Source organism: Kribbella sp. NPDC003505 (genome assembly GCF_040610875.1).
Taxonomy (GTDB): Bacteria; Actinomycetota; Actinomycetes; order Propionibacteriales; family Kribbellaceae; genus Kribbella.
Genome location: NZ_JBEXNA010000009.1, coordinates 277109 through 332744, shown reverse-complemented (window position 1 = coordinate 332744; position 55636 = coordinate 277109). Strand labels below are relative to the sequence as shown.

At 68.8% G+C, this 55636-nt stretch carries 52 protein-coding genes (1 of these 52 only partly in view); 26 read left to right on the top strand and 26 right to left on the bottom strand.

The features are described from left to right. Positions 1-936, top strand: partial view of a zinc-binding dehydrogenase gene (locus ABZX12_RS29680; protein WP_355698452.1) — the 3' portion only. The gene continues 39 nt to the left of window position 1, outside the view; the window shows 936 of its 975 coding nt (coding positions 40-975); the start codon falls outside the window, past its left edge; it ends in the stop codon at positions 934-936. Here the strand turns inward: ABZX12_RS29680 and ABZX12_RS29675 are convergent. Beyond that, entirely contained in the window at positions 901-2172 is a 1272-nt protein-coding gene (locus ABZX12_RS29675; protein ID WP_355698450.1) for a GGDEF domain-containing protein, read from the bottom strand. The two genes, ABZX12_RS29680 and ABZX12_RS29675, sit on opposite strands and share 36 nt — an antisense overlap. A 230-nt stretch (positions 2173-2402) precedes the next feature. Between ABZX12_RS29675 and ABZX12_RS29670 the strand changes: the two genes are divergently transcribed. From ABZX12_RS29670 to ABZX12_RS29660, 3 genes are all read left to right on the top strand, one after another. Continuing rightward, positions 2403-2567, top strand: coding sequence for a DEAD/DEAH box helicase (locus tag ABZX12_RS29670; protein WP_355698449.1), 165 nt, complete (start codon positions 2403-2405; stop codon positions 2565-2567). Between the two features lie 469 nt (positions 2568-3036). Next, the gene (locus ABZX12_RS29665; RefSeq protein ID WP_355698447.1) at positions 3037-5610 is read left to right on the top strand and encodes an MXAN_6230/SCO0854 family RING domain-containing protein; all 2574 of its coding nucleotides are present in this window, start codon (positions 3037-3039) and stop codon (positions 5608-5610) included. 147 nt (positions 5611-5757) lie between these two features. Continuing rightward, positions 5758-6315, top strand: coding sequence for a hypothetical protein (locus tag ABZX12_RS29660; RefSeq protein ID WP_355698446.1), 558 nt, complete (start codon positions 5758-5760; stop codon positions 6313-6315). Between the two features lie 11 nt (positions 6316-6326). On the opposite strand, the gene ABZX12_RS29655 is transcribed toward ABZX12_RS29660, so the two are convergent. From ABZX12_RS29655 to ABZX12_RS29645, 3 genes are read right to left on the bottom strand one after another with little or no spacing between them, the layout of a single operon-like run. Continuing rightward, entirely contained in the window at positions 6327-7715 is a 1389-nt protein-coding gene (locus ABZX12_RS29655; protein ID WP_355698444.1) for an ATP-binding protein, read from the bottom strand. Then, positions 7715-9364: an FAD-dependent oxidoreductase gene (locus ABZX12_RS29650; RefSeq protein ID WP_355698443.1), complete on the bottom strand. Its 1650-nt coding sequence runs from the start codon at positions 9362-9364 to the stop codon at positions 7715-7717. The genes ABZX12_RS29655 and ABZX12_RS29650 overlap by 1 nt, the downstream gene beginning before the upstream one ends. Positions 9365-9419: 55 nt before the next feature. Then, the gene (locus ABZX12_RS29645) at positions 9420-10178 is read right to left on the bottom strand and encodes a FadR/GntR family transcriptional regulator (RefSeq protein ID WP_355698441.1); all 759 of its coding nucleotides are present in this window, start codon (positions 10176-10178) and stop codon (positions 9420-9422) included. Positions 10179-10286: 108 nt separating this feature from the next. Between ABZX12_RS29645 and ABZX12_RS29640 the strand changes: the two genes are divergently transcribed. The 9 genes from ABZX12_RS29640 (at position 10287) to ABZX12_RS29600 (ending at position 19949) form a co-directional block, all read left to right on the top strand. Beyond that, positions 10287-11801 carry an ABC transporter substrate-binding protein gene (locus ABZX12_RS29640; RefSeq protein ID WP_355698439.1) on the top strand — a complete coding sequence of 505 codons (1515 nt, stop codon included), beginning with the start codon at positions 10287-10289 and terminating at the stop codon, positions 11799-11801. Further along, a complete protein-coding gene (locus ABZX12_RS29635) occupies positions 11798-12742 on the top strand; it encodes an ABC transporter permease (protein WP_355698437.1) in 945 nt (314 codons plus the stop codon). The genes ABZX12_RS29640 and ABZX12_RS29635 overlap by 4 nt, the downstream gene beginning before the upstream one ends. Continuing rightward, positions 12743-13561, top strand: coding sequence for an ABC transporter permease (locus tag ABZX12_RS29630; protein ID WP_355698435.1), 819 nt, complete (start codon positions 12743-12745; stop codon positions 13559-13561). Then, positions 13558-14511 (top strand): ABC transporter ATP-binding protein, encoded by a 954-nt coding sequence (locus tag ABZX12_RS29625; RefSeq protein WP_355698433.1) that lies wholly within the window; start codon positions 13558-13560, stop codon positions 14509-14511. The genes ABZX12_RS29630 and ABZX12_RS29625 overlap by 4 nt, the downstream gene beginning before the upstream one ends. Further along, the gene (locus tag ABZX12_RS29620) at positions 14504-15424 is read left to right on the top strand and encodes an ATP-binding cassette domain-containing protein (RefSeq protein WP_355698431.1); all 921 of its coding nucleotides are present in this window, start codon (positions 14504-14506) and stop codon (positions 15422-15424) included. The genes ABZX12_RS29625 and ABZX12_RS29620 overlap by 8 nt, the downstream gene beginning before the upstream one ends. Next, positions 15421-16854 carry an aldehyde dehydrogenase family protein gene (locus tag ABZX12_RS29615; RefSeq protein ID WP_355698429.1) on the top strand — a complete coding sequence of 478 codons (1434 nt, stop codon included), beginning with the start codon at positions 15421-15423 and terminating at the stop codon, positions 16852-16854. Before ABZX12_RS29620 ends, ABZX12_RS29615 begins: the two co-directional genes overlap by 4 nt. Before the next feature lie 91 nt (positions 16855-16945). Continuing rightward, positions 16946-17707, top strand: a complete 762-nt coding sequence (locus ABZX12_RS29610) for an SDR family oxidoreductase (protein ID WP_355698427.1) — start codon at positions 16946-16948, stop codon at positions 17705-17707. Positions 17708-17717: 10 nt separating this feature from the next. Next, positions 17718-19088 carry an amidase gene (locus ABZX12_RS29605; RefSeq protein WP_355698425.1) on the top strand — a complete coding sequence of 457 codons (1371 nt, stop codon included), beginning with the start codon at positions 17718-17720 and terminating at the stop codon, positions 19086-19088. A gap of 3 nt (positions 19089-19091) precedes the next feature. Beyond that, the gene (locus ABZX12_RS29600; protein ID WP_355698423.1) at positions 19092-19949 is read left to right on the top strand and encodes a hypothetical protein; all 858 of its coding nucleotides are present in this window, start codon (positions 19092-19094) and stop codon (positions 19947-19949) included. 28 nt (positions 19950-19977) lie between these two features. On the opposite strand, the gene ABZX12_RS29595 is transcribed toward ABZX12_RS29600, so the two are convergent. After that, a complete protein-coding gene (locus ABZX12_RS29595; RefSeq protein WP_355698421.1) occupies positions 19978-20319 on the bottom strand; it encodes a DUF2200 domain-containing protein in 342 nt (113 codons plus the stop codon). A 114-nt stretch (positions 20320-20433) separates the two neighbouring features. Here ABZX12_RS29595 and ppgK point away from each other — a divergent pair, with 114 nt between their 5' ends. Beyond that, positions 20434-21186 (top strand): polyphosphate--glucose phosphotransferase, encoded by a 753-nt coding sequence (gene ppgK, locus ABZX12_RS29590; RefSeq protein WP_355698419.1) that lies wholly within the window; start codon positions 20434-20436, stop codon positions 21184-21186. 116 nt (positions 21187-21302) lie between these two features. Here ppgK and ABZX12_RS29585 read toward each other — a convergent pair whose 3' ends face one another. The 6 genes from ABZX12_RS29585 to ABZX12_RS29560 all read right to left on the bottom strand — a co-directional run bounded on the left by ABZX12_RS29585 (position 21303) and on the right by ABZX12_RS29560 (position 25193). Beyond that, positions 21303-21989 (bottom strand): alpha/beta fold hydrolase, encoded by a 687-nt coding sequence (locus ABZX12_RS29585; protein ID WP_355698417.1) that lies wholly within the window; start codon positions 21987-21989, stop codon positions 21303-21305. Between the two features lie 388 nt (positions 21990-22377). After that, on the bottom strand, positions 22378-22938 hold the full coding sequence (locus ABZX12_RS29580; RefSeq protein ID WP_355698416.1) for a restriction endonuclease: 561 nt from the start codon (positions 22936-22938) through the stop codon (positions 22378-22380). 101 nt (positions 22939-23039) lie between these two features. Beyond that, entirely contained in the window at positions 23040-23813 is a 774-nt protein-coding gene (locus tag ABZX12_RS29575) for a L,D-transpeptidase family protein (protein ID WP_355698414.1), read from the bottom strand. Positions 23814-23885: 72 nt separating this feature from the next. Then, positions 23886-24446 carry a GNAT family protein gene (locus ABZX12_RS29570; protein ID WP_355698412.1) on the bottom strand — a complete coding sequence of 187 codons (561 nt, stop codon included), beginning with the start codon at positions 24444-24446 and terminating at the stop codon, positions 23886-23888. Between the two features lie 18 nt (positions 24447-24464). Then, a complete protein-coding gene (locus ABZX12_RS29565) occupies positions 24465-24881 on the bottom strand; it encodes a hypothetical protein (protein ID WP_355698410.1) in 417 nt (138 codons plus the stop codon). A gap of 9 nt (positions 24882-24890) precedes the next feature. Beyond that, entirely contained in the window at positions 24891-25193 is a 303-nt protein-coding gene (locus ABZX12_RS29560) for an SEC-C metal-binding domain-containing protein (RefSeq protein WP_355698408.1), read from the bottom strand. Between the two features lie 141 nt (positions 25194-25334). Between ABZX12_RS29560 and ABZX12_RS29555 the strand changes: the two genes are divergently transcribed. After that, entirely contained in the window at positions 25335-26222 is an 888-nt protein-coding gene (locus tag ABZX12_RS29555) for a LysR family transcriptional regulator (protein ID WP_355698406.1), read from the top strand. Between the two features lie 4 nt (positions 26223-26226). Here the strand turns inward: ABZX12_RS29555 and ABZX12_RS29550 are convergent, their stop codons facing one another. After that, positions 26227-27210, bottom strand: a complete 984-nt coding sequence (locus tag ABZX12_RS29550) for an aldo/keto reductase (RefSeq protein ID WP_355698404.1) — start codon at positions 27208-27210, stop codon at positions 26227-26229. A gap of 61 nt (positions 27211-27271) precedes the next feature. Here ABZX12_RS29550 and ABZX12_RS29545 point away from each other — a divergent pair, with 61 nt between their 5' ends. Then, a complete protein-coding gene (locus ABZX12_RS29545) occupies positions 27272-28135 on the top strand; it encodes a LysR family transcriptional regulator (protein WP_355698403.1) in 864 nt (287 codons plus the stop codon). Positions 28136-28192: 57 nt separating this feature from the next. Here the strand turns inward: ABZX12_RS29545 and ABZX12_RS29540 are convergent, their stop codons facing one another. Further along, a complete protein-coding gene (locus ABZX12_RS29540) occupies positions 28193-29167 on the bottom strand; it encodes an aldo/keto reductase (RefSeq protein ID WP_355698401.1) in 975 nt (324 codons plus the stop codon). A 483-nt stretch (positions 29168-29650) separates the two neighbouring features. On the opposite strand from ABZX12_RS29540, the gene ABZX12_RS29535 reads away from it, so the two are divergent. After that, on the top strand, positions 29651-30457 hold the full coding sequence (locus tag ABZX12_RS29535) for a hypothetical protein (protein WP_355698399.1): 807 nt from the start codon (positions 29651-29653) through the stop codon (positions 30455-30457). A 430-nt stretch (positions 30458-30887) separates the two neighbouring features. Beyond that, entirely contained in the window at positions 30888-32132 is a 1245-nt protein-coding gene (locus ABZX12_RS29530; protein ID WP_355698397.1) for a DNA cytosine methyltransferase, read from the top strand. Here the strand turns inward: ABZX12_RS29530 and ABZX12_RS29525 are convergent. The 4 genes from ABZX12_RS29525 to ABZX12_RS29510 all read right to left on the bottom strand — a co-directional run bounded on the left by ABZX12_RS29525 (position 32125) and on the right by ABZX12_RS29510 (position 34701). After that, positions 32125-32559 (bottom strand): very short patch repair endonuclease, encoded by a 435-nt coding sequence (locus ABZX12_RS29525; RefSeq protein ID WP_355698494.1) that lies wholly within the window; start codon positions 32557-32559, stop codon positions 32125-32127. The two genes, ABZX12_RS29530 and ABZX12_RS29525, sit on opposite strands and share 8 nt — an antisense overlap. Positions 32560-32615: 56 nt before the next feature. Further along, positions 32616-33632 (bottom strand): NaeI family type II restriction endonuclease, encoded by a 1017-nt coding sequence (locus ABZX12_RS29520; protein ID WP_355698395.1) that lies wholly within the window; start codon positions 33630-33632, stop codon positions 32616-32618. A 341-nt stretch (positions 33633-33973) separates the two neighbouring features. Then, positions 33974-34354, bottom strand: a complete 381-nt coding sequence (locus tag ABZX12_RS29515) for a hypothetical protein (protein WP_355698393.1) — start codon at positions 34352-34354, stop codon at positions 33974-33976. Then, complete coding sequence (locus ABZX12_RS29510; protein ID WP_355698391.1) at positions 34351-34701, bottom strand: hypothetical protein; 351 nt, start codon at positions 34699-34701, stop codon at positions 34351-34353. The genes ABZX12_RS29515 and ABZX12_RS29510 overlap by 4 nt, the downstream gene beginning before the upstream one ends. Positions 34702-35829: 1128 nt before the next feature. Here ABZX12_RS29510 and ABZX12_RS29505 point away from each other — a divergent pair. Then, entirely contained in the window at positions 35830-36165 is a 336-nt protein-coding gene (locus tag ABZX12_RS29505) for a hypothetical protein (protein WP_355698390.1), read from the top strand. Positions 36166-36168: 3 nt separating this feature from the next. Then, positions 36169-38877: a caspase family protein gene (locus ABZX12_RS29500; protein ID WP_355698388.1), complete on the top strand. Its 2709-nt coding sequence runs from the start codon at positions 36169-36171 to the stop codon at positions 38875-38877. 35 nt (positions 38878-38912) lie between these two features. Here the strand turns inward: ABZX12_RS29500 and ABZX12_RS29495 are convergent, their stop codons facing one another. After that, on the bottom strand, positions 38913-40043 hold the full coding sequence (locus ABZX12_RS29495) for an epoxide hydrolase family protein (RefSeq protein ID WP_355698386.1): 1131 nt from the start codon (positions 40041-40043) through the stop codon (positions 38913-38915). A 54-nt stretch (positions 40044-40097) separates the two neighbouring features. Here ABZX12_RS29495 and ABZX12_RS29490 point away from each other — a divergent pair, with 54 nt between their 5' ends. Both ABZX12_RS29490 and ABZX12_RS29485 read left to right on the top strand, forming a co-directional pair. After that, on the top strand, positions 40098-41111 hold the full coding sequence (locus ABZX12_RS29490) for a WYL domain-containing protein (RefSeq protein ID WP_355698385.1): 1014 nt from the start codon (positions 40098-40100) through the stop codon (positions 41109-41111). 428 nt (positions 41112-41539) lie between these two features. Continuing rightward, positions 41540-42370 carry a methyltransferase domain-containing protein gene (locus ABZX12_RS29485; protein WP_355698383.1) on the top strand — a complete coding sequence of 277 codons (831 nt, stop codon included), beginning with the start codon at positions 41540-41542 and terminating at the stop codon, positions 42368-42370. On the opposite strand, the gene ABZX12_RS29480 is transcribed toward ABZX12_RS29485, so the two are convergent. Further along, the gene (locus ABZX12_RS29480) at positions 42351-43427 is read right to left on the bottom strand and encodes an alpha/beta fold hydrolase (protein WP_355698382.1); all 1077 of its coding nucleotides are present in this window, start codon (positions 43425-43427) and stop codon (positions 42351-42353) included. The two genes, ABZX12_RS29485 and ABZX12_RS29480, sit on opposite strands and share 20 nt — an antisense overlap. Further along, the gene (locus ABZX12_RS29475; protein ID WP_355698380.1) at positions 43424-44332 is read right to left on the bottom strand and encodes a DMT family transporter; all 909 of its coding nucleotides are present in this window, start codon (positions 44330-44332) and stop codon (positions 43424-43426) included. Before ABZX12_RS29475 ends, ABZX12_RS29480 begins: the two co-directional genes overlap by 4 nt. Before the next feature lie 78 nt (positions 44333-44410). On the opposite strand from ABZX12_RS29475, the gene ABZX12_RS29470 reads away from it, so the two are divergent. Beyond that, positions 44411-45322, top strand: coding sequence for a LysR family transcriptional regulator (locus ABZX12_RS29470; RefSeq protein WP_355698378.1), 912 nt, complete (start codon positions 44411-44413; stop codon positions 45320-45322). Here the strand turns inward: ABZX12_RS29470 and ABZX12_RS29465 are convergent. Further along, positions 45307-45858 (bottom strand): dihydrofolate reductase family protein, encoded by a 552-nt coding sequence (locus tag ABZX12_RS29465; protein WP_355698376.1) that lies wholly within the window; start codon positions 45856-45858, stop codon positions 45307-45309. The two genes, ABZX12_RS29470 and ABZX12_RS29465, sit on opposite strands and share 16 nt — an antisense overlap. Before the next feature lie 269 nt (positions 45859-46127). Here ABZX12_RS29465 and ABZX12_RS29460 point away from each other — a divergent pair, with 269 nt between their 5' ends. Beyond that, positions 46128-47486: an FAD-binding oxidoreductase gene (locus tag ABZX12_RS29460; protein WP_355698374.1), complete on the top strand. Its 1359-nt coding sequence runs from the start codon at positions 46128-46130 to the stop codon at positions 47484-47486. Between the two features lie 54 nt (positions 47487-47540). On the opposite strand, the gene ABZX12_RS29455 is transcribed toward ABZX12_RS29460, so the two are convergent. The 4 genes from ABZX12_RS29455 to ABZX12_RS29440 form a co-directional block, all read right to left on the bottom strand. Then, a complete protein-coding gene (locus ABZX12_RS29455) occupies positions 47541-48221 on the bottom strand; it encodes a hypothetical protein (protein ID WP_355698372.1) in 681 nt (226 codons plus the stop codon). Continuing rightward, the gene (locus tag ABZX12_RS29450; protein WP_355698371.1) at positions 48218-48778 is read right to left on the bottom strand and encodes a hypothetical protein; all 561 of its coding nucleotides are present in this window, start codon (positions 48776-48778) and stop codon (positions 48218-48220) included. The genes ABZX12_RS29455 and ABZX12_RS29450 overlap by 4 nt, the downstream gene beginning before the upstream one ends. A 187-nt stretch (positions 48779-48965) precedes the next feature. Beyond that, the gene (locus ABZX12_RS29445; RefSeq protein ID WP_355698369.1) at positions 48966-49505 is read right to left on the bottom strand and encodes a dihydrofolate reductase family protein; all 540 of its coding nucleotides are present in this window, start codon (positions 49503-49505) and stop codon (positions 48966-48968) included. A 12-nt stretch (positions 49506-49517) separates the two neighbouring features. Beyond that, on the bottom strand, positions 49518-50081 hold the full coding sequence (locus ABZX12_RS29440; RefSeq protein ID WP_355698368.1) for an NAD(P)H-dependent oxidoreductase: 564 nt from the start codon (positions 50079-50081) through the stop codon (positions 49518-49520). 94 nt (positions 50082-50175) lie between these two features. Between ABZX12_RS29440 and ABZX12_RS29435 the strand changes: the two genes are divergently transcribed. After that, positions 50176-53199 carry a BTAD domain-containing putative transcriptional regulator gene (locus tag ABZX12_RS29435; RefSeq protein WP_355698366.1) on the top strand — a complete coding sequence of 1008 codons (3024 nt, stop codon included), beginning with the start codon at positions 50176-50178 and terminating at the stop codon, positions 53197-53199. 71 nt (positions 53200-53270) lie between these two features. After that, positions 53271-54779 (top strand): LLM class flavin-dependent oxidoreductase, encoded by a 1509-nt coding sequence (locus ABZX12_RS29430; RefSeq protein ID WP_355698364.1) that lies wholly within the window; start codon positions 53271-53273, stop codon positions 54777-54779. A 1-nt stretch (position 54780) separates the two neighbouring features. Here the strand turns inward: ABZX12_RS29430 and ABZX12_RS29425 are convergent, their stop codons facing one another. After that, complete coding sequence (locus ABZX12_RS29425; protein ID WP_355698362.1) at positions 54781-55407, bottom strand: DUF6308 family protein; 627 nt, start codon at positions 55405-55407, stop codon at positions 54781-54783. Between the last annotated feature and the right edge of the window lie 229 nt (positions 55408-55636).

The window sequence follows — 55636 nt, the reverse complement described above, 5'->3', positions numbered from 1 at the left end:
GTGATCGAGACCCGTGAGGTCCCGGATCCCGAGCCCGCGGCCGGGCAGGTGCTCGTCGAGGTCGCGATCGCGGACGTGATCTTCGTCGAGACCGCGATCCGGCGGGGCACGTACGGCGAGTTCTTCGACGTACGAACGCCGTACGTGCCGGGCTCCAATCTCGGCGGACAGGTGCGCGCGGTCGGTCCCGGCGTGCAGGCGGACTGGATCGGCAAGACCGTCGTCGGTCGCGGCGTCGCCTTCGGTGCGCACGCCGAACTCGCCCTGACCGCGACCGATTTGGTCGAGGTGCCGCCCGAGCTCGACCTGCCGACCGCGGTCGCGGTGTACGGCGACGGCTTCACGGCTCTCATGCTCGAGGAACTCGCGCCGCCGATGGCGGGCCACGACGTCCTGATCACCGCATCCGCCGGCGGTATGGGTCTGCTCCTGATCCAGCTTGCGCACCAGGCCGGAGCCCGTGTCGTCGCGGCCGCCCGCGGCGACGAGAAGCTGGAGCTCAGCCGGGCGCAGGGCGCCGACATCCTGCTCGACTACAGCAGGCCGGGCTGGGAGAAGTCAGTGCTCGAGGCAACGAACGGACGCGCTGCCGGCATCGTGTTCGAAGGCGCCGGCGGCGAGCTCGGTGCGGCCGCGTTCAGTGTGGTCGCCGACGGCGGCTGGTTCTCCGCCCACGGCGCGCCGAGCGGCGGGTTCGCGGCGTACGACCCGGCCGAGGCCGAGCGTCGCGGCATCACCGTGAAGGGCATCACGGACCTTCGCGCCGACTCCACGACGACGGCCGTCACGGGCGCCGACGTGATCGCCCGGGCGGCGGCCGGCGATCTCCGGCCGGTCATCGACCAGGTGTACGACCTCGACCACGTGGCCGACGCGCACCGGGCGCTCGAGAACCGCACGCTACGGGGTAAGGCGCTGATCAGTCTCCGGGGCTGACTCCTGCTCAGGAGTCTTGTCCGCCTCGAGAGCGGGGTGGTCTGCAGGCTGGTTCGGGCGGGCGACGACGATCTGGTTCCGCCCGGACCGCTTGGCCGTGAGCAGGGCGTCGTCGGCGGCCAGGATCAGTTGGTCCATCGTGCTCGCGACCTCCGGGTACACAGCCGCGCCGAACGAGGCCGGCACGCCGTCGAGCGTCGTCGTGCCCCCGTCCGTCGTGCTGACCGCGACCGTGAGGCCCACCAGGCGTTCCCTGATCCGCTCCGCGATCTCCAGCACCTCGGACTCGAACGCACCCGGCAGCAGCACCGCCAGCTCGTCTCCACCCACCCGCGCGACCAGATCGCCGTTCCGCACCTCCGCACGGATCGCCTCACCAGCAGCGCGCAGCGCCTCGTCGCCGGCCGGGTGCCCGTAGGTGTCGTTGATCTCCTTGAACTTGTCCAGGTCCAGCATCAGCAGACCGACCGTGCTGCGCAGTGTGTCCGCACGGGCGAGCTCCGCGGGCACCGCGCTCGCCCAGTACGACGAGGTGGCCAGGCCGGTCTTGTTGTCGATGCCGGCGGCCCGCTGGTACTGCGGGAGCAGCAGGTCCCTGTGCAGCGCCAGCACCGTCACCATCAGCACCGGGACGACCCACGGGTACGACGTCTGGACCGCGGCGATCGCGATTCCGAGACCCAGACCGGCGCACACGACCAACTGGTTGGAGAGGTCCCCGAGCGCCTCACGCGCGGTGGCCTCCGGACTGGAGAGCAGGATCGCGCCGATCACCAGCGCGTAGTTCACCAGCCACCAGGTCGCGGCCGCGGCCAGCACCACCAGCAGCGACCAGAATCCGGTCGGCAGCCGAGGCGCCTCCAGCAGGCCGCCGGCCCGCAGCACGGCGGCCGACGCGGCGCTAGCCAGGATGTACGTCGCCGTCGAGAAGACCTTGCGGTGCGCGACGGTGCGTCCGTACACCCGGAACCAGGAGTACGTGTACGAGAGCACCACCAGCGGGATGACCAGCGACAGCGGCATCAGCAGCAGCGCCGCGAAGATCCACAAGCACTTCAGGTTGGTGTGCGGTGAGGTGTTCGCGGCCATCTCGCGTCGGCGCTCGATTCCGCGGGCACACTCCAGGTGCAGCGTCGAGGCCACCGCCAGGACGGCGAACGCCACCCACTCCGAATGCGTGACCCCGGAATTCGGTCCGGCGGCCGTGCTCCGGACCGCGAGTGTGGTAATCGTCACCGCAATCACATCAATCGCGATCACATAAGCCAATGCGGTCCTGGGGAGCGACCAGAGCTTCCATTGCCTGGGTGGCAACCCGTTGCTCCGACCGATCAGAATCATCATCAGCCTCACAAAGCGGTAGATCTGAGCGGTTATGTGTTCATAGTAACGACCTGTTCACGTCAGGTCACCCCGGTGTCCCGGGTATTCCACCAGTTGGTCAGCATCGAGAAGGGTCGAAAACCATGCAGATCCCAGCGCACTCCGTCCGTACCGCCCGTACCGGCAACGACTGGTTCACCGGCGGCAACGATTGGTTCGACGGTGGCAACGATTGGTTCACCGGCGGTAACGACTGGTTCTCCGGCGCGGGTAACGACTGGTTCTCCGGTGGCGGCAACGACTGGTGACCGGCGGTATTTCTTAACGCATTTCTTACATTCCGGAGAAGTCATTCACGAGTTGCATCCCGACGCCTCGTGAATTGGACCTTACCGTGATTTTCGCGTGGGTCTCGGCGTTCACGTTCCGTGGCACGCCGCCTGCCGTCGGTGACCGGCGCGGCGCATCAGTGCCAGTTCACTGCCGAATCGGGGACCCGGTGGCGCGCGATTTGGGTGAACGTTCTACTCTGGAGATCTCCGGTAGCGGGGTCTGGGCGGGGCGGCCCCGACCCTGCTACCGGAGCTCTTCTTTGTGGGCCCGGCGAGCGCGCCGAAACTGTCGGTGGCGCCCGGTAGCGTTCTCGGTGCCAGGGGCGGCTCCTGGACGTGCTTCCTTCTCCTTCACCAGGCCAAGTAGCGCGTCCGCTCTCCGCCCCTGGCACCGTCCTGACGGACGCACACACCGCACACACCGTGCTCACCGGGGGAGTCGCGCATGCCGGAGCCATCAGGAGACCCGCGGGCGGCCGTCCTGCTGCGCCGCCGTCGGCTCGTCGACGCCACCGCCCTCACCCCGCCGGTCCGGCGCTCCGCCTGGCAGTGGCTGCGCCGGCCGCTCACGATCCAGGCGGGCCTGTCCGCGCTCCAGGCCGACCTGATCCAGCGCGGATTCCTGCTCTCGGTCGGCCTGTACCGGTACTGTGCGTCGCTGTCGGCGCCCGCACTGGCGGGGTTCGGCAGTGCGCTCCTCGACCTGCTCGACGCCGAGTCAGGCGCCGACGTCAACCACACCCCGCTGTTCCGAGGCTTTCCCGAGACCGTTGCGGGCAACACCGAGACCTTCTACGTGAACCGGGTCTTCGCTCAGCTGCTGCAGGAGCCGGAGCAGCCGTGCGTGCTCTGCGGTGACATGGCCTCCGTGCACGCGGTGGCCCCCTGCGCGCACCTGGTCTGCCGCACCTGTTGGGACGGCACCGACCTCAGCGCCTGTCCACTCTGCCTGCGGCGCATCGACCCTGGCGATCCGTTCCTCAAGCCGACGCCCGCCGAGGAGCCGCCGGCGCATGTCCGTTCGGATCGTCTGCGGCTGCTCTCCCTGGCCACGGCCGACTCGGTGCGCCGGACGGTCGAGGTCCTGCTGGCACGACGGGCTCCCTTGTCGGCCGCGGACCGGGCCGATCTGCTGGTGCTGCTCGACGGGGCCAGCCCGGCTTGGATCCCCGAGGACATCCCGGTCCGCGAGACCCGGGCGCTGGTCATCGCGCACTTCCTCGCGGACGAGCCGACGTTGATCGATCGCGCCGGCACCGCGACCGACGTCCTGCGACTGGTGTACGCGCTGATGGACGCCGACCCGGGATTGCGGACGCCGCCGGCCCGGCGCCGGTCGTTGCCACGGGCAACTCGACGGCTCGTGCTGCAGCGTCTGGACCGGCTGCCCGTCGAGACGCTCGTTGAGGACATGCTCCGCCACGAGCGCGCCTGGAAGCGGATCGGGGAGAACCTGCATCCGTTCGAGTTCGCGACCCGCTTCCCGGTCGCCGCGCTGGCCTTCGCGGTCCTGCGGCGGACCGTCCTGGATCTCGGGACCGCAGCCGGCCGGGCGGTGGCGGGTGCGGCCGCCCGGCATCCGTTGGTGCGCGTGGAGGACCGGCGGCTCGTGATGAGCACGTTCGCCGCACGCGTCGAGGGTGCTCTCGCCCAAGGGCGGCCGGAGCAGGCGCTCGATCTGCTGATGCAGCGTCCCGGCGAGCTGGTGCGCCGTCTGCTGCACCTCGCGCGCGCCCTTCCGCAGCAGCATCACCCGGTCCTCGTCGACGCCCTCATGACCGCGGTGTCGGACGTTTCGCCGGCCGTTCTGACGGCGGCCCTCGGCCAGGTCCGGACGCCGCCCGGTGAGCTGCGGTTGTTCTTCCCCCGCGGCGGGGCGGCCCGGATCTGGACGGCGGTCGACGACCGGGAGCCGTTGCCGAGCGCGCTCGCCGGCGAGCTGTCCACGGTGCTGACCGGCGAAATGTTGCGTCGGGCAGCCGGTTTGCCGCGCTGGCGGCGGGCGTTCCTGGACGAGGAGCTGGCCCGGCTGGCCGCGCCCGGTTCGGAGCGGAGCGCGTCGTCGAGCCTGCTGCGGATGACGCGGGGCAGTGCGGTGCCGATCCCGCAGGACCAGCTGCTGCGGTTGTTCCTGCACTGGGTCGAGCCGCGCGGCCGGCGGATCGATCTCGACCTGTCGGTGGCGGTCTTCGACGAGGAGTGGGCGTTCGCCGGGCTGTGCGACTACACCCGCCTGCGCTTCGACGAGGATGCCCTGGTGCATTCCGGCGACCTGACGTCGGCGCCCGGCCCGGACGGTTCGACGGAGTTCGTCGACATCGACCTGCGCGCGGTGCGCCGGGTCGGCGGCCGCTACCTGTTGCCGGTCGTGTTCAGCTACAACGACGTACCGTTCGAGGAGCTGGAGCGCGGGTTCGTCGGCGTCCTCCGGCAGCCGAATGCGCTGTTCGACCCGGCGGCGGTCGAGGAGCGGTTCGACCTGGCCGGTCCGGCGAAGATCCTGCTGCCGTTCGGCGTCGACCTGCACACCAAGGAGCTCCGCTGGTACGACGTGAACCTCGGCGCGGCCGGCTACGGCCACAACATCGCGCGGTACGGCGGCCATCTCGGGCTGATGGCGGCGACGATGGAGGAGGTCCACGGCGCAGGCGACCGGGTCAGCCTGTGGGAGATCTGCTGCTGGCACGCGGCCGCGCGGACCGACGAGATCGCGGTCCGGTGCGCCGACGGCTCGGTCGTCGGCTACGTCCGCGGCGCGGCAGAGGAGCCGGCGGCGTTCGCACGGCGGGTCACGCTGCGGCTGGAGCCGGACCGGAGCTGGGACTCCGACGCCGCGAAACGCGCCGACTTCGTGGCCGTGCTGACCGGTGACGTCACGCCGCGCGCGGGCGCGGAAGTGTATGCCTTGCACCCGCGTCTCCTCGACGGTGCGAGCCTGTCGCTCATCGACGCGCCGCACCTGCTGACCGGCCTGGCCCCCGACTCCCGCGCCCGCGCCGGCCTCGAAGCCACTCCCTGACCTGCGCCCGGGCGTGCCCGGGCGTGCCCGGGAGGAGCCTAAGAGGAGCCTGAGAGGAGTTTGACAATTCCGTGACGGACGCGCGGCCGGTGCTTTGGCCCGGTCCCGTGCAGGAGTACAACGGAATTGACGCGAAGGGAGCCACGCATGACGTACGACGTGGTTGTGCTCATCGAGCGGGAGATGAGCGAGGGCGACGCGCGCCGCGTTGCCGCCCTGCACGCAAAGCGTGAGGAACCCGTGGAGTACCACCTGCTCGTCTCCAGCCACCCCGAGCGCGGGTTCGGCGGTCCGATGGCCCTGCTGGGCTCGTCGTTCGCGGACGTGGCCGGTCTGACCGGCTCGGCGTCGGTGGTCGGCTCGGCGACCGGACCGTCGGCGCGGATCAGTCCGCCGGCGGCGCCGCCGGGCCCGGGGCGAACACCGACGGCGGTGCTCGCGGACCCGGCCGTCGATCTCGCCTCGGTGATCGAGCACAGCTCCCGGCAGCTCCGGGCGGCCAGCGGCTACCCGGTGCACGTCTCCATCACGCACGGCGAAGTGCTGCTCGCGCTGATGCAGATGGTGAAGGCCACGGGCTGCCAAGAGGTCGTGGTCGTCGCCTGGCCGGAGACCGCGGCGGCGTTCCTGTGCTCCGACTGGATCACGAAGGCCCGCAAACTCCTGAAGGTTCCCCGGGTCCGTCTCCTCGAGCACGACACGTAAGTCCGGGCAGGTCAGCCGGCCGGTTGTCTGGGCAGTCTGACCTGCAGTGTCGTCTCGCCTGGTCGTGAGGTGATGCCGATCGTGCCGCCGTGGTGTTCGGCGACGATCCGCTGGGCGATATCGAGGCCCAGACCGGTGCCCTTGCCGACGTCCTTGGTCGTGTAGAACGGCTCGAACGCGCGGGCCGCGACCTCCGGCGGCATCCCGGGCCCGGTGTCGGTGAACTCCACCACGACCCGGTCGCCGTCCGTCCTGGTCGTGATCCGCAACGTGCCGGCGCCCTCCATCGCGTCGACGGCGTTGTCGATCAGGTTGGTCCACACCTGGTTCAGCTCACCGGCGTACGCGTCGATCCGGGGTACGTCGGCGCCGTACGCGCGGATCAGCTCGACGCCGTCGCGGAGCTTGTGGCCGAGCATCACCAGCGTGCTCTCGATGCCTTCGGTCACGTCGATCGTCTGGATCGAGCCGCGGTCCATCTGCGAGTACGAGCGGACCGCGGCGACCAGCTCGCTGATCCGCCGCGTCGATTCCTTGACCTCGCCGAGGAGCGTCGTGGCCGCCAGCGTGCTGGCGACCCATTCGAGACCGGGCCCGAGGGCGTCGCCGAGGACGCCGGCCGCGCGCTCGCACCAGTCCACGCTCGCGCCGGCCGCGGCGAGCGGCGGCGCGATGAACCAGGATCGGTCGACGCCGCGGTCGTCGAGCCAGTCCGCGATCGTGTTCTCGTGGTCGGCGAGATCCACCGGATCCGGCGCCGCCGCCGTCGCCGTGCCGAGCTCGAGCCGCAGTTCGTCGAGCGCACTGAACTGAGCGGCGGTGGCCTCGCCTTCCGCCAGACCGCGCAGCGCCGACAGCAGCGTGACGCATGCCGTGTCGAGTGCGCTGACCGAGCGTGCCGCGGCCGCGGCGGGATTGTTGATCTCGTGCGCCAGTCCGGCGGCCAGCGTGCCGAGCGTGATCAGCGACTCCCGCTGCCGCGCGGTCGACTCGATCGCCCGGGCGGTCCCGTACACGCCTTTGATCAGGTGCCCGGCGAGCGGGAACCAGGCGTCGATCCGCTCGCGCAGCAGCTCGGCGGGCACCCGCAGGACGCGTCCTTCGGCCAGACCGCGGCCGCTGGCGAGGTAGAGACCGTGCTCGTCCCAGGCCCGGAACCCGCCGGCCCAGCGGCCCGGGACGTCCATCTTGCCCATCACGGTGTCCTCGCGGCCGATCTTGCGGTGCAGCGTGATCGCCCCGTCGACGAGCACCCACCAGTAGTCGGCGGGTTCGCCCTCGTGGAACAGGTCGGCGCCGCGGTCGATCGGCACCTCGGTGCTGCCCTCGATCAGCTCCTCGAGTTGCGCGTCGGTCAGCCCCGCGAAGAGCGGGATGTCGCGCAGGTCGGCCGCGTCCATCAGACGGTCGCAAGGAAGCGGTGGACGAGGTAGATCGACATGGCGCCTTCGCCGACCGCGGACGCCACGCGTTTCATCGAGTCGAGCCGGACGTCGCCGGCCGCGAACACACCGGGCACGCTCGTCTCGAGCGCGTACGGCGGCCTCGGCAGCGCCCACCGGTTCAGCGCGATCAGGTCCGGACCGGTCACCACGAACCCTTTGGCGTCGCGGACCACGGAGTCGCCGAGCCAGTCGGTCCGCGGGATCGCGCCGGCGAAGATGAACAGCCAGCTCGCGGCGACCTCCTCGACGCGGCCGGACCGGCGATCGGCGAGCGTCAGCGCCTCGAGGTGGCCGTCGCCGCGGCAACCGACGACCTCGGTTCGGCACCGGACCTCGATGGTCGGGGCCTGGCTGATCTTGTCGACGAGGTACCGCGACATCGAGGTCTCGAGCGTCTCGCCGCGGACCAGGAGCACGACGCGTTTCGCGTACCGGGCCAGGTTCAGCGCCGCCTGTCCGGCCGAGTTGGCCGCGCCGACGATGTACACCTCGTCGTCCTGGACCTGGTTGGCCTCGCTCGCGGTCGCGCCGTAGTACACGCCGCGGCCGGTGAGGTCGCCGAGGCCGTCCACGTCGAGGCTGCGGTACGAGACGCCGGTCGCGACGATCAGCGCGCGGGCCTCGATCTCACCGGACCCCTCGAGCAGGACGGCGTGCACCGGGCCGCGGGACTCCAGGCCGACGACGGACCGGGCGAGCACCATCTCGGCGCCGAAGCGGGACGCCTGGGCGACGGCCCGCTGGGCGAGGTCCGAGCCGGTGAGTCCGCGCGGGAAGCCGAGGTAGTTCTCGATCGCGGCGCTCAGCCCGGCCTGCCCGCCGGGCGCCTCGCGCTCGACGATCACCGTGCTGAGGCCTTCGGACGCCGCGTAGACGCCGGCCGCGAGTCCGGCCGGGCCGCCGCCGACGATGCACACGTCGTACAGCGGTTGCTCGGCGCGGGTCCGCAGGCCGAGGGCCGAGGCGAGGTCAAGAGTGGTCGGGCAGCGCAGGGTGTCGCCCTCGGGGATCAGGACCAGCGGGAGTTCGTGGTCGGCGGCGTCGGCCAACTCCCGCAGCCGCTGCCCTTCGGCGTCGCGCTCGACGTCGTACCAGCGGTACGGGACGTGGTTGCGGGCGAGGAACGTCTTGATGTCGTGAGCCCGGTCCGACCAACGGTTGCCGACCACGCGGACGTCGGAGGTGTGCTCGGGGTTGGCGTGCTGCCAGTCGCCGAGCAGGTCGTCGACGACCGGGAACAACTGGTCCTCGGGCGGATCCCAGGGTTTCAGCAGGTAGTAGTCGAGGCCGATCTCGTTGATCGCGCGGATCGCCACATCGGTGTCCGCGTAGGCGGTGAGCAGCAGGTACTTCGCGCTCGGCGCGTACTCGCGGGCGCGTTCGAGCAGCTCGATCCCGGTCATCCCGGGCATCCGCTGGTCGGTCGCGATCAGCGCGATCGGCTGGTTGCGCAGCGCCAGCTTGGTCAGCGCGGCGAGCGCCTGGTCGCCCGAGGTCGCGCGGACGACCAGATAGTCGTCGCCGTAGCGGCGGCGCAGGTCCCGGGAGATGGCGGCCGAGACCATCGGATCGTCGTCGACGGTGAGAATCGCGGGTTTGCTCACGCTCGTGCCCCCCACAGCAGTGAACCGACTCCCGACAGAATGACACGGGAATCCGTCAATCTTCTATGAGCGCCCGCAACGTTTCCTGTTCGGAGTCGGGCACATACCCGGCGTAGTAGTCGAACATGTTCTGCCGGGCCAGCCGGGCGGCGGCGTGGCCGTTGCCGGCCCGGATCGCGTCCACCACCTCGGCGTGGTGGTGCAGCGACTCGAGCATCAGCGCGCGGCTGTTCGGCGCGTGGGCGATCTTGTCGGAGATCAGTCCGAGGACGACGCCGCGGACGACGTCGTTGCAGGTCTGGATCAGCGAGTTCCGGCTGATCCGCGCGATCAGCTCGTGGAAGGCGAGGTCGGCCTCGCTGAACGCGTCGAAGTCGACGTCGATCGCGTCCCGCATCGCGACCAGGGTCGCCTCGAGCTCGTCCAGCTGCTCCGGGGTCCGCAGCCGGGAGGCGACCTGGATCGCGGCACCGTCCATGATCATCCGGAAGCCGAGCAGCTCGCTCAGGCTCAGCTCGTCGACCCGGGCCAGCCGGGCCACCTGCTTGCGCAGCGCGGACGAGGAGAACGGCAGGATCTCCGGGCCGTTCGGATCGCCGGGCCGGGAGCGGACCACGCCGTTGCTCTCCAGCACCCGCAGCGCCTCGCGGACCGTCGACCGGCTGACCGCGAACTGCGCGACCAGCTCCCGCTCGCTCGGCAGCCGCTGACCGGGGGTCAGGTCACCGCGGGCCAGCGCGTCCTCGATCTGCTCGACGATCCGCTGATAGGCGCGCACCGGTTGCACGGGCTGGAACCGCGGACTCTTTGTCATCCGGCACACCCCCAGTCGCTTGACAGGCACCTGAGCAGAGGACAAACCTAGTGGCCCATTGAGACCTAGTCCACTGGTCAGACCAGTCGGCGCACCGGAGGAGTAGACGTGAAGTCGTCGATTTACACTCGAGCGGTCGCAGTCCTCGCCTCCGCCGCGCTGCTCGCGGTGAGCGCCTGCTCGGCCGGGTCGGGTACGTCGTCCGGCAGCTCGCCGGGCGGTGACCAGAACCTGTCGATCGGCCTGGTCGCCGAGCCGGCCAGCCTCGACTTCACCACCACCGACGGCGCCGCGATCCCGCAGGCGCTGCTCGGGAACGTCTACGAGACCCTGGTCAAGCAGGACGACTCCGGCAAGATCGTGCCTTCGCTGGCGAAGTCGTGGACGGTGTCGCCGGACCGCAAGACGTACACGTTCGACCTGGTCGACAACGCGAACTTCACCAACGACAAGCAGTTCACGGCCAACGACGCGGTGTTCAGCATCAACCGGGTGAAGACCGCCTGGACCACGTCGTTGAAGGCCGCGATGGACGTGGTCTCGCAGGCCAAGGCGCTGTCGCCGACCCAGCTCCAGGTGACGCTGGCGAAGCCGAGCAACGACTGGCTGTTCCGGATGACCACGCGGATCGGCGCGATGTTCTCCGAGAGCGGCGTCAGCGCCCTGGCGACGGCCCCGGTCGGCTCCGGCCCGTACACCTTCTCGAAGTGGAACCGCGGCGATTCGATCGTCCTGGTCCGCAACGACAAGTACTGGGGCTCGAAGCCGTTCTTCCGGCAGATCACGCTGAAGTACTTCAAGGACGCGACCGCGTTGAACAACGCGCTCCTCACCGGCACGATCAACGTGATCGGCACGGTGCAGGCACCGGAGGCGCTCAGCCAGTTCACCAGCAACGACAAGTACCAGGTGATCGAGGGCACGACGAACGGCGAGGTCCTGCTGTCCTTCAACAACTCGCTGCCGCTGTTCAAGGACATCCGGACCCGTCAGGCGATCCGGATGGCGATCGACCACAAGGCGTTGCTGGACACCTGCTGGGCCGGCCGCGGCAAGCTGATCGGCAGCATGGTCCCGCCGACCGACCCGTGGTACGAGGACCTCACCGGCGTCGCGCCGTACGACCTGGCCAAGGCGAAGTCGTTGCTGCAGGCCTCTGGCGCGGCCGGCAAGACGCTCCGGCTCCGGCTCCCGACCTTGCCGTACGCAACGTCCTGCGGCCAGGTGGTGAAGAGCCAGCTGGAGCAGGCCGGCCTGAAGGTGCGGATCGACCAACTGGAGTTCCCGGCGGCGTGGCTGACGACGGTGTTCAAGAACGCCGACTACGACATGTCGATCATCGCGCATGTCGAGCCGCGGGACCTCGGAGCGGTCTTCGGAAACCCGAAGTACTACACGAGGTACGACGACCCGACGCTGCAGGGCTACCTGGCCGCGGCGGACTCCGGCGACGAGGCCGCCCAGGTCGACAATCTGAAGAAGGCGGCGCGCCGCCTGTCCGAGCAGGCCGCGGGCGACTGGCTGTTCCTGCTGCCGAACCTGATGGTCGCGGACAAGGACATCAAGGGCCTGCCGACCAACGCGATCACCGAGAACTTCGATCTCTCCAAGCTCGCCCGATGATTCTCCGCCTGATCGAGCGCACCGGCGTGTTCTTGGTCAGTCTCGCGGTGAGCTCGGTGCTGGTCTTCGCCTTCATGGCGGTGCTGCCCGGCGATCCCGCCCGGGTCGCGCTCGGCGTGAACGCCTCCGACGAGGCGGTGGCCGAACTGCGCCGGCAGTTCGGCCTCGACCGCCCGCTGCCGACGCAGTACTTCGACTGGCTGGGCGGACTGCTGCACGGTGACCTCGGCACGTCGTACGTGTCGAAGGCGGCGATCGGCCCGCAGGTCTTCGACCGGCTGCAAGTCACGCTGTGGCTGGTCGTCGCCGGCATGGTCATAGCGCTCGCCATCGCCGTGCCGGCCGGGACCCTGATGGCGGCCCGGCACCGCAAGGTGTCCGGGCTGGCGCTGTCGGCGGTGTCCCAGGTCGGCGTCGCGGTGCCCGCGTTCCTCGCGGGCATCCTGCTGATCGTCGTGTTCGCGGTGAAGCTCGGCTGGCTCCCGGCGAACGGCTGGACGCCGCCGGCGCAGGACCCGGCGATGTTCGTCAAGCAACTGATCCTCCCCGCGCTCGCACTGGGTCTCGTTCAAGGCGCCGTCCTCACCCGTTACGTCCGCAGCGCGGTCCTCGACGTACTCCGCGAGGACTACCTCCGCACCGCCCGCGCCAAAGGACTGCGCCCCTTCCAGGCCCTCTGGAAACACGGCCTACGCAACGCGGCCGTGCCGGTCGTCACCGTCCTCGGTCTCCAGTTGGCGACGCTCCTGATCGGTGCCGTCGTCGTCGAGCGGGTCTTCGTCATCCCAGGACTGGGCAGCCTCCTGCTCGACGGCGTGTCGAACCGCGACCTGCTCCTGGTGCAGGACGTCGTGATGGTTCTGGTCCTCGCCGTCCTCCTGGTCAACTTTCTCGTCGACGTCCTGTACGTCGCCCTCGACCCGAGACTGAGGACGGCGTAGATGAGACGACTGAACCCGAGCCTGATCGCCGGCGGCGTGATCGTCGCGGTGATCGTCGCGATGGCGCTGGTGTCGTTCGTCTGGACGCCGTACGACGCGACGCTCGTCACCCCGTCGGCCCGGTTGCTGAAGCCGTCGTGGTCGCACTGGTTCGGCACCGACAAGTTCGGCCGGGACGTGTTCAGCCAGATCATGGTCGGCTCGCGGACCACGTTGTTCGTCGGCGTCGTCGCGGTCGGCGTGGCCGCGGTCATCGGCGTACCGCTGGGGATCCTGGCCGCGATGGTCCGGCGCTGGCCGGGCGAGGCGATCATGCGCGCCAACGACCTGCTGCTCGCGTTCCCGGCGCTGCTGCTGGCGATCATGTTCGGCGCCGTGTTCGGGGCCAGCACACTGACCGCGATGATCGCGATCGGTATCGCGTCGGTGCCGAGCTTCGCGCGAGTGATCCGGAGCGGGGCGCTGCAGGTGATGCGGACCGAGTACGTGCTGGCCGCGCGCGCGGCCGGCCGGCAGCCGTTCCCGATCGCGGTCCGGCACGTGCTGCCGAACGTGACCAGCCTGATCACGGTGCAGGCGTCGGTGTCGTTCGCGATCGCGGTGCTGGCCGAGGCCGCGCTGTCGTTCCTCGGGTACGGGACGCCGCCGCCGACCCCGTCCTGGGGCCGGATGCTGCAGGAGAGCCAGGAGTTCCTGTTCAGCGCGCCGCGCCTGGCGATCTTCCCCGGTCTCGCGATCGCGATCGCCGTCCTCGGCTTCAACCTGCTGGGCGACGGCCTGCGCGACCGGTTCGACCCGAAGCTGGAGGACCGGCGATGAGTGACGTACTGAGTGTGCGCGGGTTGAGCGTGTCCGTGCGGGACACGGCGCTGGTGTCCGACGTCGACCTGACCGTCGGCGCGGGGGAGCGGGTCGGGCTGATCGGGGAGTCCGGATCGGGCAAGTCGCTGACCGCGCTGAGCATCCTCGGTCTGCTGCCCGAGGACGTGCGGGCCTACGGTTCGGTTCGCCTCGACGGTGTGGACCACGAGCTGGTGGGTGCGGACGAACGGCGGATGTCCCGGATCCGCGGCCGCGACGTCGCGATGGTCTTCCAGGAGCCGATGACCGCGCTGAACCCGACCATGCGGATCGGCGACCAGCTCACCGAGGCGATGCTGATCCACAAGACGCTCGCGAAGCCAGCGGCCCGGGCCGCGGCGGCCGACCTGCTCGACCGCGTGCAGCTGCCCGCCGAGACGCTCCGTGCGTATCCGCACCAGCTGTCCGGTGGCCAACGGCAACGAGTCGTCCTGGCACTCGCCCTGGCCAACGACCCGGCGCTCCTGATCTGCGACGAGCCGACCACCGCGCTGGATGTCACGGTGCAGGCGCTCGTCCTCGACCTGATCGTCCGCGGCGTCATGGACCGGTCGTCGGCGTTGCTCTTCATCACCCACGACCTCGCCGTCGTCGCCACGGTGTGCGAACGCGTCCTGGTCATGTACGGCGGACGCGTCGTCGAGGCAGGCCCTGTCGGCGAGGTGTTCACGCGCCCGCGCCACCGCTACACCGAGGGTTTGCTCGCGGCGTCCGACCTCGAGACCACGTCCCGTCGTCTCACCACCATCCCGGGCAACGTGCCGCCGGCCGGCCGATTTCCATCTGGCTGCGTGTTCCGTACCCGCTGCACCCACGCCACTGCCCTGTGCGAGGAGCTGCCGGCGTGGACCGGGTCGGAAACGCGCGGCTTCGCCTGCCACCACCCAGCCGGAGACGCCGATGCCTGAGCACGTCCCGGCTGAGCAGATCCCGGCTGAGCAGATCCCGGCTGAGCAGATCCCGGCTGAGCAGATCCCGGCTGAGCAGCTCCCCGCCGCGATCCGGGTCGTCGATCTGGTGCGGGACTACCCGCGCCCCCGGACCTCGCTGCTCAAGTCCGCGCCCGTCGTGCACGCGCTGCGCGGCGTGAGCCTGGAGGTCAAGCAGGGCGAGCGATTCGGCATCGTCGGGGAGTCCGGCTGCGGCAAGTCGACGCTGCTGCGCCTGATCGCCGCCCTCGACCGCGCGACCTCCGGCCAGGTGATCGTCGAGGGCACCGACATCACCAGGCTTCCGGAGCGCCGGCTGCGGCCGCTGCGCGAGAACCTCCAGCTCGTCTTCCAGGACCCGATGAGCTCCCTCGACCCCCGGATGCGGGTCCGCGACATCATCGCCGAGCCGCTCGTCGTCCAAGGCCATCCGGCGTCCGGAGCCCGCGTCCGCGAGTTGCTCGAGGCCGTCGGCCTGTCCGCGGACGCCGGCGATCGGTACCCGCACCAGTTCTCCGGCGGTCAGCGGCAGCGCATCTCGATCGCCCGCGCCCTCGCCCCGCGACCGCGGATCCTGGTCGCGGACGAACCGGTGAGCGCCCTCGATGTCTCCGTCCGCGCCCAGGTGCTCAACCTGATCTCCGACCTGGTCGACGAGCTCAACCTCACGCTGGTGTTCGTCTCGCACGACCTGTCCGTGGTCAAACACGTCTGCGACCGCCTGGCCGTGATGAACGCCGGCGAGATCGTCGAGACCGGCTCCACCGGCGACGTGTACGCCGCCCCGCAGCATCCCTACACGCAGCGCCTGGTCTCGGCCATTCCGACTCTGCACCGCGCGCTGTCCGGCGCGACCACGTCCGACCTGCTCGCGAAGGGAGATCCCGCATGAAGTTTCCAGCCGGCCTGCCGATCGGTGAGTCCTGGGTCGAGGCACCGGCCACGGCTCCGGTCGTCTTCCCGTACGACGGGACGACCGTGGCGGAGGCGCCGCTCGGGGACGTCCCGCTGGCGCGCGCAGCCCTCGACAACGCGTTCGCCGTCCGCGAGACGGTCGGCCGGCTGCCGTCGTACGTACGCCGGAACGTCTTGCAGAGCGTGCATTCCGCCGTGCTCGCCGCCCGCGACGAGTTCGTGGATCTGCTGGTGCTGGAGACCGGTAAGCCGCTGGTCGACTGCCGGGTGGAGATCGACCGGACGCTGCTCACCCTGGAGACGTCGGCCGAGGAGGTCGCCCGGCTGCACGGCGAGACCGTGCCGCTCGACCTGCTGCCGAGCGGCGAAGGCTTGCAGGGCTTCTGGGTGCGCAAGCCGATCGGCGTGGTCATCGGGATCACCGGCTTCAACTATCCGTTGCTGCTCGCGGCGCACAAGATCGCGCCCGCGTTCGCGGCCGGGTGCCCGATCATCGTGAAACCGGCGCCGCAGACGCCGCTCGCCACGCTCTGGCTCGCCCACCTGATGCGCTCGGCGCTCGCCGACGCGGGTGCGCCGGAGAGCGCGCTCCAGGTGATCACCGGCGGAGCAGACGTCGGCGCGACGTTGACGACCGACGATCGGATCGGCGCCGTCTCGTTCACCGGGTCGGCCGCCGTCGGCCATCGGATCGCGCGGGACGCCGCGCCGACCAAGGTCCTGCTGGAGCTCGGCTCCAACTCCGCGCTGGTCGTCGCCGCCGACGCCGACCTGGACGCGGCCGCCGACGCGATCGTGCGCGGCGGGTACTACGCGTCCGGACAGGCCTGCATCTCGGTCCAGCGCGTGATCGCCGTCGAATCCGTGCGTACGGCGTTGCTGGACAAGCTCGGCGCCCGGATGCCGGGCGTCGTGGTCGGTGACCCGCGCGATCCGGAGACGCGGGTGTCGGCGCTCATCAACCCGGCGTCGACGGATCGCGTTCGGGCGTGGGTCGGCGACGCGGTCCACGCCGGCGCGTCGATCGCCTACGAGGCCCCCGGCGACGTCCTCGGTCCGATCGTGCTGACCGACGTACCGGACGGGTTGCCGGCGTGGGACGAGGAGATCTTCGGGCCGGTGATCGCCGTACGGTCGGTGCCGGACGTCGACACTGCTCTGCGCGCGGTCAACGAGACCCGGTACGGGTTGCACGCGAGCGTCTTCACGTCCTCGCTCGAGACCGCCTTCGCCGCGATCGATCGGCTGGACGTCGGGGGAGTGGTGATCAACGAGGTCCCCGGGTTCCGCTCCGATGTGATGCCGTACGGCGGCGTCAAGCACTCCGGCACCGGCCGCGAAGGCCCGCGCTTCGCCATCGAGGAACTCACCACGACCCGGATGGCCATCATCCGCCCGCGCCCATGACCACACTTTGTGCACCCACCGATCACATCGCGCCGCCGGAAACGATTGGTGCGGGCCCAAGGTCGGCACAACAGCACGAGGGGACGCGCTGATGGACTACGCGAGGTTGTTTCGGCTCGACGGCAAGCATGCGGTGGTGGTCGGCGCGGGGAGCGGGATCGGCCGCGAGAGCGCGCTGGCGCTGGCGGCGCAGGGTGCGCGAGTGACCTGCGCGGACCGCGACCTCGCCGCCGCGCGCGAGACGGCCGGCGCCGAGTTGACGCCGTACGAGCTGGATGTGCTGGACGACGCGGCGATCGAGCGGGCCGCTGCCGAGCTGGATCCGGTGGATGTGCTCGTCTTCACCGCGGCGACGAACGTGCGGAAGCGGATCCTCGACTACACCGGCGAGGAGTTCGACCGCGTCGTGTCGCTGAACCTGCGGGCGTCGTTCCAGCTCGTGCGCGCGTTCGGCAAGGGGATGGCGGAGCGGGGGAGCGGCAGCATCATCGGCTTCAGTTCCATCCGCGGGACCACGGTCGAACCGGGGCAGTCGGTGTACGCGGCCACGAAGGCCGGCCTCGTCCAGCTGTTGCGGACCGCGGCCGCCGAGCTCGGCCCGTCCGGCGTCCGCGCGAACGCGATCGCGCCAGGTGTCGTCGAGACCCCGCTGACCGCGCAAATCAAGGCCGACCAGCGCTGGTACGACGCCTACGCACGCAAAGGAGCGCTCGGCCGCTGGGCACAGCCCCAGGAACTCGCCGGTGCGGTCGTCTACCTCGCCTCCGACGCGGCGAGCTTCGTGACCGGGAGCGTGCTCGCGGTCGACGGCGGCTGGACCGCGGTCGACGGCCGCTTCGACCCCCCGAACTGAGGAGTGCCGCATGAATCTCGCTGACCTGAGCGCCACCGAACTGCTGGCGAGGTACCGCGACGGCTCGGTGTCCCCGGTCGAGGTCGTCGAGGACGTGCTGACCCGCGTCGCGGCGTGGGAACCGCAGCTGTGTGCGCTCTACGCGCCGGATCCGGAGGGCGCGCGGGCGGCCGCGCAGGAGTCCGAGCGGCGTTGGCGGGCCGGTACGGCGGGCGCGCTGGACGGCGTACCCGTGACCGTCAAGGAGAACATCGCGACCCGCGGAACCCCCGTACCGCAAGGGACCGCCGCGACCGCGCTGGTCCCGGCGGCCGCGGACGACCCGGCCGCGGCCCGGCTGCGCGCGGCCGGGGCGGTGATCTTCAGCAAGACCACGATGCCGGAGTACGGGATGCTCTCGTCCGGTGTCTCGACCTTCCACCGGCTGACGCGCAACCCGTGGGACCTGTCGAAGACGGCCGGCGGATCGAGTGCGGGCGCGGCCGCCGCGGCGGCGGCCGGCTACGGGGCGATCCACGTCGGCACCGACATCGGCGGATCGATCCGGCTGCCGGCCGGGTGGTGCGGGCTGGTCGGACTGAAGCCGACGCACGGACGGATCGCGGTCGGCAGCCCATACGCCGGACGCGCGATCGGGCCGCTGACCCGCACGGCGCCGGACGCTGCGCTCGCGCTGCGGGTGATGTCCGGGTACGACCCGCGCGACCACACGTCGATCCCGCCGGCGTCCGACGAGTTCGCCGTCAGGGTCGAAGGGCTGCGGGTCGCCCTGCTCCTCGACGCGGGCGTCGGGTTGCCGGTCGACCCCGAGGTCACGGCCGCGGTGTCGACCGTGGCCGCCGTGCTCGAGAGCGGCGGCGCGATCGTCGAACCGATCCGGCCGGTCATCACCCGCGAGATGCTCGACGGCCTCGACCGTTTCTGGCGGATCCGCTCCGCCACCGATATCGCGGCCCTGCCCGAGGAGCGGCGCGCGAAGGTTCTGCCGCAGATCCGCTCCTGGGTCGCGTCGGCGTCCGACCTCACCGCGGCCGACGTCTTCCACGGATACAGCCAGATGGGCGCGATGGCGGCCGCGGTCAGCCGGGTGTTCACGACGTACGACGTGATCCTGTCGCCGGTCGCCCCGATCACCGCGTTCCGCGCGGAGCTGGCGTACCCGACGGACGACCCGGGCAAGCCGTTCGAGCACATCGCGTTCACGGTCCCGTACAACATGTCGCAGCACCCGGCGACCACGGTCAACGCCGGCTGGTCCGCGTCCGGGCTGCCGATCGGCGCGCAGCTCGCCGTACCGCATCACCAGGACCTGCGGGCGCTGGCCTTGGCCCAGTACCTCGACAGCCGGCGACCGGAGCAGCGAGACTGGCCGACGAGGTGACGAATGGCCGGCTCCGGAGGTACGCCGCACGCTGACGCGACGCAGCGCGGCCTGACCTCGCACTGTTACCGGATGCTCGGCTCCGTCACCGAAGCCGTCGAGATCGCGGCGGTCGCGAACAGCTACGAGGAAGCCACCCGCGCGTGTCTGCAGCGCTCCGGCCGGCGCCCGCTGCCGTCGGATCTCGCCGGGCCGAGCGCCGACCCCGAGGGCGTGCTGTCGGAGAGCTCGGAGATCCTCTGGCTGGAGCCGATTCCCACGCACCTGATGGACGATCACCCGATCGACCTCGGGCTGATCGCCGCGCTCCAACGGCTGGCACCGGCCAAGCGCGCCGCGACCGTCCTCCAGCTCGAAGGCAGGGCTCCGTCAGGCGACGTTCGGCCCGCGCCGCTCACTCCGGCTCCGGCGCTCGTCCCCGACACCGTCCTGCTGGCGCGCTACCGCGCCGCCTTCGAGCAGTACGACGTCCCCGCGATCGTCACGCTCTTCACCGACGACGCGATCTGGGAGATGCCGCCGTTCACATCCTGGTTCCGCGGCGCCCGCGACATCGGCCGCCTGATCAGCACCCACTGTCCCGCCGAACGCCCCGGCGATCAGTACCTCGTCCCGCTGCAAGCCAACGGCCACCCTGCCTTCGCCGTGTACATGCGAGACCCGAAGGACAACATCCACCGGGCCTTCCAGATCCAGGTCCTCACCCTGACAGCCACGGCGATCGTGCACGCGGTCGCGTTCTTCGACCTGTCTCTCTTCCAGACGTTCCACCTGCCGGACCTCCTGACAGGCCTGCCCCCGAACCCGTACGACGGCACCCTGAGGCCCCACATCGAACGCATCTCCCCTCCGCGGGGCTGATTCCGGTCACCGTCCTGCGTACGCGCCGCTACGCTCGCAAGATCTTGTGCATCGGCTTGCCCTTGGCGAGTTCGTCGACCAGTTTGTCCAGGTAGCGGATCTTCTGCATCAGCGGATCCTCGATGCCTTCGACGCGCACGCCACACACCACCCCGGTGATCGACGACGCGCGCGGATTGAGCTGCGCACCGGCGAAGAAATCCTCGAAGGTCGTCCCTGCTTCCAGGTGACGCTCCAACGCGGCGGACCCGAACCCTGTCAGCCACTCGATGACCTGGTCCAGCTCTGCCTTCGTTCGTCCCTTCTTCTCGACCTTCGCCACGTACAGCGGGTACACGGACGCGAAACTGACGGTGAAGATCCGGCTCATCGCTCAAAGCTAGCGAACGGGGCACTTCGGCATGCCCGAGGCTGATGTGCTGACGGCGGGGTACAAAGGTCTGGACAGCAGCTTGCAGGCGAGGAGAGGGATCAGGTGCCCAGGATGAAGACGTCCACCGCTTTCGGGGTCGACATCGGCGGCAGCGGGATCAAGGGCGCCGTCGTCGACCTGGAGAAGGGCGATTTGGCCACGGAGCGGGTGAAGTACCTGACGCCCGTCCCGTCGACTCCGAAGGCCGTCGCCGAGGTCGTGGCCCGGCTGGTCGAGGAGGCCGGGTGGACCGGTGAGCTGGGTGCGACGTTCCCGGCCGTGATCAGGCACGGAGTGGCCCAGACCGCGGCGAACGTCGACAAGACCTGGATCGGGACCGACGTCGACAAGGTCTTCACCGATACCACCCACTGCGACGTGACCGTGCTCAACGACGCCGACGCGGCCGGTATCGCCGAGGCCCGGTTCGGTGCGGCCCAGGGCGTCGGCGGCGTGGTCATCCTGCTCACCTTCGGCACCGGCATCGGCAGCGCGCTCCTGGTCGACGGCCGGCTCGTGCCCAACACCGAGCTCGGTCACCTCGAGCTGGACGGCTACGACGCGGAGAAGCGGGCGTCCTCGGCGGCGAAGGACAACGAGGGCCTGTCGTACAAGCAGTGGGCCAAGCGCGTGCAGCGCTACCTCCGGCACGTGGAGGGCCTGTTCAGCCCCGACCTGTTCGTGCTCGGCGGTGGGGTCAGCAAGCATTCCGACAAGTGGGTGCCGCTGCTCGACATCTCCACCCCGGTGAAGTCGGCCCAGCTACTCAACAACGCCGGCATCGTCGGCGCCGCGATGGCCGCACACGAGAAGTTCACCCACTAGACGGGCGACCACCTACCGGCTCTCGCATGCCTTCGGGCGCCGGTGGCCGGAGGCTGCGCTCCACCGTCTTTCGGAAGTGGTATCGCCCAGGCGGCCACCGTGCCGGCCGTCTGAGTTCAAGCGAGGCGACTGTTCAAGAACCTGATCAGCTGGGCGGAGAACGGTGAGCGAAGACTCGGGTCAGTGGCGTCGTTGACCGTGTCCCAGCCATGTCCGGCCGCGGCGGGTAAGGGGACGAACTGGACCACGCCGGGACGAGCCCGTCGGAGCAGCTCGCGAACTTCCGCCAGTGGGCTGCTCCGGTCATCCGGCGCATCGGCGACAAGCAGCGGTACGCCGACTCGGCCGATCGCCTTCTGCGCGGTGAGCCCCTCCCCGAGCGGGAATTCGAACAACGCCGGCGACAGCGCTACGCAACCGTCGACCTGCACCGCCGAGCACGCGCCGATCGCGACCGAGCCGCCGAGTGAGGCGCCGACGACAACGACCTTCTTGGCCCCTTGTTTGCGGAGCTCGGTGACCGCAGTCTGCACATCGGCCGCATGCCTGCTGCCCCTGTCGCCGACCGGGCAGGTCGACTTGCCGCTGCACCGCCGGTCGAAGAGCAGCACGTGGAATCCGTTGTGCGCGAGGATGCCGCCGTACTCGAACCACCCGCAGACGCCGTCGTCCGTCTGATGCAGCATCACCACGCCGCGCGGGCCGGATCCCAACGTCACCGCGTTGAGGCGCACCCCGTCAGTCGCCGCGAGGAGGAACTCGCGGACCTTGACTCCTGCCGGCGCGACCTGTCCACAGTCCATCTCGGTCGAGGCCCCGGATGTGGGTGTTGGCGAAGCTGTCTCACTTGTCCCGTCGGTCGGCGGGACCGACCGCGAGGCGGGCGAGTCCGAGCAGCCCGCAACAAGCGCTGCGACCACCATGATCGGAGACAACAGTCTGACGATCGCCGCGAAGCGGTGCTTGCGATCGCTCCGGCGGCGAGAGCGGTCAAGTGCCTTTCGGTTCATTCGGCCAAGGTATTGACGCACGTGACCACTTCGAAGATCGCAATGGTCTCGGTTTGACATCGCCCCACCTTGGTGGTTCCGCCTGACAGGGCTGTGGTCAGCCTGGCGCCGTCGGAGCGAGGCGTGGCCTTGCTGTCCTTCGCCAGACGCTGGAAGGCGTGATCGTTGGGCAGGAACGCGGTCAGCGGACGGTCCCGTCGGCCAGGACCTTCACCGGGCTGTTCGGTTTGGCGGCCAGGACGCCGGCGAGGCTCTTGGCCGCCAGCGGGGCAGCGCCGGCAGGCGCAGCGGATGCAGCCCAGCCTCGAAACCTTCCCTCGCAGTCGTTCGCGAAGTCGTAGCTCGTCGGTCCGTATCCGCTGGTCCTGATGAGAATGCCGGTGGTAGCACCTTCGTGCTGCATGGTGCCGTAGAGATCGCGTACCGCGGTCGGGGGTACCGTCTCGCGGTACGGCCTTGCCTGAATGACGTACTTTCCTCCTCGAATCCCGGGTCGCAGGCCGACGCAGTCCACGCCTCCGTCGCCGTCGGCTCGGAAGAGTTGGGTGTCCAGGGCCATGCGGGTGAAGAGGTCCGCTGTAGGAGTAGGAATGACCTGTTGTGAAGCGGCGATCGAGTTCGTGCGGCGCTGGACATCCAGCACGAAAGACAACCGCTGGGGCGCCGCCCGGCGCTGCCCCACATCGGCCTCCCAATCCTCAGCGGTTTGGGCCGGTGCTGCGATGGAACCAACGCCGTCCATGCATGCGTGTCGGCCGAAAGGATGACGGTTATCAGCGTTTCGAAATCGGTTGGGTCCGGTATCTCGGCCAGCGCGATCGGTCCCGCCCAGTTCAGGCAGCGCTAGTACTCGCCGTAGATCTGGACCTTGGTCCCGATCGGGGTTTCGGTGAAGATGTGGTGGATCTCGGGGCGGAGGACGCGGACGCAGCGGTGGCTGGCCGGGTAGGGCTTGACGAGGGAGTTGACGCGGGAGCCATGCAGGGCGATGCCGGGGCGGTCCTTGAGGAAGTACAGCGAGTCGTACATGTACGCGTCCTCGTACAGGCTGCTCTCGTGGGCGCCGGCCCACTTGCGCCAGACCTTGCCGGTGCGGTTCGGGGTCTCGTAGCCGGGGCCGCCGGTGGAGATCCAGACGATCCGCTTGTAGGTCTTCCCAACGATCTGGTACAGGATCTGGCAGGTCTTGTTGACGTAGATCCCGGGCTCGCGGGTCGGCGCCGGGCGACTCGTTGCGTTGAGCACCGAGTAGGCGTCGTTCAGCGTCAGGCCGGCGCGGCTGACCGGCAGGCCGTGGGTCTCGCGCCACGCGCACAGCGCCTGCTTGGCGCGGGCCGTGATGTCACCGTCGATGTCGCCGACCGGGTAGCCGAGCTTGTCCAGCTGCCGTTCCACGCGCAGCGCGTAGTACGCCGGCTTCTGCTTCACCCTGGGCTTCGGCTTCACGGTCGGCTTGACCGTCGGCGTCGGCGTCGCAGTCGGTGCGGGGGTGCTGGTGCTGGTCGCGGGGGACTGCGTCGGGGAAGGCGTCGACTCGCTCGCGGCCACGTCCGAACAGCCGGCGAGTACGAACAAACACACCACCGCACCGGCAACGAGACCACGTCGACGTGACACGGATTCCCCTCTCCCTCAGCATTTTCAGAGTCGCAGAACCACACCGAGTAGGCGTGCAGCGACCCGCCGAGACTAATGTGCGAGAGGGTTCAAACCACCGTCCGTCACCGAACCGTTGCCGAGCTCCGGCGCCGGGTCGTCGCGCAGCCTGCTGTACAGATAGCCGTCCCGGTACCGGCCGGCGCGGAACTCGCAGCCGCGGATCACGCCTTCGAGGCGGAAACCGGCCTTCTCGAGCGATTTCTGTTCCGCGAGGTTCTCCGGATGTGTCGCCGCCTGGACCCGGTACACCGGCGTGTGCTCGAACAGGTACGCCGTCAGCATCGCCTGCGCCCGCCAGCCGATGCCGCGTCCGCGGTGCTCGGGCAGCAGCGCGATCCCGATCTCCCAGTAGTTCGTGACACTGTCGAACGACCCCGAGCGCCACGACACGATCCCGGCGGTCGTGTCTCCGGTCCGGACCATCAGCCGCGAGTCCTCCGCGCCGAGGAATCCGTCGTCGGCGAACCGCCGGACCGGCGCCTGCGCATCCCGGAACCCGCCCCAGTCGAGCCCGATCAACCCGGGCTCCACCGCGAACCGCTGCAACAGCGGCACATCCTCCGCACGCACCGGTCCCAGCACGACGTCCATGTCTGCCCCGGTGAGGTTCTACAGACCCAGGTCGCGGAGGAACTCTGGCTTGTAGGCCTGCATCACCACGTACCGCGGGTCCGGGACTTCCATGTTCGCGTTCTTCGCGGCGTCCTCGGCGGCGTCGTGCGGGCCGACCGGGACACTCGGGTCGGCCCAGTCCTGCTCCTCGGCGTTCCACCGGGTGATCGTGTAGTGCGCCTCGAGGCGGTCGTCGGCCACGAGCTCCTTGGCGGTGCGCTCGGCCTCCTGCGCGTCCTCGAGCGTGTGCGTGTACATCAGCATCCGGTTCCCGTCGCGGGTGACCGTCACCTGACTGCCCAGCCGCTTCTGCGCATCGTCGTCGAGATCGATAGCCCGCAACCGCTCCCAGAACGTCAACCCGTGCTCGTCGTTCCCGAGCACGACCTCAACCCGAAACTCCTCATCCGCCATGCCCACACCTTATCCAGTGAGGGCCGGGCCAGCCGGAACGGGCTCGGCGGCGGGCAGCGGACCACCGCAGCATTTCTTGTACTTGATCCCGGAACCGCACCAGCACGGCTGATTGCGCGGCGGCGGCCACTCGACACGTCGGCCGGCGGACAGATTCTCGTGCTGGAGCCCGGCGTTTCGCAGGCGGTCCAGCAAACCGCGGTACGTCCAAGTCGCGATCGTGGCGCGCTGTCCGTGAGCGCGCAGCTCTCGCTCGACCACGCGGCAGCAGCTATATCTCTCAGGCGCGCGTGTGACGGATCGCCAGGCCATCACAATGGAGCTCTCGGTGTGGACCGCCGCGTGGCCGCGGCGCGATCCGCAGATTGTGATGGGCTGGGGATCCGCGGGGCAACACGTTCAATATGTGGCGCCGCAGAATCGGGCTGGTTCGATCGACTACAGTTCTTAGTCATGGAGCTGAGGCACTTGGAACACTTCGTGGCGGTGGCCGAGGAGAAGCACTTCACGCGGGCCGCCGAGGCGATGTCGATCTCCCAGTCGGGTCTGTCCGCCTCGATCCGCGCGCTCGAGCGTGAGCTGCGCGCCTCGCTGTTCGTGCGCAACACCCGCAGCGTGGAGCTCACCGAGGCGGGCCGGGCGCTGCTGTGCGAGGGTCGCCGTACGCTCGCCGCAGCCGAGGCCGCGAAGGACGCGGTCGCCGCGGTCCAGGGCCTGCTGCGCGGCCACCTCACCGTCGGGCTGGAGCAGTGCCTCGGGGTGGTCGACGTACCGGCGTTGCTCGCGAAGTTCCGGTCCGCGTACCCAGGGGTCGAGATCGAGGTCCGCCAGGGCGGCTCCACCCCGATGCTGGACGAACTCGCCTCCGGCCGGCTCGACGTCGCGTTCGTCGCGACCGCCGGCGATCCGGTCGACGGCCTCGACCTGCGACCGTTGTCGCGGGAGTCGATGGTGCTCGTCTGCGCTCCCGACCACCGGCTGGCGAAGGCGTCCGGCGTGACGCTCGACGATCTGGCGGGGGAGTCGTTCGTCGACTTCGACCGGACCTGGGGCGCCCGCGCGATCTCCGACCGCGCGTTCGCCGACGCCGGGGTGGCGCATCCGGTCACCATCGAGGTCAACGACGTGCACACCCTCCTCGCGCTCGTCGCGCACAACCTCGGCGTGGCCCTCGTCCCGGAACGTATCGCCGCCAAGCGCGGCGACCACGTCACCGTCACCCTCGCGCCCGGGGCTGCGTCGCACTGGCAGGTCTCGGTCGCCGTACCGACCGGAACCGCCGCCTCCCTCGCCGCCGACGCCCTGCTCGGCATGCTTCCGACGACGGCGGTCCACGCTTAGATTCTCAGAGGAGCGTGCCGCCCACAGGCGTCAGGCGGGCGAGCACTGCGTCGATGCGGGTGAGCGTGTCCGGGTGGAGCGTGATGTCCGCGGCCGCCAGGTTCTCGACGATGTGCGCCGGCGTACGGCTGCCAGGAATCGGTACGACCGCCGGATCCTGGTGCAGCAGCCACGCGAGAGCAAGCTGACTGCGCGTGATGCCGAGGTCCGCGGCGAGTGCCTGCAGCGCCTCGTACGACGCGTTGTTCGCCTGCAGACTCGCGGCGTCGAAACGCGGCGCGTTGTTCCGGAAGTCGTCCTTGTCCAGCGCCTGCACGGTTCCGGTCAGGAAGCCGGCTCCGAGCGGGCTCCACGGTACGACGCCGACGCCGAGCTCGCGCGCGACGTCGAGCAGCTCCGGGTCGATCGGCCGCCACATCGACCACTCGGTTTGTACGGCGGCGATCGGGTGCACGTCGTACGCGCGCCGCAGCTCCTGCGGGGTCACGTTGCACACGCCGAGGTGCCGTACCTTGCCATCGGCAACGAGTTCGGCCATCGCGCCGACGGTGTCCTCGATCGGCACCTGCGGGTCCGGGAAATGCAGGTAGTACAGGTCGATCGCGTCGATGCCGAGGTTGCGCAGGCTCTCATCGGCGTACTGCTGGACGTATTTCGGCTCGGCGTTGACCAGCAGTTGCTCGAACGCGAACCCGACGTTCAACGGGTGCGCCTCGGCACCTTCGCTGAGCCGCAGTCCGAACTTCGTCGCGACCGTGACCTCGTCGCGCCGTTGACGGATCGCCCGGCCGACCAGTTTCTCGTTGTGCCCGTCGTCGCCGTACGCGTCGCTGGTGTCGATGAACGTCCCGCCGGCGTCGATCGCCGCGGTCAGCGCGGTGAGCGCCCGGGCGTCGTCGATCGCGCCGTACATGCCGGGGGAGAGCACCATCGCGCCGAAGCCCATCGCCGGTACGTCGAGCCCGCCGAGGTTGCGTGTGTTCGTCATGCGCCCAGCATCGATCGGCCGGTGCCGATTGCACCAAGACCTGTTGGTATAACCGTTGGTTATGGACGCGCATCTGCGGGAACTCCGGTACTTCGTGGCCGCCGCCGAGGAATCGACCGTGACCGCCGCGGCGGCGCGCCTGTTCGTCTCCCAGCCCGCGCTGTCCAAGCAGCTCCGCGCCCTCGAACGGCGGCTCGGCTTCGACCTCTTCTCCCGCCGGCCGCGCGGCCTGGAGCTGACGTCGCAGGGGAGCGCGCTGCTCCCCGTCGCGCGGGATCTGCTCGCCTTGTGGGATCGCGGGTACGCCGAGGCGCGCGCCGCCGCCCATCCACAGCAACTGGTCGTCGGAATGCAGACGGCTGTCGGGCGTGATCTGCAGCGCCCGGCCGTCGCCCGGTTCCGCTCCGCGCTGCCGGGCTGGACGGTGTCGCTGCGCCTGGTCGGCTGGGACGACCCGACCGCCGGGCTCGGTGACGGCACCAGCGATGTGGCGTTCGTCTGGCTCCCGGTCGCCGGCGACTTCGCGACCCGCGTCCTGATCACCGAGCCTCGCTGGGTGGCGCTACCTTCCCAACACCCCCTGGCCGACCGGTCCGAGATCCCTTTCTCAATGCTCCTGGATGAGCCGTTCGTCGCCCTGCCCGCGGCCGCCGGCCCGCTCCGCGACTTCTGGCTCGCCGTCGACGAGCGCCCCCACCCACCGGTCGTGGCGGCGGAGGCCACGGCTGCCGACGAGGTCCTCGAACTCGTCACCGCCGGCGTCGGCGTAGCCCTCCTCGCCGTCGGCAACGCCGGCCTGTACCAACGCCCCGGCCTGACCTGCCGCCCGGTCCCCGACCTCCCACCGGCCCAGCTCGCCGTCGCCTGGCGCTCCGACGACACCCGCGACGCCGTACGTGTCTTCCTCGCGGCTCTCGGAGCCTGAACACACAGCGGGGACCTTGGACATCACCTGAGATGTCCAAGGTCCCCGGGCAGTGTCCTACCAGGCGTAGTCCTCCGGGGCGGTCTTGTAGCCCGGGAAGATCTCGTCGAGGCGGGTGAGGGTCTTCTCGTCGAGCTTGATGTCGACCGCGCGTACGGCGGACTCCAGCTGCTCCATCGTCCGCGGCCCCACGATCGGCCCGGTCACGCCGGGCTGGTGCAGCAGCCACGCGAGCCCAAGGTCACCCGGCTCGTGTCCGAGTTCGTCCGCGAGCGCCTCGTACTGCTCGATCTGCGGCCGGAGCTTCTCGAGGGTCTCCTTGGCGCGCCCTTCGAGGCGCCGTACGCCCTCGTTCTCCTTCCGGATCACGCCACCCAGCAGCCCACCGTGCAGCGGCGACCACGGGATCACACCCAGCCCGTACGCCTGCGCCGCCGGCAGCACCTCACGCTCGATGTCACGCTGCGCCAGGTTGTACAGCGACTGCTCACTGACCAGCCCGACATAGTTCCGCCGCTTGGCAGCCTCCTGCGCCTGCGCGATGTGCCACCCCGCGAAGTTGCTCGACCCGGCGTACAGGATCTTCCCCTGCTGCACGGCGACCTCCATCGCCTGCCAGATCTCCTCCCACGGCGTATTCCGGTCGATGTGGTGGAACTGGTACAGATCGATGTACTCCGTCTGCAGCCGCTTCAGCGACGCATCCAGCGCGCGCCGGATATTCAGCGCCGACAGCCGTCCTTCGTTGGGCCACCCATCGCCCATGTCCCCATACACCTTGGTGGCCAGCACCGTCTTGTCCCGGTTCTTGGGATCCTTGGCGAACCACTCCCCGATGATCTCCTCGGTCCGCCCCGGGTAGATCGCCCGCCCGTACCCATTGGCCGTATCGAAGAAGTTGATCCCCTTGTCATGCGCCGCATCCATGATCGCGTGCGCATCCCCCACCTCGGTCAGAGGCCCAAAGTTCATAGTCCCAAGCACGATCCGACTAACCGAAAGTCCCGTACGCCCAAGCTGAGTGAAGTCCATACCTTCCACCCTCCCTCCGCGCCGCCCAGACTTCCAACAGAAGAACCTGCACAGTCCGATCACCCGCCGTTCTAAGTTGAGAAGGCGGTAGACCCCACGCGGTGTTACGCACGCCGGCATTGGTGTCTGGCGGTGATGATCGAGCGGATCTGGTAACGAGTAACCCCCGATCGCGACGCCCGACACCTCCAGACGGGTGACAGGTTGCGCCGCCGTGGGCTCGCGATTATCCGCATGTCCACAAAACCATGCATTTTTCGGGCCTCGGCGACAAGTGATCAACCGCCCTGCAGCAATCCTGTCTCGATCCTGGCAAGGCGCTCGCCTCCGACCTAGGACGTCGCAGTGCAACGAAATCGTCTGCGGCAGGCGCCGACGCCAGCTAACCGGCCCGTAACAAAGACCTGCCGGTGTGTGTCTCTGCCGGCTGGTGTCACGCGCGATTGAGTGACTGCCCACATGGCGTCGGGATAAGCTCCCCCAATGCCCGAAGACAGACATTATCCCTCTGAGGCGTACTCGCCAGACGGCACTCTCTGGTGGCAGCTAAAGCTAACGCCCGGTAAGAAGCGACGCTTTGGGGATGAGCAGAAGATTGCTGCCTACCTTGCCTGCCACGTCCGCAAGAACGGAAGGTTCACCATGCGCGAGCTTCGTGCCGCTCTGGGGGAGGCTACCATCCCGAACGATGCGGAGCACCTCAATCGGCGCCTACGAAACCTTCGCCTTCGAGATGGTTGGGATATCCCGTCCGCGAAGGACGATGGCAGCCTTGCGCACGACGAGTACCTAGTTCGCAAGATCGGCTGGCACCCCGGCACCGGCGCGCCACGGCCCACGGGTGATGCGCCATCTGAAGCGACCCGGCGGAAGGTATTCGCTCGGGACAAATCCATATGCCAGGTGTGCTTCACGCCGGGCGGCGAGCCTTATGCGGATATGCCGGACAAAATGGCCCGACCTACTCTTGGTCACCGAGTGCCGGGGAAGCGGCTCGACAGCAAGGCCACCGTGGACGAGTTGCAGACGGAGTGCGCACGGTGCAACGAAACGGTCCGCGACGAGCTATTCGACCCCGTGACGCTGCCTGAGATCTTGCCGACAGTGCGTAACCTGCCTCGTCAGGCCAAGAAGGAACTCTTGCGGTGGATGCAGGACGGAAAGCGATCCGCGAGCCGCGCTGAGCAGGCTTATGCGGACCTCCGACGCCTCTCTCGAGACGAGCAGAAGCAGGCTGTCCAGATATTGAGCCGCATGGTCGGCGACCCACGTCCCGGACCGCAGGAGTAGAGCCTTGAACCCGACCGCGCCCTCAGTGGTGTGGCAGGCAAAGACTGTCGAAGCCTCCCGAGTCTCTCCGCTGCGGGGAGGTGTCCAACAGGGTGTGTCCATGCACTGTGATGGGTTGCGCTGCTGATCGCGGGTGCTGGAGATCAGAGGGGCCGCGGTCGCGTCCACGCGTGCTCGGAAAGTAGTTGGTGTGTGGGCCGGCGGGCGTCCCACGGACCCTTGCGGGGGAGCGCTAAGCTCTGCGTGTTCGATCCCCTGGCAGAGCGGAATCTATCGGTATGAGATCGGTCGAGTCGATGCGGTGCGCGGCTCGAAGTCTGAGCTGCATTGGCGTTAGTCGGACCCTTGCCACCAGCCTTCTCGCAGATTTGACCAGGCTCGAAGTCCATCTCTACACTCGAACGAATGTTCGAACTACGGGGGAGGTCTCGTGAGTTCACTGCGAGTAGTAGAGATCTGTGCGGGCGCCGGAGGTCAGGCGCTTGGGCTCGAGCTTGCTGGATTCGAGCACGCGCTCGCTGTCGAGCTTGATCCCATGGCTGCGGAGACCCTGAAGCTCAACCGGCCGAAATGGGATGTGCGGGTCGGCGATGTGGCGGATCCCGCAGTATGGGATCCGGAAGACTTCCGCGGTATAGACCTCCTGGCCGGCGGTGTGCCCTGCCCTCCCTTTTCCATCGCCGGCAAGCAGCTTGGTGCCAACGACGAGCGTGACCTCTTCGCGTGGGCCGTCGAACTCTGCGGGATCATCCGGCCGCGCGCCCTGATGCTTGAGAATGTCAGGGGTCTATCCGCGCCACGCTTCTCGGCGTACCGACAGCACGTCCTCGACCGCTTGAGTGAGCTGGGGTACGTCGCCGACTGGCGACTGCTGCAGGCCTCCGACTACGGGGTGCCGCAATTGCGTCCTCGCTTCGTGCTCGTAGCGCTCCGCGAAGAGGATGCCCCGTACTTCAGCTGGCCTGAGGCGTCATCATTGCGGCGGACGGTCGGCGAAGAGCTCGTCGACCTCATGGGTGCGAATGGATGGAAGCACGCCAGGCACTGGGCAGATCGGGCAAACAAGATCGCTCCCACCATCGTCGGCGGATCCAAGAAGCATGGCGGCGCAGACCTTGGTCCGACCCGTGCCAAACGAGCCTGGCGCGAGATGGGCGTCGACGGTCTGGGAATCGCGGACGCTGCCCCGTCAGCTGATGCTCCAGAGGACCACGACCCCAAGCTGACTGTCGAGATGGTTGCGCGGCTCCAAGGCTGGGATGAGAAGAAGTGGCATTTCGCCGGCCGCAAGACCTCGAAGTATCGCCAGATCGGGAACGCGTTCCCACCTCCGGTTGCGAAAGCGATTGGTCGCCAAATCGTGGCTGCTCTTAATCACGAAGGTGAGCCGCGCGATCAGACCGTGGCTGTCACTCACGACGAGGTTTACCGAGTCCTGCGAAAAGCCAGCGATCCGCTAACGATCGTCGAGATCTTTGAGCGCATCGATGGATCTCTAACTCTCGAAGAGATCGAGCTTCGCCTTAAGCACCTGATGCGCGACTTCAACATGCATCCTGTCGAGTCGGAATCCGGCGATCCAACCTACAAGCTCGGTGACTTCCGCGCCTTCATCGGCCAAGACGACCACATCCGCCACGAATACCTGGCACAGATGCGTTCGAAAGTCAGTTAGGCCGCGACCTATCGAGTGCGGCGACAACCTTGCAGATTGCCGCTTCAAGTTGTTCGTGCTCCCAGATCCGGATAACCTTCCAGCCGTCGTGCTGCAAGGCCGAGTCGGCCAGTCTGTCCCGTTCGACGTTGCGCTGGAGCTTGGGCGACCAGTAGCCGGTGTTCACCGTCGGCTGGCGTCCATGTACTGGACAGCAATGCCAGAAGCAGCCGTCGACGAAGACCGCGACCTTACGTGCGGTAAAGACGATGTCAGGCCGTACTCTTCGGCTTGAGGTTTGAATGCTCAGGTCCTTACGAAAGCGGTATCCGCCGCGGTGTAAGGCCGATCGCAACTCGACCTCAGGCTTCGTGTTAGTGCGCCGGATCGCCTGCATGTTCCGTGAGCGGCCGGGCGTGGTTGGACTGTCGCCGTACGAAGGTCTGATGCGGGTCTCGGAGCCTCGTGTAGAGCTCGCTGCATGTATTTGGCGTCGCTTAGAATTCATTCTGCCAACTCGGTGTCAATCGATTCTGAGCGATCTACCTTCGATCTGCGAGTGCTCGGTAGTTTCGGAGCCGGCTCTGTACAGGGTTCGCCGTCCCTGGCCAGTCGCCAAGACCGCCCGTCGAGCGCTGTCGTCCATGGTTCGCCGTGATCGGCCGGGACGATGCGGAGGCTCACGACCTCGCCTGGTTCGGGTACTGCCTCTGCTCCGAGCTGTCGGGCGACACGTCGATGCGCCTCGTAGTCTCCTCCCGGGATCACGTACCCCTCCTGCCTGAGGACAGTCCGTGCTCCGTGCCCGTTGTCCCTGACGCGAGCCATGTAGTCGTCTTGTTGAGCAAGCGTCGCAATCGTGTTGCGCCCAACTCGTTTCTGAGTTACTCGCCTGAGGAGCTCTGTAACTCGTCCTTGACCCTTCTTCGGGGCTAGCACAGCCTTCAGCGTCACAGGGTCGAGGCCAAGCAAGATGTTGGGAGGAAGACTGGCTTCGATGTGGAGCCACGCGATCTGACTCCTGCCGCGCGAGCTCAGGCTGGCCTTGGAGTCGCGGTTCTTGCCCTGGTTGCGGTTCTCGTCGCTGGCCCGCACGACGCCGACACTCCAGGTCCCACGCTCATCGTCGGCCGTAGCGACAAGCAGCAGTTGGCCGAAGCATTCAGGGGGCAGCATCCAGCCGCCCAGTCGCTGTGAGTATTTGCAGTCGACGTCGTGGTTGCGAATCCGGTAGTCAAGCAGATGAGAGTCGTCGGTGTCGTCGATCACGTCGTCGAAGGCCCGTCTCAAGTTGATCTCGAGGAGTGTCCCGAAGTGCGTCTTCTCGGTCTTGTACAGCTGCTCCCACCGGAAACGGCCTGTGTGCTGCCCGTCGTACAGCTGGTCGAAGGTCGCCCGGAATACCTTTGCCGTGCGTTTGCCGTCGGGGTCGGCGGCCAGATACGCGGCCGCTACCTCATCCCGCGCTGGGTCTGGATCGGGCTCGTTGAACGGCATGTTAGGCAGCAGTGCGTCGCTCATGGCACATGACAATAGTTGGTACCACGACAGCACTTGCGCAGATGCCCAGACGTCACGACGTCGTCGACCAGGTAACGGCTACTTGCTCTGCGACTGGCCGCTGTTTGAGGTGCGGCGTGGGGGTGCGGGGGTCTGGTTTGTGGTTGGTGGTGTGGAGCTCGTGGGTGGGGCGAGGCCTTCCATGGCCTTGAAGGCCTGGGCGAGGTCGGGTGGTAGTGGCATGCGGGGTGGTGCGACGGGGCGGCCGGCTTCTTTGCCTGGGCCTACGGCTGGGCGGACAGTCGGGAGGTGGTCGAGTTCGTCGAGGGCGACGCCTTTGGTGCGGCCGAGGCGAGTGGCGGTTACGTCGAAGATCTCGCCGTCCTTGCGGGGGCGAAGGCGACGATCTGCCTGACCGGCAATTGCGATTCGGTCGGGCCTTCGAATTCTCGGTAGGTCAGTCTGTGCGAGGGTCCCATCGACCGCCCGCGCCGGTTGAACTCCTCTACGACCGGAATCTTGATCTCTGCGCAGTCGCGGAGATCTGGATGATTGTCCGAGCGGCCGAGGCGCTCGCCGGCGAACTCGTCCTCGCGGCCCTCGCGCAGGGCGCTCAGGCCGAGGCGAACTGCTTCGAACTGCTTGGCGGCAGGACCGTTGGGATCCGCCTTGGCGCGGGCGTAGAGGTCGCGAAGCTCGTCGCGGAGCTCCGGATCAATGATTAGGTGGTATTTCGCCGTCATCGCGATGCGGGCGGTTCGTTGTCGCTGTCGAGGTTCCAGCCGAATTCCTCAGCCAGCTCGTCGGCCGAGACGTTGTCCTCTACGCGGTTCGTGGCCAGGCGGCGCCGGGTGACTTCGCGAACCTCGGCGGCCTGCTCCGCGTCCGCTGCCAACTCTTCGAGCTGTTCCCAGCGGTCGAACGGGATGACCACGCCTTCTGGTTGACCGCTGTCGCCGAAGATCAACGGCTCGGCCTGCCCTGCACGGAACCGCTGCAGCATCCGTGGGAGGTTGTGTGCGGCGGTCGCCGTGTCGATGACATTGACACGGTCACCATGAGGCCGGTCTTGCGGCGTCTCGGTCGACATCTCAACTCCCTCGCTAGCCTCTGCCCAGCCTAAAGGACGCTGTCATTTCTTCGGGCTCGGTTTGAAGTCGAAGTCGAGGGGTTCGTTTAGGTTCGTGTGGCGCCTGAGGCATGTGCGACATCGGATGCTGCGGCCAGCTCGATGCGGAGGTCTGCAGGGAGGGCTTGGCGGATCGGTGGGACGGGCCCAGTTCGCGGGTTGCCGCGACTCCGGGAAGGCCGAGAACTTGATTCGGCGCAGTCGCCGAGGTCATGCGCGGCGTAGCCGAGGCGCTTGCCGGAGAAGTTGGTCTCCTGGCCGTGGGCAATGGCTCCGAGCCCGAGCTCGAGAGTGCGGAACTCGCGGTCGCGGAGGCCGCCTGGTTGTTGCCGACCGGCCTGTCGAAGGACGGCGAGTTGCTGCATCACCTCCTCGCGGACGAGACGGCGGTTATTGCTAGTCAGGCAAGTTCGAGTCGTCGACGGGCTCGTCGAGATTCAGCCCGAGATCTGCGGCGACGTCTCGATCGGGATCGAGCGTCCCGGTGGCGCGAGGCGCTCCCTTGCGACGGCGTAGGTGGCGTCGAATCCCTCGTGGTCGGTTGCCGGCGCATCGAGCCGGCGCCAGGGGTCCGGTTGCCGCCGTCTCCGAAGATCAGGGGTTCGGACCGGTCCGCATGGAACCGCTCGAGCATCTGCGGGAGGAGTTCGGCGGTCGGCGACGTCTTGATGACTCAGACGCGGTCCCCGTCGGGGAGGAGGTACGGCGTTTCGTCGGAGTCCATTGGTGGTCCTCTCGGGTGGGTTGGGACGTGTTCAGGAGAGGAGTTCGAGGCGGGTCGGGCGGTGGGTTCTCCACAGGGTTGAGGATGTTGTCGGCGGGGTGGGGCGGCGTAGCTTCGGGCTGGGAGTTGTGTCGGCTGAGGGGTGGATCGGGTCGGTGGAGGAGCCTCTGCCGGGATGTCCCGTCCAGATGGGTGGAGCTCGAAGGAGCCCGCGGTGTTTCGTGCTCCGGGCTTCCCGGCTGTGGCTGTGGGGGCGACCGGGTGTTGGAGGCTCGCTACTTACCGTTGCGGTGGAGGGGGGAGTGGGAGGATCATGGCGCGCGACGGCTCGGGAGGGGTGGGTTGTGGGGGCTTGGGTTGACGTGGTGCTGGTGGATGACGATCCGGAGTTGGCGGATCGGGGGATTCGGCAGCTTCGGGGGGAGCTTCGGGAGTTCGAGACGCGGGATGTGCTGACGGTTGCGCCCGAAGGGAGCAAAGGAGATGCGGCCGCGGTGGGGGCGGTGGCGGTTGCGTTGGGTGGTGCCGGTGGGATGGTGCCATTGCTGATCGCGATCGTCAGGGACTGGCTGGGGCGGCGGACGGCGGGGCAGCGGGTGAAGTTGACGATCGGCGCGGACTCGATCGAGGTGGATGCGGCTTCGGTGGAGGAGCGGCGGGAGTTGGTCGAGGCGTTCCTGCGTCGGCACGAAGCGGACTGAGTGATGGGGCAGCGCCGGGCTCTGCTGGTGGCCACGTACGAGTACGAGGACACCGGACTGCGGCGGCTGGCGGCGCCGGAGCGCGACGTCGAGGCGTTGGCCGAGGTGCTGGAGGACCCGGCGATCGCGGGGTTCGACGTTCAGGTGGTGATGAACAAGCCGACGCACGAGGTCGGCAAGGCGGTCGCGGACTTCTTCGCGGCCGGCGAACGCGACGACCTGATGTTGTTGTACTTCAGCGGCCACGGGTTGAAGGACGACAACGGTCGCCTCTACCTGGCGATGCGGAACACCGTGCGAGGCAGTCTGCGGTTCACCGCGCTGTCGGCGCAGTCGGTGCAAGAGACGGTGTCGGAGAGTCGGCCGCGACAGACCATCCTCATCCTCGACTGCTGCTACAGCGGGGCGTACGCCGCTGAGCAGTTCGCCAAGTCGGACTCTGCCGTACACACCAAGGAGGCATTCGGTGGGCGCGGGCGGATCGTTCTGACCGCGTCCGACTCGACGCAGTACGCCTTCGAGGGAACGGAGTCGGTGTTCACGCACCATCTCGTCGAGGGCCTTCGTACCGGTGCGGCAGACGTCGACGCGGATGGCGACATCACGACCGACGAACTGTACGACTACACGTACAAAGCGGTCACGGCCGAGCGGCCGAATCAGCGTCCGCGGCAGTTCGCCGAGGTCGAGGGTCGTACGGTCGTTGCTTCCAACCCTCGCTGGGCGCTGCCCGAGCATCTGGCCGGCGCGATCGCGAGCCCGATCCCGGAGATCCGGCAGACCGCGTTGGCGCCGTTAGGGCAGTTGCTGCAGGCAAACAACGAGCGGGTACGGCGGACCGCGCGTGAGCAGCTCGAGCGACTGCGGGACGGAGACAGCCGGAGCATCGCGGCGACAGCGCAGGCGTATCTCGACAACCCGCCACCACCGGTCCGGCAGCAACCTGTCGCGGCGCCGAGTGTCAGGCGCGCCACGGGGCCGACGTTCGGAGCGGCGGCCCGAGCGACCGCCAGGCGATGGCGGGGCCGCTTCCACCTGCCTGAATGGGACTGGCCGATTCTCGGGCTAGCACTGCTAGCCGCCGCGGCGCAGGTCGTCTGCGCCGTCGTCGCGACACCGCGTAGCTGGCAGGTGATCGTCCTAGCGGTGCTAGCTGTCCTAGCGGTGCCCCCGGTGATCAGGCTCCGCGCGAACGCGGCCGCCTTCGCGGTCGGCTTGGCAGGGCCGGCGCTTCTCGCCGCGGCTCAGGCCGTCGGGTGGATCACGCACAAGCTGCTCATCGGACTGCAGCCCTTGGCGGCGACCTGGTACCTGGTTGCGTCTGTTGCATGGCTGGCCGCCGGCGTCGTCGGACTGTTCCAGTTGCGCCGTACGCCGCCGGCGCGAACCGCGCCGCACAAGCTCCTGATCGCGCTCGGCGCCGCGGCGGCGATCCTGCTGCTGGTCATCCTGCTGTACGTCGACCGGCACAACAGGGTCAATACGGTCGTCGTCACGGCGCTCTACCTGCTGACGGCTGAGATGCTGATCGCGGGACCGCTGCTCTCGTTCAACCGCGAGTTCCTGGCCGGCTGGGTGCTGAGCGGCTTCGTGGTCCTGTTCGGCTTCCTGCGGTTCGAGCGCCACACCGACGTACCGCAACTCGCCGCATTCGTACTCCTCGCGGTCTGGCTCGCCCTCGGCATCGCGACCGTGCGCTCGAACCGGTCGGGCAAGCCACTCGGCCGCCGGGTGACGGCGGCCGCTCTGCTCGGGCCGGCCGTCCTCGGCATCGCTCTGGTCGTCGTCCTACCGCCGGCGCCGCAGCCACCGCTGGCGGTCGGTCTTGCGGTAAGCCCCGACGACCGATTTCTGTACGCGACCGACACCGAGAACGGCCGTGTGATGAGGTTCAGTACGACGACCCAGGAGCGCGTCGGCAAGGCGCTCGAGGTCGGTGAGTTTCCGAGCGGCGTTCTCATCGCCCCGGACGGGTCCCGGTTGTACGTCGCCAACTCGCGGTCGAACTCGGTCTCGGTGATCGATGCCGCGAACTGGACGATCGTCGGCGGACCGATCGCGGTCGCGCCCGGCCCGACGGAGTTCGCGTTGAGCGAGGCGACGCACCGTCTGTTCGTGCTCAGCCGGAATGCGGCGACGATCACCGAGATCGACACCACGACGCTCGCGACGGTCGGCGGCCCGCTCGCCACCGGTCCGAACCCGGCCGGTCTCGCCGTCGACGACCGCGGACGGCTGTACGTCGGGTCCCAGGACAAGGGCACGGTTTCGGTCATCGACGCCAAATCCCGGCAGGCGGTCGGGAGTCCGATCACGGTCGGCGCGGAGCCGAGCGACTTGATACCCGGTCCTGACGGCGCGTTGTACGCGATCGGTCGCACGACGTTCGCCGTCATCAACACGAAGGTCGAGCGATCCAGGCCAACGCCGGAGCCAGTGGAGGGCGGCGACATCAGGGGCGGTGCAATGGGCAAGGACGGCAAGCACCTGTATCTCTTCGGGCGGTCGGCCAACGACGACACGGTCGAGGTCGTCGACACCGGCAGCCGCAAGGTCGTCGGGTCCTTGAGCACGAACCTCGGCCTGCCCGCTCGGATAGCAATCAGCCCGGACGGGCAGCGGATCTATCTCAGCCGGTTCTTCGAGCCCGGGATCGCTGTCCTCGACAGTTCTGGGCCGAAGCAGATCGGCACCATCGACACCAACGACTGAAGGGCCGGCCCGCAGGCCGGCCCTTCGGCAGTTGGTCAGAGGTTGCGGAAGAACTTGCGGAGGTCTTGGGTGACTTCTTCGGGGCGTTCGAGGGAGGCGAAGTGGCCGCCGTCCTTGAAGGTGGACCAGTGGGTGATGTTGGGGTTGTCGCGGTCGGCCAGCGGGCGGATGGTCTTGAAGTCGTCGGCGAAGACGGCGACGCCGGTGGGGGCGTGGTTGAGTTGGGGTTCGGCGCCGGAGTTGGCCTCCTCGTAGTGGTAGCGGCCGGCGGCGGCGGAGGTGTTGGTGAACCAGTAGAGGGAGACCTCGGTGAGGATCTGGTCGGGGGTGACCAGGCTGGTGCCGTTGCCGAAGTTGTTGAAGAGTTCGTTCCAGGCGAGCTGGCCGACCGGTGAGTCGGAGATGCCGACGGCAACGGTTTGCGGGCGGGTCGAGTTGATCGCGTTGTACCCGCCGACCGACTGGAACCACTTCAGGTGCTCGAGCGCCGCGTAGTCGGCCGGCGTGAACTTCTCGAACTCCGACGGGTCGCCCGACGGGAACGAGAACAGCTGCAGGACGTGCAGGCCGAGGAAGCCGGGCGGGTTGAGTACGCCGAGCTCGCGGGCGATCATCGCGCCGGCGTCCGAGCCGTGCACGCCGTACGAGTCGTACCCGAGCCGCCGCATCAGCGTGTCGAACGTCCGGGCCACCCGCGCCATCGTCCAGCCGCGCTCGACGAGCGGGGTGCTGAACCCGAAGCCCGGGATCGACGGTACGACGACGGAGAACGCGTCCTCGGCGGATCCGCCGTACGCGACCGGGTCGGTGAGCGGGCCGATCATGTCGAGGAAGTCCACGAACGAACCCGGGTACGTGTGCGCCAGCAGCAGCGGGGTCGCGCCCTCGACCGCGGACGGCACGTGGATGAAGTGGACCGTCTGGCCGTCGATCTCGGTCAGGTAGTGCGGGAACTCGTTCATCCGGGCTTCCTGCGCCCGCCAGTCGAACTCGTTCTGCCAGCGGTCGACCATCTCGCGGAGGTAGTGGTTCGGGGTGCCGAGGTCCCAGTCGTCGCCGGGGGCGGCTTCGGGGAGCCGGGTCCGCGCGAGGCGGCTCTGCAGGTCGTCCAGGTCGGCCTGGTCGATCTTGACGGTGAAGGACTGGATGCTCTCGTTGTTGTTCATGGCTCTACCGTAGAATCCGTATAGGAACATTAGATTCCTAATCAGGAGACTGTTTTGCTGGAAACTTCGCAGCGTTTGCTAGCACTGCTAGCGCTTCTGCAGACGCGCCCTGCGTGGACCGGTTCCGAGCTGGCCGAGCGGCTCGAGGTGACTACGCGGACGGTGCGCAACGACATCGACCGGCTCCGCGAGCTCGGGTATCCGGTCGACGCCACGCGCGGACCGGCCGGGCACTACCAGCTCGGGATCGGCGCGAAGCTCCCGCCGCTGCTGCTCGACGACGAGGAGGCAGTCGCGGTCGCCGTCGGCCTGCGTACCGGGGCGGGTGTGACCGGGATGGCGGAGAGCAGCGTGCGCGCGCTGACCAAACTCCAGCAGGTTCTCCCGCATCGTCTGCAGCGGCAGGTCAACGCGATCAACCGGGCGATGGAGAAGGGCCCCGACAACACGCGCTCGAACGTCGACGCGCCCGAGATCGATCCCGTCGTACTGGCGACGATCGCGGCCTGTATTCGCGACGAGTATTACCTCCGCTTCGAGTACGCCGTACCGGAGGGGGACTCGATGTACAAAGCCGGGTCCGGTGTGGGGCGGGACCTGCCACTGCTGGTCGAGCCGTACCGGTTGGTGAGCTGGCACGGGTACTGGCATCTCGTGGCCCGGGACGAGCAGGCGGAGTGGCACTCGTACCGGGTCGACTGGATGTCGTTGCGGATGGCAACGGGGCGGCGGTACCAGCCGCGGCCGATGGCGGACGAGGCGTACACCGACTTCGTGCTGCGTGACGTGGCGTCGACCGGTTGGAAGGTGCACGCGCGGATCACGGTCCACGCGCCGGCGCAGGATGTTCTGTCCCGCATCCATGCCGCCGTCGGCATCGTCGAGTCCGTCGACGACAACACCAGCATCCTCGTCACCGGCGCCGACTCCCTCGAAACGATCGCCGTCTACATCGGCATGCTCGGCCTCGACTTCCACGTCGACGGCCCACCCGCCCTCGTCGCCCACCTGGAGACCGTCGGCAGGCGCTACCTCAACGCGATCGAGCCGCCGGGGCACCAGAGTTAGGTGGGATGTGTCATCTCGACAGGACGTGTCGGTCGGCCGGGTAGTGCACCTGAGCGTGAACCGGTCGCCGTGTACTGCGTCTCACCGGTGCACTACCTGTCGACCGTGCACACCATCGCCCGCACCTTGGGGACTGCAGGCAGCGGGTTCGCCGCGGTGGGGTGAGCGATCCTGCGGATGCCGAACGACGCGTGGCACCGCGAATCTTCCGGCCCAGCCCGCTCCTGACCCTTTCGCTGGCGGACCCACGAATTTGGCCGGCACACCAGCGAAATGAGGGGTTCTCCACCCTCATTCAGGGTGAAGAACCCCTCATTTGGTGGGTCCGCCAGGCAAATGGGGCCGCAATGGCCACGGTGGGCAGCCGGTGCCGTGACACGATCCTGGGTCCGTCCGGCGCTAGGCTCGGATCGGAGGGGGAGATCCATATGACCGAAGCACCGGACGCGCCCGGGTTCGTCACGCAGCGCGGCAGTTTCCGGGCCGCGCACGTGGCCGATCAGAACATCGAGCGGCAGGCGTTCATCCTCGACCAGATGGCCGGGCGGCCCGCCGTACGTACGCTGAAGTCGTGGGCGCTGGACCAGCTCAAGCCCAAGGCGGGGGAGACGGCAGTCGACGTCGGATCCGGAACAGGTGAGGACGTCGTCGCCTTCGCCGCTGCGGGCGCCCACGCGATCGGCGTGGAGCCCAGCCCGGGCCTCCGAGCCGAGGCCGTGCGGCGGACCGCCGGGGCAGACGTCGAGTACGTCGAGGGTCAGGCCGAGTCCCTGCCCTTCAACGACGAGTCGGTCGACGTACTGCGCTGCGAGCGCGTCCTCCAGCACGTCGACGACCCCGCGGCCGTGGTGAAGGAGATGACGCGGGTTCTGCGGCCGGGCGGGCGGATCGCGCTGATCGACACCGACTGGGCCACGGCGATCGTCCATCCGGCCGATCCCGGCGTCCTGCAGCGGATGGTCGATCACTTCATTCATGAGAGCGCGAACCCGTACTCGGGTCGCCGGCTGCGTGGTCTGCTCGCCGGCGCGGGTCTCATGATCACCGGCGAGACCGCCGCGACGATGATCGAGCCGCAGGAGGGCGCGCGGCAGGGCCTCGTCGGCATGCTGCACCTGACGTCGTTGCAGGCCGGTGTGATCACCGAAGCCGAGGCCGAGGAGTTCGCGCGGACCCTCGCCGAGGCGGCCGATCGCGGCGCGTTCCACATGTCGCTGACGATGTACGCCGTCAGCGCCGTCAAACCCCGTGCTGCTTGAGGAAGGTCACGGTCCGCGCCATCGAGGTCGGCCAGGCGGGCCCGAACGCGTGCTCCTCACCCGGATACGTGTACAGCGTCGCGTTCTTCCCGGCCGCCTTCAGCGCGGCCAGGCTCGTGCGCGACCAGGCGATGGGGCAGGTCGAGTCGGATTCGCCGTGATGGATCAGCACCGGCTCGGTCACGCGGTCGAAGAAGTTCACCGCGGACACGTTGCGCCAGAACGCCGGGTTGCGCGCCGGTTCGCCGTACCTGCGCAGGATCTGGCTCGCGATCGGGCGGTCGGCCCGGATCCAGCGGTCGAAGTTGTCCGCGGCCTGCGAACTGACCGGCGCGAACACCACGGCGGCCTTGACCAGACCGGGCTGGTTGACGAGCACGTTGTAGGTGACGCCGCCGCCCATCGAGCGACCGAGCAGCGCGATCCGTGACGGGTCGACGTACTGCGAGGTGCGGAGCGCGAGGACGGCGTTGACGACGTCCTCGGTGTAGCCGAGGCGCAGGGTGAGCTCGGAGTCCGGGTCCTTCGAGGACTGTGCGTGGTTGCGGTAGTCGGTGTGCAGGACGACGTACCCGCGGCGCGCGAGGTAGTCCTGCTCGCGCATCAGGCCGCGGCCGTTCGTGTACACGGCCGGGTCGATGTAGCCGTGGTTCAGGACGAGCGCCGGGTGCGGACCCGGTGCGGACGGGACGTTCATGATCCCCGAGATCGTCAGCGTCCCGCTCCGGTAGGTGACGTAGTACCGGGTGTACGCCGGGGTGCGGGCGAGGACCCGGCCGAGCCGGAGGTTGCCGCCGTTGTACTTCTTCGTCATCAACGCCTGCAGCGACACGGGATTCGCGACGGTCGACGGCTTGACGCTCGACGGCGCGGCGGTCGAGGGCGCGGCGGTCGAGGGCGGCGAGGTGCTCGGACGCGCGGCGGACGGGGTGGGCGAGGTGGGCGAGGTGGGCGAGATGGTGCCGGGCGCAGGGGGAGCCGCGTCGTTGCCGGTGCAACCGACCGCGGCCGCCGTCACGAACGCGACGACTCCTGCCCACGCCACCCGCCCGCTCATACGGCCAAGTCTGCCGTCACCTCCGGCGAAGTCCGCGAAAGTTCCGGCAACGATTGGCGGCGCGGCCACTGCACGATCACGACCGATGCGAGTACCAGACCGCCGCCGAACCACTGCACGGCACTCAGCTGCTCGCCGAACACGAGGGCCGCCGCGACCACGGTCACGACCGGCTCGAAGATCGACAGGATCGAGGCCACGGACGGACCGACCCGAGCCATACCGGCGAAGAAGAACAGAATCGCCGCGACGGTGCTGATCAGCGCGACCGCGGCCAGCCACAGCCAGCCGATCGGGGCGAACGTCAGATCGGTTCCGCGGAACAGCGCCAACACCAGGAAGGTGCCGAACGCTCCGGAGCACACCAGCGCCGTCAACGCGAGCGGCGGTACGTCGGCGGTCAGCGAGTCGCCGACCAGGATGTAGCACGTGTAGACGATCGGTGCGCCCAAGGCCAGCAGTACGCCGAGCAGGTCGAACCGGCCGGTCATCGCCCCGCTGAGCACCAGCCCGATCCCGGCCAGCGCGACCGCCAGGGCGCCGATCCGCCGCGGTGAGGCCTGTTCGCGACGCAGTGCGATCGCCCCGACCATCACCAGCACCGGGTAGAGATACAGGAGGAGTGCAACCAATGACGCCTCGATCCGCGCCAACGCGGAGAAGTACAGCCCGGACTGGGCGGCGTACCCGAAGACACCCATCCCCAGGCCAGTGACGACGGCCCGGCGCGGGAGGTTGCGCAGGGCGCCGCGGGCGAGCGCGACGGCCAGCAGCAGTAGGCCGGCGAGGCCGAAGCGGACGAGGAGCAGTGCGTCGACCGATACGCCCGCGTCGTACGCGAGCTTGCCGAAGACGGCCATGACCCCGAAGGTGACGGCGGAAAGAAGGCAGAAGAGGCGTCCCACGCCATCGATGGTCAGGGCCAGGGACTGTTCACGTCCATCGCGGCTTCACGGACAGCATTGTGAAGCTAAGCTGAACGAATGATGGATCTGCGCCGACTGCGGTTGCTGCGGGAGGTCCACGGCCGCGGGACCGTGCATGGTGCGGCTCGCGCGCTCGGCTACTCGCCCAGCGCGATCTCCCAGCAGCTCGCCGTCCTGGAGCGCGAGGCCGGTACGCCGCTGCTCGAGCGGATCGGCCGCAACGTGCGCCTGACCGCGGCGGGTGAAGTGCTGGTCCGGCACGCGACGTCGCTGCTGGAAGGCGTCGAAGCCGCCGAGGCCGAGGTGGCCGCGGTCGCCGCGGGCCGGGTCGCGGGCCTGGTCCGGATCGCGTCGTTCCAGTCCGCATTCATTCGCGTGGTCGCGCCGGCGATCCGCAGCCTGGCGGTCTCCCATCCCGACATCCGCGTCGAGGCCGCCGAGCTCGAAGTGGAGCAGGCCGCCCCCGCGCTTCGGTTGCAGCAGCTGGACGTCATGGTCGGCGACGAGTACGACGGCCAGCCGCGCGCCGTACACACCGATCTGCACCGCGAGCACCTGCTCCGTGAGCACATCCGCGTCGTCCTGCCCGAGGATCATCCGCTGGCCGCCGCGGAGCGCGTTCCGGTCGAGCAGCTGGCGGATCTGCCCTGGGCCGCTTGCCAGCCGGGCACCGGTCATCGCGAGATGCATGTCCGCGTCTGCCGCGAGCTCGGCGGCTTCGAGCCCGACATCCGCTACAGCTCCGACGACTTCCTGATCCTGCTCGAGCTCGTCCGGACGACGGGCGCGGGCGCGCTGCTCCCCGATCTCGTCATCGGAGCCGGCGCGCCAGGAGTCGCCGTACGCCGGCCCGCCGAGGCGGACGTCGGACGCGCGGTCTTCCTGCTGACCCGTCGTACCCGGACGCCCGCGGTCGCCGCGGTGGCCGACGCGCTGGCGGCCGCGGCCACCGATCAGACCAGGTCGTGACGCAGCAGGACGGTCCGGTTGTCGAACGATCGCGTCTCGGCGAGCCGGAGCGTACGCCGGCCGGTTGCCTGATGCACCGGCTTGCCGCCGCCGAGGACCACCGGGTGCACGACCACGTGGTACTCGTCGACCAGGCCGAGCTCGGCCAGCGCCGCCGCCGCGCCCGAGCCCCCGGTCAGCAGGATGTCCTTGCCCGGCTCGGCCTTCAGTGCCGCGACGTCCTCGGCGGCGCGGATCACCCGAGCATCCCAATCGGTGCTCTCGAGCGTCGTCGACAGCACCGCCTTCGCCGTCCGGCGCCACACCGGCGCGAACTCGATCGCGTGCTGGTCCGGGTTCATCGCCTCGGCGTTCGGCCAGTACGAGGACATCATCTGCCAGACCGGCCGCCCGTACAGGAACAGGTCGGCGCGCTCGGTCAGGCTCATCGAGTACGCGCCCAGCTCGGGGCCGAGCTGAGCCCAGTCGAACTCGCCGTTCGGTCCCTCGACGAAGCCGTCGAGCGACTGGTGCACGTAGTACATGAGCTTCCGCATGGTGTCCTCCGGATGTTGGGTGCCTGTGCCTCCTGGTCGGAGCCGTCCGGGTCGCTTTGACATCGGTATTGACGAATTCGGTCCCGCTTGGCAGGGTCTGGGAGAACGGGCGGGTCTGGGGGAAGGCCGGCAGCCCGTCGGGGGTTCAGACGCTCTCTGGGGGAAGTCTCGCGCTGCGCTCGACGGCGACAACCGGTCTGCGCGGTGTGCGTGGAGGTTCGTACGCGCGCGCCGATCTGCGGCAGTCGGCAGTGGTTCGGGGAGCGAACATGATCGAGGAATTGAGAGAACGCACGCGCGGGCAGGTCTTCACAGCAGGTGACGAGGGGTACGACGCGGCGCGCCGGGTCAACAACTGGATGCACGACAAGCGCCCGCGGGTGGTCGTCCGGTGCGAGAACGCCGGTGACGTGATGGCGGCGATCGACTACGCACGGAGCAACCAGCTGGAGATCGCGATCCGCGGCGGCGGCCACAGTGTGCCCGGGTTCGGCACGGTCGAGGACGGCCTTGTCATCGACCTCAGCGGGATGCGCAACGTCCGGGTCGATCCGGTGACCAGGACCGCGCGGGCCGGCGGCGGCGCGACCTGGGGCGACTTCAACGCCGCCACCCACGCGTTCGGGCTGGCCACCACCGGCGGGATCATCTCGACCACCGGGGTCGGCGGGCTGACCCTCGGCGGCGGGATCGGGTACCTGGCCCGGGGTCTCGGGCTGTCCTGCGACAACTTGGTGTCGGCGGACGTGGTGACCGCCGACGGGAAGTTCGTGATCGCCAGCGAGAAGGAGAACGAGGACCTGTTCTGGGCGTTGCGCGGCGGTGGCGGCAACTTCGGCGTGGTCACCGCGCTCGAGTTCCGGCTCGCGCCGGTGTCCACGATCTACGGCGGCCCGATGTTCTTCGAGCTGTCCGACGCAGCCGCCGTACTGTCCGGGTTCCGGGACCTGATCAAGGACGCGCCCGAGCAGCTGGGCGGGTTCCCGGCGTTCCAGATCGCGCCGCCGTTGCCGTTCATCCCCGAGGACCGGCACGGTGAGCCGTTCGTGGCGATCGTCGGCTGCTGGGCCGGCGACCTGGACGACGGCGAGACCCAGATCTCGAAGTTCCGCGAGTTCGCGCCGGTGCTGGCCGAGCACGTCGGCCCGATGCCGTACCCGGCGCTGAACAGCGCCTTCGACGCGCTGGTACCGCCCGGTCTGCAGCACTACTGGAAGGCGAACTTCGTCACCGAACTGACCGACGAGGCGATCCAGGCGCACCTGCGGCACGCGCCCGGGCTGCCGGCGGTGAACTCGACCGTGCACATCTACCCGATCAACGGCGCGTGTCACCGGGTGACCCCGGACGGGACCGCGTTCGCCTACCGGGACGCGAACTTCGCGACCGTGATCGCCGGGATGTGGCCGGACCCGGCCGCCAACGAGGCCGGCGTCGAGTGGGTACATTCGTACTACGACGACGTCGCACCGCTCTCCGAGGCCGGCGGGTACATCAACTTCATGGCCGACGACGACCAGGGCCGGATCCGGGAGAACTACCGGCAGAACTACGACCGGCTGGTCGAGGTCAAACGCAGGTACGACCCGGAGAACGTGTTCCACCTCAACCAGAACATCGCGCCCTAGGCAACAGACTGCGCGGCGGCCGGTACGTCGTCGTACCGGCCGCCGCGCAGGTGCTCACAACGTCAACAGGCGCTGGAAGAACGCGCGATATCGCTGCAGCGCCGAGCGGAGGTCCTCGGTCGAGGGCTGACCGCCCGACCACTGGTGCTCGAGATCCTGGCGCTGGCGGTCGAAGCCGTCCGCGAGGTGCTTGAGCACGTCGTCGACGAGCTTGTCGGCTTCGCTGACGGCGTTGCGCGGATCGTCCACGAACCCTTGCTGGACGACGTCCCAGCGCGCCCGGTAGTCGACGACGGCTTCCTCGGCCACCAACGGCGCATCGCCCGTCGTTGTCCGGTCGTCACGCTCGGCGGTGCCGGCGGCTGTCATCCGGTTGTCCGGAGCACCGGCCGCTGCACGGTCGTCGTCCAGCCCACGGGTGGCGTCGAGGCCGCGGTCGTCGTCCAGCCCACGGGTGGCGTCCAGGCCGCGGTCGTCGTCCAGCCCACGAGTGGCGTCCACGCCGTTGCCGAGGCCACGGTTGTCGTCCAGGCCACGGTTGTCGTCCAGGCCACGGTTGTCGTCCAGGCCGCGGTCGTTGCCGAGGCCGCGGTCGGCGTCGAGGCCGCGGTCGGCGTCGAGCCGGTTGTCGTCCGGGTCGCGGCGGCCGCTGAGCTCGGAGTCGGTCACGAGGTCGTCGTCGGTCAGCATGCGGTCGTCGTCCAGGGGGACGTCACGACGGTCGGGCGTGGTCATGCTTGCTCCTTCGTGGTGGTCCGGTTCTCACTGTCGTCGAGCAGGGCGTCGACCAGATGCCGGTACGCCGTGACTGCCTGCCGCAGGTCCTCGGTGTCGGCGTCGCCGCGGGCGTGCGCGACGGCGATCCGGTGCGCCTCCCGGTAGTGCATCGCGACGTCGGGATGGTCGACGGACACGTCGTCGGCGCGCTGCTCGAACTCGTCGACCGGGTAGCCGGACTCGCGCATCATCCGCAGCACCAGCCGGTCCGCGTCCGCGACCGCTCCGGCAGGACGGTCGACGAAGCTCTGCTGCACCTCGGCCCACTCGGCCCGATAGGTCTGCGCGGACTCACGACTCAACGGCGTGATCTCCAGCCGCGACACCCGGCGCTCCCGCTCGCGCAGCTCGCGCTCCGCGCTGCGGCGATCGCCCGACTCCTCGAGGGTGCGCTCGTACTCCGGGCCGAACCGTTGCTGCAGCTCGCTCGAGCGTCTGCGCTGGTACAGGACGAAGACCGCCGCCGCGGCGAGCAGCACCACGGCGATGATCACGATGGTCAGGACGGTACCCATCACAACTCCAGTCCGATCGCATGGGTGGATCCGCGATCCGCACCGGCGGATCGCGAGTATCCCTGGCAGACGGTCCCCAGCACCGTCTCAGCACCCCCGTTGGCCCCGACCGGTACCCAGGTCCGATGCGGACAAGCCTCCGGCCGGCCACCCGCAGCGGGTGGCCGGCCGGAGCGGCGGCGTACGGTCAGGCCTTCGGGCCGAGCTTGTGGACGACGATGCCGGACTTGAACGTCGTCGTACCGAGCAGTTCGAGATGGGTGATGTCGATGCCGGTGCCGCGGAACATGGTCTCGCCCTCGGCGACGACCGGGAAGTACCAGAAGTGGTACTCGTCGACGAGCTTGTTCTCCAGCAGCGTCTTCGAGAACGACCCGGTGCCGTACTTGATCAGGTCACCGCCCTCGGACTCCTTGAGCCGGCGGACGGCCTCGGCGGCGTCGCCTTCGAGCGGCTGGGCGTTCCACTTCCACTCGGTGACCGTGCGCGTGGCGACGTACTTCGGCATGGCGTTGAACATGTCGGCGAACGGGTCGCCGGCCCGTGACAGCCAGGCGTCTGCCATGCCCTCGTAGGTGACGCGGCCGAGCACCTGGGCCTCGACGCCCTCCATCAGGCCTTGCGTGTACGCCGCGTGCTCGTCGTCCCAGTACGGCGGGCTCCAGTTCTGCGGCTCGTCGATGACGCCGTTCAGCGTGATGAAGGTGGATTCGATCAGCTTCCTCATGGGTCTTTCCTCTCAGTGTCGGAACGGGCGCCGCTTGCGGGCGTCCTGGAGTGCTGCGGCCCACCAGACGAGCTGGTCGAGCATGAGTTTCGCGGATGCCTCGTAGCCGGCGGACGGCCGCGGCCAGCCGCCGTCCGCGGTGAACTGCTCCCAGTAGCAGGGCAGTGCGACGGTGTTGCGGATGGTGACGGCCTGGAGTTCGCTGAAGACCTGCCGCAGCTGTGCGGTGGCGTAGCAGCCGCCGCTGTCCCGGCCGTAGCTGACGATCGCGACCGGCTTGGCGTGCCACTCGTCGTAGTACCAGTCCAGTGCGGTCTTCAGCGAGGCCGGAAAGCTGCAGTTGATCTCCGGGGTGACGACGGCGAACGCGTCCGCGGCCGCCAGCCTGGTGCCCAGCGCGGCGACCTCCCGCGGTGCTTCCTCGTCGGCGTCGGGGAGTCCGGCGGGCAGATTCGCAGTGGCCAGGTCGACCAGGTCGACCTCGAACTGCTTGGCTGCCTGCTCCGCGAGCCAGTTCGCCACGGTCGGTCCGAATCGGCCGGGCCGGGTGCTGCCGATGATCACTGCCAATCGCATCTGCCGTCCCTCCTTCCGTCTGACACAGACTCTGCCGAAGGTGGTTTACGGTTTCTTTCCGGTCGTTTCCGGCGGACCGGAATAAGGTGCCGTTATGCGCTTCGGGGTGCTGGGACCGGTGACGGTCTGGACGGACGCGGGGACGCCTGTGGTCATCCAAGGGCTGAAGGTGCGTGCGTTGCTGGCTGACCTGCTGGTGCACGAGGGCCGGCCGGTGCCCTCGGACCGGCTGATCGACGACCTGTGGGGCTCTGAGCTCCCTGGGAACCCGTCAGGCACGCTGTCCGCGAAGGTGTCCCAGCTGCGGCGAGCTTTCGAGGACGCTGAGCCTGGCAGCCGCTCGCTCGTGCAGTCCGGTCCGGCCGGCTATTCACTGGCGGTTTCTGCCGCGAGCTATGACGCGTTGCGCTTCGGTGAGCTGCTGGCTGCCGGATCGCTACACGAGGCGCTGGCGTTGTGGCGTGGCCCGGCGTACGCCGATTTCGCGGACGACGCCTTCGCCGAGACCGCCGTAGCGCGACTGACCGACTTGCGGCTCACCGCGCTCGAGCAAGTGGATCTGCCGGTCGTGGATCTTGCTTCCTTGGTCAAGGAGCATCCGCTACGCGAGGGCCTGCGGGCCGCGCACATGAAGGCGCTGTACCGGGCCGGACGGCAGACAGAAGCGCTGGAGAGCTTCGACGAGCTGCGGCAGCTGCTGCTCGATGACCTCGGGCTGGATCCAGGGCCTGAGCTGGTCGCGTTGCAGCAGTCGATCCTCACGCAGGAGCTGCCGCGCGCACGCAACAACCTCCCTGCGCAGATGACCGAGCTGATCGGTCGCGCCGATGCGCTGGCCGACATCAGTGCCCGATTGGGCACATCACGCCTGGTGACACTGACTGGTCCAGGAGGTGTGGGCAAGACTCGCCTGGCACTGGCTGCTGCGGCCGGCGTGACGAACAGGTTCGCGGATGGGGTCGTCCTGGTCGAGCTGGCCGCCGTGACTCCCGACGCGCTATCGGTCACCGACTCGCTGACGGACGCTGTGCAGGCCGCTCTGGATCTTCGGGACACGGAAGATTCGCCCGTTGTCGATCGACTGGCCTCCGTGATGGGCTCCCGGCTGCTGGTACTCGACAACTGCGAGCAGATCGTCGACGAGGTCGCCGCGCTGACGGATCGCTTGCTGGCCGCCGCGCCGGGCCTGCGTGTGCTCGCGACGAGCCGTGAGCCGCTGGGGCTGGCCGGTGAGGTGGTGTGGAGTGTGCCGCCGCTGTCCGTACCTCCGCTGTCGGCAGGTGTGCACGAGGTCGGCGAGTGCAGTGCGGCGCAGCTGTTCGTCACGCGCGCGGCTGCGGCGTCGCGTGGCTTCGCGTTGACGGACCAGACCGTTGCGGACGTCGCCGTACTGTGTCGGCGGCTGGACGGGATCCCGCTGGCGCTGGAGCTCGCTGCGACGCGTGTGCGCGCTCTGGGAGTACGCGGGCTCGTAGCGCGGCTCGACGACCGCTTCCGGTTGTTGGCGACAGGACACCGTGGCGCAGCGCCCCGGCAGCAGACGTTGCACGCGATGATCGACTGGAGCTGGGAGCTGCTCGACCCGGACGAGCAGTCCGTACTGCGGCGCCTCGCCGTACATGCTGATGGCTGTACGGCGGATGCCGCGGCTGCGGTGTGCGGCGAGGACGACGTACTGGATGTCCTCGTGCGCCTGGTCGACCGGTCGCTCGTCGTGCCAGTGGATGGGAGTCGGTTCCGGCTGCTCGAGTCGGTGGCGGCGTACTGCGTCGACAAGCTGACGGTGACGGGTGAGCTCGAGTCGTCACGGCAGCGGCACCTGTCGTACTACGTGTCGCTCGCGGAGACCGCCCGCCCCGGCTTGTTCGGTGACGAGCAAGGCCGGTGGCTGGAGCTGCTGGACGACGACTCGGCGAACTTCCGGACCGCACTGGATCGAGCCGTGGCCACGGGACAGCTGGACCTCGCGGAGCGGCTCGTGGACGCCCTGGCTTGGTACTGGTTCCTGCGTGGCCGGTATGTGGAGGCCATGCGGTCTCTCGAGGCTGTGCCGGGTTCGGCGCGGGCCGGCGTGTGGCGGGCGGGGTTCATGTACCTGCTCGGACACCCTGACGCCGCCGCGGAGCGGGACCGCTGGCTGGACGACGCGGACGCCATGGGGCAGTGGTGGATCGCTCACGCCGCCAGCGATGCCGGCGACCTGTCCACGTGCCTGTCGCTGCTCAACCAGGCGCTGAAGAGCTTTGAGGCCGACGGGAACCAGTGGGGCGTAGCCGCCGTGCTCGCTGCGCGGGCCAAGCACGCGCATGTACGAGCGGACCTGCCTGCTCTGTACGACGACGCGTGCCAGAGCATCGGCACGTTCCGCTCGCTGGGTGACCGGTGGGGCGTTCTGCAGGCGACAGGCTGGTTCGGGGCGCACGCTGAGCTCGTCGGCGATTTCGACGAGGCGGAGCGGCTGCACCTCGAGGGCATGGAGGCCGCCGAGGAGATCGGACTGTGGCCCGAGGTCGCCAGCGCGGCCGGAATGCTCGGATGGACCGCGATCCGGCGTGGGCACTTCGAGGCGGCCCGGACGTACGGCGAGCGTGGGCTGCGGCTGGCGACAGAGCAGGGGCAGCGCGCGACGCAGGCGCTCGCGGAGTTGGTGCTCGGCTTCGCCGCCCGTCGTACCGGCGCGCTGGACGAGGCCTCGACGCGGTTGCAGGCGCTGATCGATGCCGCCCGTCGGCAGTCGGAATCTGTCTTGTATCTGTCGATCGTCCTGGCGGAACTCGGGTTCGTCCGGGAGCTCCAAGGTCGGCCCGAAGCGGCGCTGGAGCTGCATGCGGAGGCGTTCCGGGTCTCGGAGGAGTTCGACTCGCTGAGAGGTCAGTGCTGGGCGCTGGAGGGGATTGCGGCTTGTCACCCCGACAAGACGCTCGCGGCGACGCTGCTGGGGAGCGCGGCCGCCACGCGGGCGACCGAGAACTACCTGACAGCCGCGGCCGAGGCTGTGGATCTCGAGCGTGCGGTCACGGCGGCCTCAGAGGCGCTCGGGGCCGATGAGTACCAGGTGGCGTACGAGCGGGGCGCGGCGCTCGATCCGGCACAGGCTTTCGCCCTAGTTCGGCAGTAGATGTTCTGTAGTTGAGATTATCTGCCTAGCGAAGTAGTTTTGCTCGCGGAGCGAACTTCGAAAGGTGAATCATGGATTACGGCCACGAGCTGGTCTTCGGCACGTTCCTGACCCCCGCGGTCGAGACCCCGGACCGCGTGATCGCGCTGGCCCAGCTGACCGAGCAGGTCGGGCTCGACCTGGTGACCTTCCAGGACCATCCCTACCAGCCGCGGCTGATGGACGCCTGGACGCTGCTGTCCGTCGTCGCCGCCCAGACCTCGCGGGTGAAGGTGTCCACGAATGTCGCCAACCTGCCGCTTCGGCACCCGGTCGTGGTGGCACGCAGCGTCGCGACGCTGGACCTGATCACCGGCGGACGGGTCGAGCTCGGCCTGGGCGCAGGCGGATTCCTCGACGCGGTCGCGGCGAACGGCGGGCCTCGGCTGACGACCGGACAGAGCATCACCGCACTGGAGGAAGCCATCGCGATCATGCGCGAGGTCTGGACGCCTGGCGGTGGCGGCATCCGGCTGGCCGGCAAGCACTACACGGTTGCCGGTGCCAAGCGCGGCCCGGCGCCCGCCCACGACGTGTCGATCTGGGTGGGTGCTTACAAGCCGCGGATGCTCGCCCTGACCGGACGCCTCGCCGACGGTTGGCTGCCGAGCAGCGGGTATGCCGGGCCGGACCAGCTCGCCGCGATGAACAAGATCATCGACGAGGCTGCCGTGGAGGCGGGACGGGATCCTTCGGCGGTCCGACGGCTGTACAACGTGTCCGGTCGGTTCAGTGGGCGTGGCGGGTTCCTGCAGGGGTCTGAGGAGCTGTGGATCGACCAGCTCACCGAGCTGACGCTGGGGGAGGGCATCAGCACCTACATCCTCGCCTCGGACGACCCCGACGACATCCGGCGCTTCGCTGAGGTGGCAGCAGGTGTGCGCGAGGCCGTCTCGGTCGCTCGGTCGGGTGGCCCGGTGACTACGGCGCCTGTTCCCGCCGCTGGCTTCGGCGTCGTGCCGACACCACCTCCCGCTGTGCGGCGTAGCGCCGTACAGCTGCTGGACGAGTCCGCGCGACCGACCGGTCCGGTGCCGGACCCGTCGCGGACGTACACGCCGTACCAGTTACAGTCCGGTCAGCACCTGATCGACGTCCACGACCATCTGCGCGCGGAGCTCGACCAGGTCCGCGATCTGGTCGAGCAGGTCGCGGCCGGGACGCTCGGGGTCGGTGCGGCGCGCTCGCACATCAACACCATGACGATGCGGCAGAACAACTGGACGCTGGGGACGTACTGCGAGTCGTACTGCCGGCTGGTCACGACGCATCACTCGCTGGAGGACGCCTCGCTGTTCCCGCACCTCCGCCGGGCCGACCCCGCGCTGGTACCGGTCGTGGACCGGTTGCAGGAGGAGCACAAGATCATCCACGACGTCCTCGAAGGCGTCGACAAGGCACTCGTCGCACTGGTTGACGGGTCAGGCGATATCGACGGTCTGCGGGCGGCCGTCGACCTGCTGGACGACACGCTGCTGTCGCACCTGTCCTACGAGGAGCGGGAGCTGGTCGAGCCGCTGGCCCGGCTCGGGGTGCTCTGAGTTACTTCGCCTCTCCCAGGAGAGAGGCGAGGATGTCGAGGAGCCGGAGCGTCGGGACCTCGCCGAGCAGGCGGGCGGCCGAGGTCGCCGGCTCCGCGATCAGGCGGACCTGCAGCAGCTTGAAGTCGCGGACGTTGGCCGGGTTCACCAAGTCCTCGCGGACCGCCTTCAGGAACTCCGCGCCGGCCGACGCCGAGCCGTAGGTCATCCGGATGAAGCTGTCGGTCACCGGGTAGAGGTACGGCCGCTTCAGGTGCAGCAGCTTCGACTTCTTCGCGTGCCCGAAGCCGCGGTGGCCGGTGAACTTGTCGTCGAGCGCCATCGCCGCCTCGAACAGCTCACTGCCCGGCTCGGCGTCCTCCAGGCGCGCGTCGACCGGGATCGCCGCGAGCTCCTTCTCGGCCTCCACCTCGAGCAGCCACGGGATGTCCATCGCGCGCAGGTCGGCGCCGATCACCATGATCCGGCCCAGGTCGTCGAGCGTGACCCGGTTCGGGTCGGAGCCGCCGACGGTGGTCATCCCCGGCAGCCCGTCGTAGTACTGCAGCACGGCGCCGTTCGTCTCGGCGTACAGCCGTAACTGCGCGATCGCCTCGTCGACGACGATCTTCCGGGTACCGATATTCATGAGCCACACCCTCACACTCGTGGTGGCAGACCCGCCAGCGGGCGGACAGCATTCGAACGTTTACTCAGTCTGTTTCCGCAGATCGTAGCGACTCCTGGGCGACCTGCACGCCAGGGTCACTTCCCGTTATCCACAACCTGTAATCATTCGCTCTCTCCGCACGCTGAACTCCGTAAACTCTCTGTCACAACACCACGACTGAGCGGAGGCAACCATGCGGCGCCGGCTC

Excerpts from the sequence above, each read along its gene's own strand:
- ABZX12_RS29670 (WP_355698449.1), top strand. The coding sequence starts at position 2,403 with ATGCAGATCCCAGCGCACTCCGTCCGTACCGCCCGTACCGGCAACGAC.
- ABZX12_RS29665 (WP_355698447.1), top strand. The coding sequence starts at position 3,037 with ATGCCGGAGCCATCAGGAGACCCGCGGGCGGCCGTCCTGCTGCGCCGC.
- ABZX12_RS29660 (WP_355698446.1), top strand. The coding sequence starts at position 5,758 with ATGACGTACGACGTGGTTGTGCTCATCGAGCGGGAGATGAGCGAGGGC.
- ABZX12_RS29655 (WP_355698444.1), bottom strand. The coding sequence starts at position 7,715 with ATGGACGCGGCCGACCTGCGCGACATCCCGCTCTTCGCGGGGCTGACC.
- ABZX12_RS29645 (WP_355698441.1), bottom strand. The coding sequence starts at position 10,178 with ATGACAAAGAGTCCGCGGTTCCAGCCCGTGCAACCGGTGCGCGCCTAT.
- ABZX12_RS29635 (WP_355698437.1), top strand. The coding sequence starts at position 11,798 with ATGATTCTCCGCCTGATCGAGCGCACCGGCGTGTTCTTGGTCAGTCTC.
- ABZX12_RS29630 (WP_355698435.1), top strand. The coding sequence starts at position 12,743 with ATGAGACGACTGAACCCGAGCCTGATCGCCGGCGGCGTGATCGTCGCG.
- ABZX12_RS29625 (WP_355698433.1), top strand. The coding sequence starts at position 13,558 with ATGAGTGACGTACTGAGTGTGCGCGGGTTGAGCGTGTCCGTGCGGGAC.
- ABZX12_RS29620 (WP_355698431.1), top strand. The coding sequence starts at position 14,504 with ATGCCTGAGCACGTCCCGGCTGAGCAGATCCCGGCTGAGCAGATCCCG.
- ABZX12_RS29615 (WP_355698429.1), top strand. The coding sequence starts at position 15,421 with ATGAAGTTTCCAGCCGGCCTGCCGATCGGTGAGTCCTGGGTCGAGGCA.
- ABZX12_RS29610 (WP_355698427.1), top strand. The coding sequence starts at position 16,946 with ATGGACTACGCGAGGTTGTTTCGGCTCGACGGCAAGCATGCGGTGGTG.
- ABZX12_RS29605 (WP_355698425.1), top strand. The coding sequence starts at position 17,718 with ATGAATCTCGCTGACCTGAGCGCCACCGAACTGCTGGCGAGGTACCGC.
- ABZX12_RS29600 (WP_355698423.1), top strand. The coding sequence starts at position 19,092 with ATGGCCGGCTCCGGAGGTACGCCGCACGCTGACGCGACGCAGCGCGGC.
- ABZX12_RS29595 (WP_355698421.1), bottom strand. The coding sequence starts at position 20,319 with ATGAGCCGGATCTTCACCGTCAGTTTCGCGTCCGTGTACCCGCTGTAC.
- ppgK (WP_355698419.1), top strand. The coding sequence starts at position 20,434 with ATGAAGACGTCCACCGCTTTCGGGGTCGACATCGGCGGCAGCGGGATC.
- ABZX12_RS29585 (WP_355698417.1), bottom strand. The coding sequence starts at position 21,989 with ATGGACTGTGGACAGGTCGCGCCGGCAGGAGTCAAGGTCCGCGAGTTC.
- ABZX12_RS29580 (WP_355698416.1), bottom strand. The coding sequence starts at position 22,938 with ATGGACGGCGTTGGTTCCATCGCAGCACCGGCCCAAACCGCTGAGGAT.
- ABZX12_RS29570 (WP_355698412.1), bottom strand. The coding sequence starts at position 24,446 with ATGGACGTCGTGCTGGGACCGGTGCGTGCGGAGGATGTGCCGCTGTTG.
- ABZX12_RS29565 (WP_355698410.1), bottom strand. The coding sequence starts at position 24,881 with ATGGCGGATGAGGAGTTTCGGGTTGAGGTCGTGCTCGGGAACGACGAG.
- ABZX12_RS29560 (WP_355698408.1), bottom strand. The coding sequence starts at position 25,193 with ATGGCCTGGCGATCCGTCACACGCGCGCCTGAGAGATATAGCTGCTGC.
- ABZX12_RS29555 (WP_355698406.1), top strand. The coding sequence starts at position 25,335 with ATGGAGCTGAGGCACTTGGAACACTTCGTGGCGGTGGCCGAGGAGAAG.
- ABZX12_RS29550 (WP_355698404.1), bottom strand. The coding sequence starts at position 27,210 with ATGACGAACACACGCAACCTCGGCGGGCTCGACGTACCGGCGATGGGC.
- ABZX12_RS29545 (WP_355698403.1), top strand. The coding sequence starts at position 27,272 with ATGGACGCGCATCTGCGGGAACTCCGGTACTTCGTGGCCGCCGCCGAG.
- ABZX12_RS29540 (WP_355698401.1), bottom strand. The coding sequence starts at position 29,167 with ATGGACTTCACTCAGCTTGGGCGTACGGGACTTTCGGTTAGTCGGATC.
- ABZX12_RS29535 (WP_355698399.1), top strand. The coding sequence starts at position 29,651 with ATGCCCGAAGACAGACATTATCCCTCTGAGGCGTACTCGCCAGACGGC.
- ABZX12_RS29520 (WP_355698395.1), bottom strand. The coding sequence starts at position 33,632 with ATGAGCGACGCACTGCTGCCTAACATGCCGTTCAACGAGCCCGATCCA.
- ABZX12_RS29515 (WP_355698393.1), bottom strand. The coding sequence starts at position 34,354 with ATGACGGCGAAATACCACCTAATCATTGATCCGGAGCTCCGCGACGAG.
- ABZX12_RS29510 (WP_355698391.1), bottom strand. The coding sequence starts at position 34,701 with ATGTCGACCGAGACGCCGCAAGACCGGCCTCATGGTGACCGTGTCAAT.
- ABZX12_RS29500 (WP_355698388.1), top strand. The coding sequence starts at position 36,169 with ATGGGGCAGCGCCGGGCTCTGCTGGTGGCCACGTACGAGTACGAGGAC.
- ABZX12_RS29495 (WP_355698386.1), bottom strand. The coding sequence starts at position 40,043 with ATGAACAACAACGAGAGCATCCAGTCCTTCACCGTCAAGATCGACCAG.
- ABZX12_RS29485 (WP_355698383.1), top strand. The coding sequence starts at position 41,540 with ATGACCGAAGCACCGGACGCGCCCGGGTTCGTCACGCAGCGCGGCAGT.
- ABZX12_RS29480 (WP_355698382.1), bottom strand. The coding sequence starts at position 43,427 with ATGAGCGGGCGGGTGGCGTGGGCAGGAGTCGTCGCGTTCGTGACGGCG.
- ABZX12_RS29470 (WP_355698378.1), top strand. The coding sequence starts at position 44,411 with ATGATGGATCTGCGCCGACTGCGGTTGCTGCGGGAGGTCCACGGCCGC.
- ABZX12_RS29465 (WP_355698376.1), bottom strand. The coding sequence starts at position 45,858 with ATGCGGAAGCTCATGTACTACGTGCACCAGTCGCTCGACGGCTTCGTC.
- ABZX12_RS29460 (WP_355698374.1), top strand. The coding sequence starts at position 46,128 with ATGATCGAGGAATTGAGAGAACGCACGCGCGGGCAGGTCTTCACAGCA.
- ABZX12_RS29455 (WP_355698372.1), bottom strand. The coding sequence starts at position 48,221 with ATGACCACGCCCGACCGTCGTGACGTCCCCCTGGACGACGACCGCATG.
- ABZX12_RS29450 (WP_355698371.1), bottom strand. The coding sequence starts at position 48,778 with ATGGGTACCGTCCTGACCATCGTGATCATCGCCGTGGTGCTGCTCGCC.
- ABZX12_RS29445 (WP_355698369.1), bottom strand. The coding sequence starts at position 49,505 with ATGAGGAAGCTGATCGAATCCACCTTCATCACGCTGAACGGCGTCATC.
- ABZX12_RS29440 (WP_355698368.1), bottom strand. The coding sequence starts at position 50,081 with ATGCGATTGGCAGTGATCATCGGCAGCACCCGGCCCGGCCGATTCGGA.
- ABZX12_RS29435 (WP_355698366.1), top strand. The coding sequence starts at position 50,176 with ATGCGCTTCGGGGTGCTGGGACCGGTGACGGTCTGGACGGACGCGGGG.
- ABZX12_RS29430 (WP_355698364.1), top strand. The coding sequence starts at position 53,271 with ATGGATTACGGCCACGAGCTGGTCTTCGGCACGTTCCTGACCCCCGCG.
- ABZX12_RS29425 (WP_355698362.1), bottom strand. The coding sequence starts at position 55,407 with ATGAATATCGGTACCCGGAAGATCGTCGTCGACGAGGCGATCGCGCAG.